Below are 57671 nucleotides of genomic sequence, written 5' to 3' on the forward strand. Positions count from 1 at the left end.
ACGTCCCAATTCGGCTAATAACATCCTCGCCTATTTCTGAAGAATAATTCCTTCAGTTCATCCTAAATTTCCCAAATACTTCTCCCATCAACCTCCCCTGATCCTGTTCTCCGCTTTACCTGCACATAGAATTTACTACTGATTTCAAGATCCATCAGCTAGCTGAATGCCTGCTGAGGTATAATGTGCGCAGTATTCACTGGGGAGTAGCCTGTTTTCTAATGTCAAGCTTGGAAAATAGACGTATCAACATACTTGACCAACCGGTCATGGTGCGTGTGATTTAGGTGCGAATTATTCGCGCACGAATTTGGCAAGACCTTTGAACACTTATTTTCTCTCACTCGGGATGGGCTAGGAAATAGGTTGTTCATTGCGTCGTTAATTTCAATGCCCATCCAATTCAAATACCATGGAAGCATTTTTAGTTTCAACATTCGCAGTCAGCATCGGCGAAATCGGTGACAAAACTCAATTACTAGCACTTTTACTTGCGGCAAGATATCGTAAGCCTGCTCCTATTATTCTGGGCATATTAATTGCAACTCTGTTGAACCATACACTTGCAGGGTTGCTAGGGCAGTGGGTCGCCAGTCATATCTCGCAAGATGTGTTACGTTGGGCGCTCGGGCTGTCATTTCTTGGGATCGCCGGCTGGACACTTAAACCTGATGAAATTGACAGTAACGGATTGGAAGAGGGACGTTTTGGGGTTTTTCTTTTGACGACGATTAGTTTTTTCTTCGCAGAAATTGGAGATAAGACTCAATTAGCGACAGTTGCTTTAGCGGCTAAATATGTCGATTTAACTTGGGTCATCGCAGGTACAACTTTAGGTATGTTGATCGCTGACGTGCCTGCGGTATTCCTAGGGAAAGTTGCTTCGCCAAACTTCCCATTTCATTATGTTAGATGGTTAGCAGCAGCAATTTTTGCTATTTTGGGCATTGTTGTTCTTTTCCGCATGGGCCCATTTTAGAATCGACTTTGACTTTACTAGCTCGTGAGATGGCTATTACGCTGTTATTAAGTTGTTTTAGGTTATTAAAATTACTCTGATTAATCGTGAGCCGAGCTTCGATGATTTGATCGGCAATAAATACAGAAAGTCTGCTATGAGCGCATATGTTTTGCCAAAAGGATCCTTGGTTAAATTGGGGAGTCTTTCGAATTATTTGTATTCCTTCTTTAACAATGGAGTCCCTGAAAATTTGCCACGTGTTGGATTGCAGGCGTTGAATACAGATCAAAAATTGTCAGAGATTAGCGGGATTTACCTTGGTGAGTTGATGGCTTATTTTTCGGCTGCAGCTGAATTTAGCAAGATGACGGCAGAACTTTATGCGGCGCATGAAGATGTTCTCAATAATTTCGTGCAACATTTACAAAGTGCCCGGGGGCAAAAGCCTTTAATGGACGATTTGGAAGACATCGCAACGCACATTGGATTACCAATCGTACTAGAGGTTGAGTTAGGCGAGGACTGCGAAGTCTTTGCTGACACTCACTTCGAAAATCCGGAAAATAGTGAAAAGAGCTGGAAGTTTTGGCGTAGTGTTGTGTTGAAACGGGCAGGCGGTATTCCGGCTGCTTGGATTAAGAAGTTTTATTTTCCTCGTTTGCTTGATTATCGCGATCTAAGCACTGCTAAAAATCCCCGTATCCTGGAGCAGACTATCGATAGTTCATTGATGGTCGGTGGATTAATGCAAGCGTGGCATAAAGATGCGCCTGCAGATTTACTAGTCGCTTTTAAAAAGCAATACGGTCAAATCAATTTTTCTCAGAGCTTGGCATTTGATGCAAATGCTTTAGAAAGATTTTTTAACTTTAATAGTATGATAGATCCAGCCACGCGTTTATTGAACCTGATGACCATATGGCAGGATCTGGATGCACTCGCGAAGAAGCAGGAAATTCCTTTAATCTGAAATGGCAGAATTAGCGCTTCGTCATCGCACTTAGCAGCTGCCCTTTCAATGTCTTGATAAGGGCAGTTTCATCTGGTGGCATACCTTCATCCGCTGGATAAATACGATCTGCGTAAAACAATCCCAAGGCTTTTTTATCGATTATTAATGGTAGCACTATAAAGCTACGGGTATCCGGCAGTAAATGTTTGTGCCAAGACGGTAAAATGGCCTGTATTTTGGGATTTAAGGCATCTGTAATCATCAGATCGACATTATTATTCATCGCTACATGGAAAATTGAATTATCAGCCTGCGCGGAAAACTGAAATTCTTTTTGGCGTTCCATATACTTTTCGCCGACCGAAATACGTGCTGAGTATTTTGCCTGTTGAAGATCGCGCAGACAAGCGGTCGCAAATCGAAATCCCATAGCGGCATACAACGTTTCCAGTACCAACAGTACTAAATCGTTGAGCTTTAGTTCTTTCGATGCCAGCATTTGAGTCGCATCTTGTACGCCTGCAAGCAGTAGGTCTCGCGCGTTCGTGGGTTTTCCGCTCGGATGACGCTCGATTGATTGCAATCGTTGCGTATCAAACGAAGGGAGCATGAATTCATTACAGAAGTCACTATCTTTCACAACACCAGCGCTGGCTGCTTGGTCTATGCGAGCGAGTGGGACCTCTAAGGTAATCGCCAATTGACGTGCTTCTTTATCGACACTTTTTAATATAATTTCTAGTTGTTCAGCATTGAAATCTAATGCGTTACCGAAGCGTTTGATCAAAGGCGCGCAGCGTTCCTTGACAGATAACTTGCTATCGCTTTGGACTAGAATGGATGCTACAGCTTCGCTGAGGTTGGCAACCTGTTTTACCCATTCTGAATCTTGAGTGGATTTTTTCGGCTCACCATAAATAGGTTGCAACGCCAAAATAATACTGTCCGGAATTTTCCAGTCTTGTAAAACACTCTCTCCAAAACGTTCAAAACTACATCCCAATAATTCGTTGCAGACTCCGATAGCATTCTGTGAATCTTCCTTGGAGAGCACTTGAATTTTATCGTAGAGCAAATGGTCGAATGAAGCCACTAGGATACGACCGATATTTTTAAATAGCGCAGCGACTGCAGCTTCTTCACTCTTCGGGTGACGATTGTGCCGCGCAATTTCGCGTGCTGTAACGCTTGCGCACAAGGCTTGAACTAATTCTTTTCGGACGGATTGGGCTTGTTTTTGATCACGAAACCCGTCGACCAAGAGGGTTGCTAATGCGCTAGCTTTAATCGTATCGAAACCTAGCAAGAAAATGGCACGGGAAATCGTCGTGACCGAAACACCGCCCAATGTTCGATATGTGATCGTGTTGGATAAATGTAATATTTTCTGTGTGAGGGCGACGTCAGATAATATGAAGTGTGCTAATTCTGAAACAGAATCCTCACCGGAGGACGTGATCTGGACGACCTTGTTGATAGCGACACCAAGAGTCGGTAAATTTTTGTCGCTGCGAATTTTTTCCAACAATCGTTCGCGAGCGCCATGGATTGATTGAGTGTTATTGATCACAAAAACCTTACACTATTTAGAACGTACAGCATCAATTCCAAATCGTTTTTGTAATTCACTATACAAACCGCGAATTGCTTTGAGGCGCGGATTCATAGGGTCCAAACGTGCTGCTGAATCAATGAGTTGTTTTGCCAGATTGCCGGTGGCGAGGTCCCAGCCGAGATTTTCTATGCATTTGAGTGCAGCTAAGGCAGCGTTTAAAACGACTTGAGGATTGTCTGGTGATTTACGCGCGGCACTCGACATCAGCTCGACTGACCCACGATAATCCCCCTCTTTCGCCTTTTGAACACCGAGGGCAACAAGATCTTTCACTTCCTTTTGGCTGCGTTGTGCCAACTCTTTACCCAAATGCCCTTTACCTGCACTCTCAAAGACGCCAAGCGCTTTGCTGACCATGTTTTGATTGGGAGCATTACGCATCACTTCCATAATGACTTCGGACGCAGCATCCTCTCGGTCATTTTCGAGACAGCTTTTCGCCAAACCCAACTTCAATTCATTTGATAAGCCAATCTCTTCACGGTTAGCTTGCACTGCCGCTTCCAGCTCCTCTCCAAGTTTCGCAATGTCACCAGTCGAGGCATGCACCATGGCTGCGGAAATTGCCCGACAAGCCTCCGTTTTCTTGATGCCCGACATACTTTTCTCTAAATCGCGGATGACCGATTTTGCCTGATTATGGTCGCCTTTTTTTACCAGCGCATTGACCAGATTGACATGATCTTCTGGATCGCGGAATTCAGAATATTTTGCTTTGCTGACAACTTTCTTGAGTACGTTTTCAGCAGTTTCAATATCACCTGTTTCCAGCGCAAGTGCACCTAATTTCCGGAGGCGCCTGACTGCATGGGGTGAGACCGTAACTGCAGTATCAAGGACTGATTTGGCTTCTGGTAGGGCACCAATAGCCTCGTGTGTTTTGGATAGCCAGTCGTAGGCATCCATGTATTTTGCGTTTTCCGAAACGAGATTACTGAGAATACTTTCCGCCTCGTTGTAGCGTCCTTGCATGAATAGCGTCTTTGCTAAACCTAAACGAGCCCAAGCAACAGCTTTCATCTCAAATAGCTTAACATATAGTTCCTCCGCTTCCGGTGCCTCTCCCAAGGTGACGTGTAACTCAGCCCGTAAGCGCATAAAGTCGACAATATATCGCGGATAGTTTTTTTCGCCCTCTAGACAAGCGTCGATTGATTCACGTACAAAGCCTTGCTCCATTAGATTGAAGACTTCAATAAACGCTTTGCGTTTTTCTATCGCCTTTAATACGCGCTCTAATAGCATGTCTGCAGTAAATGGCTTGAGTAGATAATCCGATGGTGCTAATTCGGCAGCGCTGACCACTTTCGCATAAGCGCGTTCAGCGGTGACCATAATAAAAATCGTCGATAGCGGCGTCAGTTTGTGATGGCGGATATCTTCCAGCAATTGTTGCCCATCTTGTCCTACGCCAAGCTCATATTCACATAGAACTAAATCGAACACTTTGCTTTGAATGGCGCGCACCGCACTGCCGGCAGTTAGTGCATGTTCAATCTTATTGATGCCGCACAAATTGAGCATATTATGCAAGCTGACGCGCATGCCCGCATGTGGTTCAACAAGTAAAGCGCGTATGTCTCCTAAGTTGCTCATGAAACCCTTTGACAGTGATTGTATTGGCGCGATTTGGTTTGTTTTTCGCCACGCACACGATGAATCCTACGAGTAAGCGACTAAGCTATCATTGACCTTATAAGTGACGGCCACTTTATGCTAAAACTTTAACCGATTAGTCCTTTACAATGTAGCTGTGTAGCAATTTTTTTCAAGACAATTAAAACAACGTCGTTGGAATGCGACGCTATGTTTCATTTGAGAAATTTAGCGACTAAAAGAATCACTAAGGAAAGTAAGATCGTTGAGGCAAATGGAATGGTAAAGACCTTACCAAATAGCTTGAAACGCAAGTCACCAGGCAATCTGCCAATGCCGATTTTGTGTAGCCAAGGTAATAAATTTGCAAATAAGACTAGCCCTACAAAAATAACGATGACCCAACGTATCATAAGTTTTCTTTCAATGAAAATTTCTTACTCAGCTAGTTTTTAGCTGGTTTAAAGTTTGTGGCTACGGTCAAATCGGAATAGATTCTGCGCGAGTTGTTCTGGTAATTCGACGTCGGCTCCAAGTATCAACACTTTAAATAACTCACCCATTTCGGCTGGTGAGGTGAGTTTTTGGATTGCATTACTTGCTGGAAGATACTGTTGACTATCTTCAACTGGGATCCTTTCTAGCATGTCTGTGATGCCACAACCGAGCAAAAATCCTGCTTGACTGGTATAGCTCAATAGGTCCAAGCCAGCACTGACACCAGCAATCGCGATTGCGGTGAAATCGACATGCGCGGTGATATCTTGCAATCCCGGTAAATAGAAGGGATCAGGATGCGCATGATGTCGATAGTGACACATGAGCGTACCTTTGTCGCGTTGCGAAAGGTAATATTCATGCGCGGGGAATCCATAATCCAACCAAATCGCGACACCGCCTTGCCCAGAATCTTTCTTACCTTCTAAAAGCATCGCAGCGATACTTCGCATAAAGGCGATCTCTACCGGATGTATTTCGCTAATATAGCCCGTGGGTAAATTTTCAGATTCTGGAATCTGTGCTATCAAGTCGACAATCTCATGATCTTGATCCTCCATATTTACGAGCTTTAATGTTTGCGCCGAGGTGGGGTCGAGTGCTACCCCTAAGCGGGTCCAGCCTCGCTCTGACTTCATAACAAGTTCAACCGGCATCGCATCAAGGACTTCATTTCCTATGATAACGCCAGAAAAAGCGGTGGGCATTTCTGCTAGCCAGACCACTTGCGGAAAGCCTTTTAAACAATGTTCTTGTCGTGCTCTAAGTTCGCCGGACAATTCCACGATAAAATAGCGCTTTAGCGGGATATTTGAGCGCTGGCATTCTGACAAGATATCAAAGGCCAGTTTGCCGGACCCAGCGCCAAACTCCAAAACATCGGTAGCCGTTTGTGAAAAGAGTTGATGAGCCACATGCGCGAGGGTGGCACCGAATAACGCACTCATTTCAGGTGCCGTAGTGAAATCACCAGCGGCGCCTAATTTTGCGGAACCACCGCTGTAATAGCCTAAGCGAGGTGAGTAAAGTGCCATTTCCATATAGCGTGAAAATGGGATGACGCCACCGTGACCGGTGATTTCAGCTGCAATCAGTTCCAGCAATTGCTGCGAGGCGCTTTGTGCGTCGATAGATGGTGCTGGCAGAGCAAGTCTGTGGTTAGGAGTAGGATTGAGTTTTTGCATTTCAGCATTGTATTAAAAAGCCGGACGATTCCGATCATTTAGTGAAAACATTTTCGCTAAATGCTGTATCAAATAATGTGAGAAAAACTGTTATGGTGCCTGCGCGGCTATTTCTACATGCCATAACTGATCTTCATAGCGTAGAAAGAAAATAAATATGAGTTCAGTTAACCCTATCCCCGTTGCCTTGGTGACCGGCGCTGCTAAAAGGATAGGCCGTGAAATCGCCCTTGCATTGGCACAGCGTGGCTGGGATATTGTTGTGCATTACGGCCGGTCAAGCTATGAAGCAGCCCAATTGGTGTCCGACATTGAACGCTTAGGTCGACGTGCCTTGGCAGTGCAGGCAGACTTGGGCAACGTTTCGCAGATCAAGCGAATTGTGCCGCAAGCGCTTGCTTATTTTGGCCGTTTAGATTGCGTTGTGAACAATGCATCGCTATTTGAAGCTGACAATATGGATGATTTTTCGCAAGCTTGCTTAGATAAACACATGCATGCAAATTTAATGGCTCCGTTGATGTTAGCGCAAGACTTGTATGGGAATTTACCAGAGGACGCGCCGGCTGGTATGGCGGTTGTGGTCAATATTCTCGATCAGAAATTATTTAATCTGAATCCTGATTATGTGTCCTACACTTTATCGAAAGCCGCTTTGCAGACGGCGACTACGATCCTAGCGCAAGCTTTGGCGCCCAAGGTCAGGGTCGTTGGTATTGCACCGGGTTTGTCTCTAGTATCCGGTGATCAGAGCGTCAGTGATTTTGAGGCTGCACATAAAGTGACGCCACTGGGGCGTTCCAGTACGCCTCACGATATTGCAGAAGCTGTGTGTTACGTGGCGACGGCGAAAGCGATTACGGGTACGACAATACTGGTTGATGGCGGTCAGCACTTGATTCCGACCCAGCGGGATGTGATGTTTCTGGCGACCGCAAATAGCGATCGCAAGCCCTAATTGACTTGTTTTTGATCGAATTATTTTTAATTTATACGTTTTTTGAAGCGACTATTTATGTTATCCATACTCCACCACCCGCAACTTGCCGATTGTCGTCGTTTGTTTTTACGCAACTACGAGATCTCTATCAATATCGGCGTCCACGAATTTGAAAAGAAGGGCGAGCAGCGTGTGATGATCAATGTCGATCTTTACATTCCGCTGGCATTGTCGACACCAAAAGACGATCAGCTCGATGAGGTTGTGGACTACGATTTTATGCGCGGCACGATTGCAGCCCGCGTTGCACAAGGACACGTCCATTTGCAGGAAACGCTGTGTGATGATGTCGCAAGCATCATGTTAGCGCACCCGCGCGTCCGTGCCGTGCGCGTTTCTACGATGAAGCCGGACGTCTATCCCGATTGCGAAGGCGTAGGTGTAGAAGTGTTTCAAATTAAAAACGAAATGTGAGTCAGTCTATGCAAGTCATCTCTATGCCAACTTCGGCGAAAATAGCGCAAACCGCATCGACTCGATCACCTGAAAAAATCGCTTACGAAAACAATAAATTACATAAGCGCTTATGTCGTTTGGTCGGCCAAGCGATCGGTGATTTCAATATGATAGAAGATGGCGATAAAGTGATGGTCTGTCTATCGGGCGGAAAAGACAGCTATGCTCTACTCGATATCTTAATGACTCTGCGTGAACGTGCACCGATTCATTTCGATATCGTTGCCGTCAATCTGGATCAAAAGCAGCCAGGTTTTCCTGAAGACGTCTTACCTGCTTATTTAGATAAATTAGGCATTCCGTACCACATTGAAAATCAAGATACCTACAGCATTGTAAAACGCTTGGTACCTGAAGGCAAAACGACCTGCTCATTGTGTTCCCGTTTGCGTCGCGGAATTTTGTATCGCGTCGCCGATGAATTAGGTGCAACCAAGATTGCGCTTGGCCATCATCGTGACGATATTATGGAAACTTTTTTCCTGAATATGTTCTTCGGTGGCAAACTCAAAGGTATGCCGGCTAAATTGCAATCGGACGATGGTAAACATATTGTGATTCGCCCACTAGCCTATGTAAAAGAATCCGACACAGAGCGCTATGCCGAGGTGAAACAGTTCCCGATCATTCCTTGTAATTTATGCGGCTCACAAGAAAATTTGCAGCGTAAACACGTCAAGCAATTGATGCGGGATTGGGACAAACAGCACCCGGGTCGCGTCGACAATATTTTCTCCGCCTTATCGACGGTTGTGCCATCCCATCTGATGGATAAAGATTTATTTAATTTCCGTGATTTGGCTGTGACTGGCGAAGCGATGCCGGACGGTGATATTGCATTTGACGAAGAGCCTTGTGCACCGCCGGTTAATAGGGTGATCAATGTAGATTTGGAACAGGATTAAGTAGTGAAACTCTTTAAAAAATGCGCCCGAGTGGCGCATTTTTATTGCGCGGTAAAGTAAGTGCCTGTTCTCCAATAAATTTCATCCCCATAGGCGGGCGTTCATCGCGACAAAGTCGTCGTTTATCGCATTGCTACGCTGATCTGCCGCACGGCATTTACACTCTTTGGATGGGGTAATTGTTTGTAGATTCAGTCAGAGTCGATCATATTTCCCCAAACTGTGATGAAGTAGTGATAATGCAAAACAAAATTAAATTATAGGAAATTAAGACTCGCCAGGATTATGATGTCGTTTTTAATAAGATTGATATTTCTGTGGTTATGTAAATCGTGATAAGGCAATGCAACTTAAAAGTATTGCAGAATAAAGAGTAGTCCCTCTCGATCAATAAAAAAGAAAAGGAAAAAATGATGTCGTCAAATGCAATTTCTGTCATCGGAAAACTATTTTTTGAACCAAAAGCCGCTTTCGAGTCTCTGAAAGAAAATTCCAAACCTTGGTTGCCTTTAGCACTGATCATGGTGTCGACTCTGGCGCTGTTCTATTGGTACTACGCGACCGTGGACTTCTCTTGGCTGATCGATCATACCTTGAGCGCCAAGCCGGATATGAAGGCTGAAGAGCGTGAAATGGTCACTAAAATGTTGACCAAAGATCGCATGATGATCACAACCTTGGTCGGTGCTTTGATTGGCATGCCAGTCGTGTTTGCCTTATACGGCTTGTACTTTATGTTGGCATCAAAAGTGATGGGCAGCGCGATTTCGTATGGTAAATGGTTTGGTTTTGCAGTGTGGGTCAGCGTCCCTACTCTGATAGGTGCACCATTGATGGCATTACAGATTGCAACTGGTCATGGTCAGGTTTCACTGGAAGGCCTGAATATGTTGTCTTTGAATTTCTTAATCGCGAATTTGCCAGCGGATCATGCATGGGCGGGTTTGATGAATAATCTGAGTTTGACAACGTTCTGGACGATGTTTTTAACCTTTGTAGGCTTCCGTGTATGGACTGGCCGAAGTGTCGCTAGCTGTGCGTTAGCCACAGCATTGCCTTACGTCGTGATCTATGGTGTTTGGGTCGCTAAATTGATGTTCTTTAAATAAACGGTAACGATGATGAATAAACGTAAATTGCTGGGGATAGCGGTCATTGCTGCAATTATTGTAGTGCCCGTAGTCATTAAATTTTCAAGTAGCAAGCCCAAGCTAGAAGTCGAACTAGCTGCGGTCACTAAGAAAGAAATCCAACCCTCGATTTTGGCATCGGGAAATTTTGTGTTCCGTCAACAGGTGCAATTGTCGAGTGAAGTGATCGGTAAAGTCTCAGAAGTGCTGGTAAAAGAGGGTGACAAGATACAACAGGGTCAAGTGCTGTTGCGTCTTGATCCCACCTTGATCAAAGCTGAGGTCACGCAGCAACGCGCGATCGTGCGCAGTGCACAGGTCAATATTGAACGTGCACAATTGAATGTCGATCGTCAACAAGTCAATGTGGACCGCAGTCGTCGTCTTGCAGAAGCAAAATTTATCGATACCAGTAAGTACGAAGATGCAGCGCATCAGTTTAATGTCGCCAAAGTCGATTTGCATGCGGCGCGCGAAAGTATGCAGCAAGCAAGTGCCGCATTAGATCAGGCCTTAAAGCGTTTAGATAAGACTGAAGTGAAATCACCGATCAGCGGCACGGTCACGGCGGTACAGATCAAGATTGGTGAAACGGCGGTCGCTAGTGCAACCGGTATGGCGGGTTCATCGTTGATGACGATTGCCGATGTTGGCAGCATTATGGCTGAAGTGAATGTGGATGAAGCAGACGTCGCAAAAGTGATGGTGGGACAAAAAGTGAAGGTCTATCCAGCCGCATTTGATGATCAGCCTGTTGCCGGAATTGTGGAGGAGGTCTCGATGGCGCCAAAAGTGGCGATCGCTGGTGCTTCACAAGGGAAAAGCTACGTGGTGAAACTCAGTCTGGCTGAAACAATGTTGGGGATACGTACCGGGATGACTTGCCGCGTAGAGATTATTACTGGTGGCGGCAGTCCAAAGCCCGTGTTGCCGATTCAGGCGATCTTGACCGGCGATAGCATGAAGTTGGATAAAGACGTCAAAGAAAGTAAAGAGACAATTAAAGGCGCTGGCGTGGTCTTCATTATGAAAGATGGCGTGGTGCGCAAAAAAGAAGTGAAGGTGGGCATCGCTGACGATAATAATCAGGAAATTTTATCTGGCGTCGCTGAGGGAGATACCGTTGTGGTCGGACCAGCACGTGTTTTGCGTAGTTTGCGCGATGGCGATCAGGTGAAAGAATTGAAGGCTGCTGACAAGGCTGACAAGGCTGACAAGGCAAATACAGCAAAGCCAACCAGCGTATCAGCTTCCACATCTAGTGCTGCTACATCCAGCGCTTCTGCCAGTGCGGACGGGAAAAAACCGTGATTACCCTGACCGCAATTGAGAAGACTTACCAGATGGGCGATCAGACTGTGCATGCCTTGCGCGGTGTGGATCTGCACATCGAGCGCAATGAATTAGTCGCGTTTATCGGTGCTTCCGGTTCTGGTAAGTCAACCATGATGAACATCGTCGGCTGCCTGGATCGACCAACCGCGGGAACATATCAACTCAATGGACGAGATGTGGCGACCATGGAAAGTGATGAGCTGGCATTGGTGCGCAATGCCGAGATTGGCTTTATTTTCCAAAGCTTTCACTTGCTGCCACGTGCTACCGCACTCGACAATGTGGCACAGCCTTTGATCTATCGCGGTATTGGTTATAAAGAGCGAAACCGCTTAGCGGCGGAGGCTTTGGATCATGTCGGTTTAGGTTCACGTATGCATCATCGTCCGAATGAACTGTCAGGGGGGCAAAGACAACGGGTCGCGATTGCCCGAGCCCTAGTCGGCAAACCAGCGATTCTGTTGGCGGATGAACCGACGGGTAATCTGGATTCCAGCACCAGTTTGGAAATTTTAGACCTGATTAAAGAAGTGCACAGGAATGGCCAAACGGTCGTGATGGTCACGCATGAGCCCGATATCGCGGAGCAATGCCACCGTATCGTGCGCTTGCACGACGGCCGCGTCTTGAGTGATGTGCGCAATGTACCTAAGGTATCAAAGGAGTAAGTATGTTTCTATTATTAGAAAGTGTGCGTTCCGCCCTGAATTCAATTCGTGCCCATCGTATGCGGAGTTTCTTGACGTCGCTTGGCATTATCATCGGCGTTGCTTCGGTAATCACGGTGATTTCTCTGATTCAGGGTTTGTCGAAAAGTGTGACCAAACAGTTTGAAGGTTTGGGGGGGAATTCTTTAACCATCACTGCGCATAACACCATGAAGGATGCGATGCGTGGCAAATTTAATGAATTGCGGTTTGAAGATATCGAACAATTGCGTACCCATGTCGATGAAATCGCGGATGTAAGTCCTTTGTTTCTGCTGTCGGCTCCGACCGTACGCTTTGGTAGCACTGATACCTCAGCGCGTATCATGGCAACGACGCCAACCTATCAAGAAGTGCAACAACGCTTTGCCAGTATGGGGCGTTTTCTGAGTGATTCCGACGAATCGAGTGCGCGTCGGGTGGCAGTGATAGGGCCTAAGTTAATTGAGTCTTTGCACCTACCTGAAAATCCGATTGGTCAATACATCAGCTTTAGCAATGAGTGGTTCAAGATTATTGGCGTGATGGAAAAACGCGGCGAATTATTCGGAATGTCGCAAGATGATTACGTGATTATTCCTTTTCGTACTGGACGTAGTTTGATGGGAAACAACCAGCGTTTGCGCAACATGCAGTTTACGGTGTCGTTGAAAGATATTTCTAAGCTAGAGGATGTGAAACCACGTATCAAATCTGTCATGCGTAAGTCACACAAGTTAGATCCAGATGTTCCCGATGATTTTGATATGGAATCCTCTGATCAGTTATCCAAGAGTCTGGACAATATTACCGCGACTGTGACCCTGGTGATGGGGGGGATTGTTGGGATCGCTTTGTTGGTCGGCGGTATTGGCATTATGAATATCATGTTGGTATCGGTGACTGAACGTACGCGTGAAATTGGGATCTGCAAAGCGATCGGTGCACGCAGTCGTGACATCATGATGCAGTTTTTGATCGAAGCCGTTACGCTTTCCGTATTAGGCGGTTTGATTGGCTTGATACTCGGTTATGGTTTGGGATTTGGAATCTCAAAAATGATTCCAGATTTTCCCGATGCCGTAGTGCCGTGGTGGGCAGTCGTCTTGTCGTTTGTTTTCTCGGCCGGTGTCGGTATTGTGTTCGGTGTGATGCCTGCCAGCAAAGCAGCGAAGCTTGATCCTATCGATGCCTTACGTTATGAGTAAATAACAATCTGCGTCGTTATCTGATTTGGGTATAAGATCTTAAAAAAAAGCAGTGGCATACAATAAATGCCGCTGCTTTTTTATTGACCAATTGATCTATTTATTGAGTCGTGAACTTAACCAGTCCTTACCTTCAACGATGCGTGTCACCATCATCGACGACACCAGGTCGCCATTCGCATTAAGCAAAGTTGCAATCGGATCGACCAACGTGCCAATCACCATGGCTACCGGTAATGCTTGTTCCATAGGAAAACCAAACGCGGTAATCGCGAACACTTCGCCGATATATCCGCCGTTAGGAATGCCCCCTTCGACGACGGATACAACGACTGTGATTCCCATAATCGCCAATAGCATTTCTGGCGCTGAAAAATTCTTACCGAACATCGCAAACAGCAAAGCGAGTTTAATGATGGACGACATGCTCGAACCATCCTTGTGGATAGGTGCGCCTAAGGGAATCACGATATTGCGCACATAATCGGGAATCCGCATTTTCTCTGCGGCCAGTAAATTTGCCGGGATAGTGGCAATACTACTGCAAGTGCCGACGGCTGTTAAGGCTGGAGTCAGATTGTTTTGCCAGAACACGCGCAAGCCTAAACGTCCGGCTGCAAGGTAGGCATACAAACTAAAGAAGATCACGAAATACGCGAGGCAAGTGGCATAGTACAAGGCCAACGGGTGCACATACACGCCCAGCAATTGCGGTCCAAACACGCCGACCTGATAGGCAAAATAAGCGCCCAAGCCCAACGGTGCCGTTTTCATAATCATCTCTAACAACTGCTTCATCACTTCGTTCGCAGAATCGAGAAATTGCGCAAACACTCTGCCTTTTTCTCCGGCGCGCAAAGTCGCAAAACCAACAAGCAGAGAAATCAAGATCAACGCCAACATGTTCTTACGCGCCATTAACTCGAAGAAATCATTGACTGTTAAAACTTGCGTCAGACTCGCGCCGCCACTTGGCGTAACAGCCGAATGTGCGCTGGCAGGATTATCAATCAGTGCTTGCGCCACCATTGTGCGCAAGGTATTGTCTTGATCGATAGGAAACAGCAGCATCACACTTGTCATTACTGCGGCGGAAATCAAAACCGTCAGCAAAAAGACGCCTGCCACGATACCGAATAGTTTTCCTAAATGCTCGGTTTTCTGTAGATTCGCAATCGATGAAGCGATCGTAAAAAAAACCAGTGGAATGATGGCAGTAAACAAAAGATTGAGAAAAATATCGCCAAGAAATTTGATGCCTTCGACTTTGTTGCCAAACAAAAATCCGACTAAACTCCCTAAGCAAATGCCTCCCAATAACAATAATATGCTGGCGTAATTACGCAAGGTACTGGTCGATTCAGTAACGACTTTTTGCATATTTATTTCCTAGTCTATTTTTGCTGGAATCTGTACATCGCATACGCTGAAGTCAGCACCTTTATCACGGCGTGTTTGCGCGATCATTTTTTCCATTGCTGCGGGACTAGCGACACGGATTATTGGTCTGTCTTTCGCAGGGAAATCCGCAAGCAGGCGCACTGTTTTCATGATATCCGGTTGCGCTGGTGGTTCACCATGCGTTATGCTCAGCAACACATCGTTGCCTATCACGACTCGGCCAAATACGGTGTAATCGCGATCCAGACGACGACTGGCATCCAACATAAAGTAAAGCTCACTATTCGCCGAATCACGTGGTTCATTGCGTCCCATCCCCGCAACACCGGGGCAATGTGCGCCCCATGCGCGCAAACTACCGTTGCTGTTTTTGATGGTGTCAGTCAGTGGCAAAGATTGGAATGGAACACTTCCCAGAAAGCCAGTGGCAGCATCGCTGCTGAGTGAGGCGAAATTGTTCACTGCAGAGTAGCCTAACTTAAACATCATTTCAGGTGGCAGATTGGGGTAAGCGGTGCCGCCGCCATCTTTATTATTCGGGTTGCCAGTTTGCGCTACAAATTTCGCGATCACACGATGAAATTGCAGGCCATCGTAGACTTTTTCGCGTGTCAATAATTTGATTCTTTCGACCGCTTTGGGGGCCATTTCTGGGCGCATCTCTATGATCATACGGCCTTTGTTTGAGTCGATGATTAGGGTGTTGTCGGGGTCCAATGTGCGCCATTGTTCTTGAGCCGTGGCAGGTGATACGAGACCTATGGTCAAAACACTGACGGCGAGGGTGATAAGGACGGTAGGGAGGCGAAGTGGAAATGTCGTTTGGCCAGAAAATTTCATGCGGGCTCCAGAATCAAGTGAACACGAGGTGAGTGAAATAGGGATATAGGTGAAAAATTCTTTGATGGCCTATTGTAGGGAAGGTGAGGTGCTTCTGCCAGTGCTATTTATGTTGCTATCCTTGAAAAAATGGCTTGAATCCAGATCGGAATCAAGCCATTTTGGGGGGCTATTTGTTGCTCACCTGTGCCAGTCAGGTTTAATGTAATTGCGGTGCACGATGCACCTTCGAACCATGTCCCGCGCTCGGCTGATCGCCACGCATCTTAAACATGTGGACGACCTGAGTTAATGCTCCAGCTTGTTCTTGCATCGCTGTTGCCGCCGCTGCTGCTTGTTCAACTAAAGCAGCATTTTGTTGAGTCACATCATCCATTTCACGGATTGCGACATTCACTTGCTCGATGCCTGTCGCTTGCTCATCCGATGCCTTGGTGATTTCTTCCATGATATGGGTGACGTGCTCGACGCTCTCGACGATTTCTTTCATCGTCGCACCGGCCTGATCGACCAATTGTGTACCGCGTTTGACGTTATCAACCGAGTCACTGATGAGCGTTTTGATTTCTTTCGCAGCACTGGCGGAGCGCTGTGCCAGACTGCGCACTTCGGATGCGACTACCGCAAAACCACGGCCTTGCTCACCCGCGCGCGCAGCTTCCACGGCCGCATTCAACGCCAGAATATTGGTTTGGAAAGCGATTCCATCAATCACAGAAATAATATCGACGATTTTTTGTGAGGAAGTATTAATTTCGCTCATCGTATCAATCACATTATTCACGACTGCACCGCCTTTGACCGCTACGCTGGATGCCGATGCTGCCATTTGATTGGCATTGCGGGCGTGAGAGGAGTTGAGTCTGACCGCATCTGTTAAGGTCAGCATAGACGCCGCTGTTTGTTCCAAAGCACTCGATTGGCTTTCTGTCCGTGCTGACAAATCCATATTTCCTTGCGCGATTTCGGTCGAGGATGTCGCAATCGCATCAGTGCCTTTTCGTACCTCGCGAATAATGTCACGCAGGCTATTTCGCATACTGAAGATAGAAAACAACAGACTGGTTTCATTCTTGGTATCGATTTCGATGTGAACGGTTAAGTCGCCTGCGGCGATTGCACTGGTAATGTCGACTGCGTATTGTGGTTCGCAACCGAGTTGCTTAACCAAACCGCGCGAAATAAAGAAGCCGAGCGCAAAGAGTAACAAAGACAAAATGCCGACAACGACGAGCAGTTGTATCGCGCTTTGATAGACGATGGCGTCGACGGTATCAAGATAAACACCTGTACCGATGACCCAAGACCACTGTTGATTGAGCTTCACATACGCTAATTTACCAACAGGTTTAGTGCTGTTCGGTTTAGGCCACATATAATTTACAAAGCCGCCGCCCTGACTTTTTGCAATATCCCGCATTTCTACGTACAGCAATTTTCCGCTTGGATCTTTATTGTCCGATAAATCTTGACCATCCATCGCAGGCAAAATCGGATGCATCACCATGCGGGGATGCAGGTCATTGATCCAAACATAGCCGTTTTCACCAAAACGTAGATGCTTTACCGCGATAAGCGCCGCTTGCTTGGCTTCAGACTCACTCATTTTGGATTCGGTGACGAGCTTTTGATAGTGCTCAACTAAGGTGTTCGTTAGCTCTACCGCATTTTTGATGCTGTTCTGATTTTCTTTCAGAATCGCGTTTTTTTCATTGTTTAAAAAAATCGCACTTAATACAACGATTCCCAGAATGGCACTAACGACCAGTGCGCCCAAGCGCTTACTGACACTGATTTGATGAAGCTGGCCAAACAAGCCTGACATAGTATTCTCCTGATTATTTTTCTATTGACCCTGAAATTAAAAGGCCTCGCCTAGCGCACACCAAAGACTAATTGGCAGAGCTTGAAGCGAGGCAATTGAGGTCAAGGACTTGCGATTTTCCGAATGTGCAAGGACCGTAAGGTCATGTGCATTGAGTAATGAATTAACTCAGACATTCAACTGACAAAATCCTACCACGCAGACAGGGCTTTGTAGAAAGCATTTCTCGGTATTGTATTGTGAGACAGCAACAAGTCATCTACATTTAGCGCGAAATCCATCCGCACGCGTGGGACGTGCGATCCAAAGATTTTCCTGATGCCGGAATTGATTGTTTCTTTATCTAACCTGTTTTGACAGCAACGCATTGCTTAAACGAGATGTCAACAAGCACGCACAAGCGGCGATTTTTACTCAATCTTGCCAAGGTTTTGATGCTAGCGAGTTAAACAATTATTTTGCCCTGTTGCGCGTATTCGTGCCGACACCCACAGCGGTAAAGATTGCTAGCATCTGGAACATGCCGATACAGGCAAATACCCAGTGGGGATGATGGGCATCCATGATGGCACCGAAAAGTGCTGGAGAAAAAGCAAGCCCAATGTCGAGTCCGGAATACACCACGCCGTAGACCCGTCCTGTGGCATTTTTGGGTGATGCAGCACGAATGAGTAAATCGCGTGATGGGCCGGCAATGCCAGCGCCCAGACCAACAGCCCCCATGAGCACGACTGCCATGATAGGAGAAACCCAACCGGTCGATAGCAGTAAGGCAATGATTGCTGAAAATGAAAATGCCACGGTGATGGTACGGTCATGGTCCGTCGTTTTAGCGGCAATAAATCCTCCCCAAATCATCCCTACTGCGGATGTCAGCATATACGCTGTATAGGCTGCAGTGGCCCATGCTAAAGACATGCCATACACCTCACGCAAGGCAGTCGGTGAAAAACTTTGGATCCCACCAATGCCCATAGAAATCATGAAGAAGAACAGAAAGCACATCCATACTGCCGGTAACCGCATGAAATGAAACACGCTATTGTCGTGACTTTGTTGGCCGGCGCTGCTGGTGTTAGTCACCGTATGCGGTTTAGGATCGGTATGCAGTAAATGACGATAGCTGAATAGAATGATCATGACAATCAGAGGCAAGGCCGCGGCCGCCATCAGCGCGATCCGCCAATTGTAGAGATTGGCCAGACTGACCAAAAAGACAGGTGCTGCTGCCCAGCCGAGGTTGCCGCTGATTCCATGTACAGAAAACGCATGACTCAGGCGTTGGGTTGTCACGCATTTATTGAGTATCGTGTAATCGGCTGGATGAAATACGCTATTCCCGAGCCCCGCTAGCATCGAGCCCAACATCAACACGGCATAATTCGGCGCAACCGCAAGTACCACTGCTGACAGCGCCAAGCAAGTAATGCCAAAAAAAAGTACTGCTCGCGCACCAATTCTGTCGACCACAAATCCAGCTAGCGCCTGACCTATGCCAGAGACGACAAAAAAGGCGCTCATTAAAATCCCGAGTTCTGCATACGACAGACTAAATGCCTCTTTTAGCCAGGGAAACAGAGGCGCCAGGATCATATGGAAAAAATGCGAAATACCGTGCGCGAGTCCGACCAAACTGATCACAACTGCATCTTGTTTTAAGCTGTTCGGCGTTGGTATTTGGTTTGGATGGGCAGCAATGCTAGTCATGACTTCTTCTTTCTGCGGGGGAATAAACAAGATAACGCGAATTCGTAGAATTCAGGGGCTTAGTTTACGGAAAAAACGCTCGTCTGTTTTGAGATAAACAGTCATAATTTATCGAATATTTGCCAATTCCCATCGTTTTGACTGTTTAAAAGAAAGAGGTTAACGATGCTGCAAGCACCTATCACGCACACGGGCTCACCGCCAGCGAATCTGTCACCCACCGCCGGACGTCCGGTGCGAGTAGTCGCGCGCAATTTGGAAGCAGATGAATTATTACGTGCTCACCACCATGCTTGGGGTCAGGTGACATACGCCTTGGATGGCGCGGTGCAGGTGAATGCGAATCAGCAAACCTGGTTCGTGCCGCCGCTGCGGGCGATTTGGATACCGCCACATGTGGTGCATGAAGTGCGTACTTTAGAGCGCGCCCAGCTCAGGGCAATTTATGTAGATTCATCAGTCGCCACTATCTCTGGAAATGATTGTGTGGTGTTAGAAGTCTCTGGATTGATGCGGGAATTGGTGCGTACACTGACACAGTTAGAACTGAGCGATGATAATCTGTCGCCTCCAGCAATCGCGACGCATGGCATACCGCAATCGCGGTTGCAGCGCGAATCGCATCTAGCAGCATGCCTGTTGGATGAGTTGGCACACGCCGCGCCATTACCCTTAAATGTCCCCATGCCGCGTGATTCGCGCTTATTGAGTTTATGTGAAATGTTGATTGCCGATCCAGCGTCTCCTTTGAGCTTGCAGGATTTGTCGAAGCAAGTTGGGGCATCGGAACGGACGTTAGCGCGACTATTTCAGAGCGAAATGCAAATGAGTTTTGGATTGTGGCGTCAGCAAATGCGGCTGGCGCGCGCAGCTCCCTTAATTGCCAGTGGTAAACCCTTATCGGTGGTTGCTGCAGAATTAGGCTATGCAAGTCAGTCGGCGTTTTCGGCGATGTTTAAAAAAACCTTTGGGCAAACGCCGTCCAGTTTTTTTAGAACATCAGAGCGCGACTTCGATTGATTTCCTAGTTGACCGATAGTTGAAAACTGCCACAAATCAGGTCGTGTCAGCTGCAAGATATTGGGTGAGCGCCACTTTTAAGGGATCAATAAATTCCAGCATGTCAGAAAATAAGTGTTCCACATCAGTAAAATCGTGATTCTTCCCTTTGAGTTCAATTGCCTTTGCTAGCGATACGATAGGTTTTGCATTAAAGTTGCCTACCAATCCTTTGAATGTATGTGCGCTTCTGTAAAGCAATTCAGCATCCGTGGTTTGGATCGCCTGACGAATTTCGTCCAGCTGTTTATCACATGACTCAAGGAACATGGGGGTAATGATATGCAAAATTTCTTCGTCACCTTGTGATAATGCTTCATAAAAATCAAAACGGTGAGCGTTGAGGCTGGTCGGTTGAGACATGATTTCGTCTGAAATTTCTGCGATCCGACCGGCTCCGATGTGCGCATTTTTAATGTCTTTGTGTGCCGCTATTAGATCGAGTGATTCTCTCAGATTGTCCGATTTAATGGGTTTAGACAAGTAGTGGTCCATCCCAGCTTCAAGGCATCGTTCGCGATCACCTTGCATTACATTGGCGGTCATCGCAATGATAGGGATGTGCTGACTGCCTGTTTCCATGCTGCGGATAATTTGTGTCGCTTCGATGCCTCCCATTTCCGGCATCTGCATATCCATCAATATGACGTCGTACGGCGCGCTGACAAATTTTTCAATGGCAATCTTGCCGTTTTCTGCTAGATCGGCGTGATGTCCCCATTTGCTAAGCAAACTCAGTGCGAGTTTTTGGTTAATGGGATTGTCTTCCGCGACTAAAACACGCAATGGCGTTTGCTTCTGATGAGTGGGGTCTGCGATCAGATCAATATAGTGAATGGCACCGGTCGCAATACCTTGAAAAATAGCTTCAATCGCCACCTGCAATTCATTTTGACTGATGGGCTTATGGACGTAGCCATCAATACCCGAGGTGGCTGATTTTTGCGCATCGTCTAGTAATCCAGCTGACGATAGCATCAATATTTTGGCGTGACCAGACAACTGTTTTTCCCGAATTTTTTCAGCCAGTTGAAATCCATCCATCTCGGGCATACACGCATCTAATAAGATCAGATTGAATTGGCGCTGCTGTTCGGCATTGCTCTGCAAAATTCTTAAGGCTTCTTGCCCGCTACTCGCGACCTCAACGTCCATTTGCCAACTACGTAAAGTATCGCCTATGTATTTCTGGTTGATCGCATTGTCATCCACGATCAGGGCACTAAGACCTTGTAGATGCATCGCATATAAAGGGCTATTTCCGGTATGACTTACGCCAAAATCAGCGGAGAAGTAGAAACAGCTGCCACGTCCGATATCGCTCTGTGCACGCAATTGACCGTTCATCGCCTGTACCAGACGCGAAGAAATTGATAATCCTAAGCCTGTACCGCCATATTTGCGGGTAGTTGAAGCGTCAGCCTGACTAAACGGCTGAAAAATATATTCCAATTTTTCTGCTTCGATGCCAATTCCCTGATCGCTTACAGAAAAATGCAGGCGTGCGTTATCGCTATGTAACTCGACCAGATTAATGTCTATCGTAATGGTGCCCGCATCGCTAAATTTGATCGCATTGACCAGTAAATTACTGAGCACCTGACGCAGTTTTCCCGGATCGCCTATCAATATTTCAGGTAGTTCCGGATCAATCTGGTAGACCAGTTCAATGTTCTTTTGCTCCGCACGTAAAGATGAAGCCTTCAACATCGTCGCGATTAATTCCCTGATAGGAAATTCGATTTTCTCGAGTATCACTTTACCCGATTCAATTTTGGAGAAATCAAGGATGTCATTAATCACGTCTAATAAAGAATTAGACGACACCTTGACCAGGTCGAGATATTCACGTTGTTGCGTCGTTAAGTCTGTGTCGAGTGCTAATTCGGTCATCCCGATGATACCGTTCATGGGCGTGCGGATTTCATGGCTCATCGTAGCTAAGAATTCGCTTTTCGCTTTGCTCGCATCTTCGGCGCCGATTTTTGCGCGTATCAACGCTGCTTCAAATTCTTTGCGACTGGTGATGTCACGACATGATCCATAAATGCTGCCATCAGGGAGCAGCGCTGCACTCATTTCGACCGGCACACTTTCACCATTTTTTTTAACGAGGCGGATTTCCTGCCTCATCAGTTTTTCTTCCCGGAGCCTATCAGTAAAAGAGATTCTGGCTGTATCACGATGTTTTTCCGGAAGCACTTGATAGATGCTCATACCAAGCAGTTCTTCGCGACTGTAGCTAAGCATATTGATCGCAAGATCATTAACGTAAATCCACCGTTCATTTTTATCCGCCACAAATACCGCATCAGCGGCATTGTCCAGAATCATACGCTGTTTATTTTCGCTTTCACGTAGCGCAGCTTCTGCCGCCAAGCGCGCTGTGATGTCTTGAAACGCGGCTACTGATCCGACAATTTCACCATTTTCAAAGATCGGAGAAGCGACAATTGATACGGGAAATAGCTGTCCAGAACGATGTTGGAAATACTCCAGTTCAGACCGATACACTTGCCCTTTGGTCATCGCTAAATTAATCGCACACGCAGCATAGGAAACCTGCCCACCATCAATTTGCTGCGCATGAATCACATCATGGAGACTTTTGCCTTTCAAGTCTGCGAGTGACCATCCCAGAATCTTTTCAGCCTCTGGGTTGATGAAGCTGCAGTTCCCGGCGGCATCGAGTGTGTAGACACCTTCCCCCAAGGTATTCATCACGTTTTGCAAGAGCTGTTTACTTGATTCAATTTCCTCTTTGAGTAAACGTTCCTCGGTAATGTCGGTACGAATCGAAATGTATTGGTAAGGTTTTTTGTTCTCATCCAGAAACGGCACAATGGTCGCATTGGTCCAGTACATGCTGCCATCCTTAGCGCGGTTACGAATTTCACCGTGCCAGACTTTTCCCTGGGTGATCGTGTTCCACATCGCCGCAAAAAAAGCATCACTGTGCAGGCGCGAATTAACAATACGGTGGTTTTCCCCCATGAGCTCGTCGCGTTCATACTGACTAATCTGACAGAATTTATCGTTCGCGTAGATCAGACTTCCCTTAGCATCAGTAATGCTGACGATCGCATGTTGGTCGAGCGCGAACTGTTGATTCTCAAGCGCCGAGAAAGTATTTTGTAGTTCACCGCGAGTATGGAGAATGTCGCTCACAAGACCTGATAACAGCGTACTAAGATCCTCCAGACTCTCTTCATCTGCCAGATGCTTGCCCAGCTGCGCCAATACTTCATTGGTCGTCTGGCGCATCGTTTGCATTACTTGCTGGCGCAATTCAGATTCTTGCCGCAAATGTTGATTGGCGGCCATCAATTCGTCCGAGCTTAATTCCAGGCTCCGCTTGCCTAGTGCCAGGTCTCGATCTGACTGTTCATAGGCCTCGTCAACTTGGGCGAAAAACTGGCGCATACCCCGTAATGCAGTCCTTGCCGAATTACTCAAACCACTTTCTTCGCCGAGGTTTTCAAACTCAGTCAGAATGTCGTCTAACTGCGTTTCACATTGGATACCCAGCAAACGTTTGTGTTGTCTGCTTGCGAGTTTATGTGGCATTAATCGCTCTCAGCTAAGTAAGTGATCGTCATTGTTTGATTGTGCAGGCTACAGGCTTCGATTTGATAGCCGGGGCCGATTTCACCGTTTGAGTAAAACCCACATAACACGGTGTTATTCCCTAAGATATTTTGTACCGCTTCGACTTCTTCATCAACCCGACCGCCCATGACTAATTTTCGTCCGACACAACTGACGAGCAAGCCTAAGGCTTGGCCGTTTTGATTATTGGTGCTGGCGAGCGCTGCGTTTGCTGCTGTTTCTGCACCATCCACCAGATCGTTGGTGTGTGCATGCATCAGACGCAAGTAGCCTTCCGGATTGATGGCACCCGCCAAAATAAGGCTGCCATCCAATTCGTTGACTCCCAAAATAGTGCGAATTTGCCCCAGAGATTCACGGGCATTGCTCAGCATTTCGAAGGGAAACAGTAGTCCAGATCCAGGCAAATCTTTGGCGTAGTCGCCCAGGTAGCGTTTGTAGACCGCTAACGCAGATTCACCGTCGAGCTCATACAAGACATTTCCTATGCATTTGGTTACTTTTCTCGTTGGTCCAAATGGCTTCCAACCACCGAAACTTCCTTGTGACAGGATGAGCTTTTCACCTGAAAATCCGATGCCAACCAATTGAGTAGTAGAAACGCCTGCATTCGATAGGGTATAGGTCTTCACAAATGCACCGTTATCGCCAGCGAGCCCACCGGTGATTGGTAAGGAAGTGCCAAGCTCGCTAGTGATGCCTTCTATCATTGCGCTGCCGTTAATATTTACCCCTTGACCCAAAACAAATAATGCACGTAATTCAGGACTGTGCAGTTGCTTTGCCAGTCTCTTTCCGGCATCGAAGGAACTCTCCATGTCTGTGATGTCAGCCGTAACGACTTTAAATTCACTCGAGTCGAAACGGATTGCGGTGACGATGGTTGTATGTTCACTCACTCCGGTGGTAGTGATTTCACCCGCAGTGCTGCAGCCGACACGTTGTGCATCTGGAAAATAACTGACGAGTGCAGAATTCAAAGCCGGATTGGCAAAATGCTCGGTATAACCGAATACCAATAACAGCTGTGGACAGAGTTCGGATAAATTCTTTAATTTATCCAGATCAGTCACCAGATTTTTCAGTTCTACTTGTGCAATTTTCATATTAGTTATCCTGCGCTATTGATTCACATTTCAACGAATCTCGGCCATCAGTTGGTGGGATTCTCGTGGGCATTTTCGCGTCGTCATTTCCGGTGGTGCTTCAGAACGAATTCTCGAAAGTGAAATTTTGTGGTTGCTTTGCGCCTGTGCTAGTAGGCGCCAAACGAATTTGTATCGACGCTATCTTCGCGATACTGTGCTTTGATTTCCAACACTTTTGAAAAGTCGGATAGGAAAGCTGTCACACATTGCGGATCAAAATGTTGCCCACTTCCTTCTTTTAAAAAAGCCACCGCTCGTTCGATATCCCAAGCGGGTTTGTAGGGGCGCTCAGATGTTAAGGCGTCGAAAACATCCGCCACCGCCACGATGCGTGCGGATAAAGGAATAGCCTCACCTACCAGACCTTTGGGGTAACCACTGCCGTCAAATTTTTCATGATGAGAAAGTGCGATCTCCGCGCCCATTTGCAAAGTTTTAGACGCACTTCCAGAAAGTATTTGATGACCTAAACTTGCATGGTTCTTCATGATAGAAAATTCATCGACCGTGAGTTTTCCGGGTTTCAGCAAGATATGATCGGGAATGCCGACCTTGCCAATGTCATGCATAGGTGCAGCTTCTAAAATCATTTCTTGAACGGATTCAGGCAAATTAAGTTTGCTGGCGATCAAACGGGAATAATTTGCCATCCTTACTATATGCGCACCAGTTTCTGGATCACGTGAGTCGGCCGCTTTGCATAAACGCAAAATCGTTTCCCTTTCGCGCTCTCGAATTTCTAAGGTTGCTTTCTGTACTTCTGCATCTAACCAAGACGCGCGGTTTTCCAAATAGCGCTGGTTTCGTCGTAACGCCAACATGTTTTTGGAACGGGCAAGGAATTCGATTTTATCGACAGGCTTGATTAAAAAATCATTAGCACCTGCCTCTAAAGCTTCATAGCGAAGTGCGACTTCATCATTCGCGGTGATCATGAGTACCGGAATGTCGGCGCAATGTTCTAGACTACGAAATCGCCGGATAAATTCGATGCCATTCATCTCTGGCATCATATAGTCAACGAGGATCAGATCAGGGACATGTTCTTTACACCAGGCCAGTGCAGATTCTGGTACCAGAAAACTGAGTGAAGTACAGTCATCAAGTTTGTCGAGCAAACGACAAAGTAATGTCAGGTTAATTTGCGAGTCATCGATGACCAGAACTTTCATTTCCATTGAACCGCTCCGCTGTCTATACGTGCACGTGAAATCAAGGCTGACAATTTACTTTAATACTCCAAGGAAAATGATAGCCTAATTAAGACGCTATGGACGCTGATCTAAAAGGAATTAAGAATTTTTATCAATTTGTGTCTTTTCCGCTTCACAGAAAAACCGAGAAGGGAAGTTTGACCGTATCAATGCGGCATGCTGCCAGCGAATTGATGAAAAGTTGTCTGATTTACTCGCCGTGATAGTGAGTGCTCTTAGGCATCGGGCACAACGGCGGACCTCTATTTTTGCTTGTTTATTTTGTAACGTGCATGCAAGCTGATTGCACCGCAAACGACACCCAACATCAAAATGGTCGTGTTGGAATTAGCTTGATCTTTGATGAGGAAGAAATTACTCACGCCAATCAAACATAAAACTGCTGCCCATGCCAAAAAACTGTAACGACGCAGAACATACTGAGATGGCGGGTTTGTTCTCCACATGAGTCCCAAACTAAGGAGTGGCAATAACAGTAGTGTCCCGGCACCGAGTTTGGCAGCCATCGTCTGATCAGTCACGATTGCACCGAACAAGGGTACGCAGGCCAACCCCGCCAGCATAGATAGAATTAAAAAAACAATACTTAAAAACAATTTTTCGCGCAGCATGATATTGATCGCAGATAAATCGCCTGAGACCAGGCAAGCGCAGCATCGTAGCAAAAAAATCTCCAATTCAGGGAAATTATTCTTGCGGTTTTTGGCGGGCGTGAATCAAAATGGCTCAAAAGTGATCTCGGCACGTTTAAGCTGATCAACGATCAATTTTTTCCACGGCCCTGAAGGTGACCATACTTTGCTCACCGCTTCATACGCAAACTCGGGTTTTTCGCGGGCGATGATGCTACGGTAGAGAAAAGTCATACTGGAAGCGCGCATGTTTACCTGACAATGCACTAATACTTTCTTGCCTTCCAAGCGCTTCATCGCTTCGAAAAATGCCTCAACATCGACTTGGGTAGGATTGCCAAACGGGATCGGAATATGGATAAATTCTAAGCCCTGCGCGCGGACTATTTCTGCTTCTCCAGCGACTGCATCCGAGACCGTCGTCGGTGCTAAATAGATGACTGCGGAAAAATTCTGAAGCGCTAGCCGCTCGAGAGATTTTGCGCTAGGCTGCCCAGAAGTGACTAAGAAAGGCGAAATTTTCACGACGTTCGGTGCCTGTATTGTTTCATCAATAGCATGGCTGACTTGGAAAGTCGTGCAAGTGCTAAGGGCAGCAATCACGCAGAATAGTCGACGTGAGTAAGAAAATTGGTAGCGCATAATTACCCCTAAAAATCACAAAAACTCAATTAGTTTCAAGCCGAGATGCAACTGGAGATGAGAATAGACTCTGACTTCTAAGTGGCATTTTATCAGCACACCATACGTCGTATCGGCGGTCGTTACAGCATGGGCACACTGGTATCCTAGCGCGAAAAAGTCGGATCTTCTGCTAATTCCCTACGGTTTTATTGGTTTTGGCTGTATCACTTTTTTTCGCGAACCAATAGGCGCAAGCGAACAGCACTAATTCTAAGGCGTAGAACAATTGGGCTAGCCCAAAACCAAATTGGTAGCTATCCCAGAGGAGAGAAACCAACATGACAGCCCCTGCCATCATTAACGATTGTTGAATGTTTTTACCATGGAACAGATCCCACAGAATCCACATAACCACCAGAACCCATAGCATGTTGGTGCTTAATATCCATGGATTGTCGAAACCGATATTGTCAAATTCGAGACTGTCGAGATACACCGCAATGAGTGTCGCCATGCAGGAAAAAATTAAAGCGAGTCCGGCTTTTTGAGTGTTGCTTAACAAAATGAGTTCCAGTCTTCAGTGTGGAGGCAGGCTCGATCCGGCGGAAGATCTCTCGTAGGATAAAGCAAGCTATGAGTATCGTATTTCTTAATTTTGATGGCGCCAACCTTGATTGATTCCAATTGACTCGTGTGTCAAAAAAACAGGTGTGACATGCAGCCTCACCTGAATCCGATCTTTAATTATCGTTTGCGTTTTCTACTTTATTCAATCGACGCTTACGTCGTTTCGAGCGAAGTAGCGCCGCGGTACCAGCACGATAGGGGTCCACATGAAATGGAAAACGCTGTTGCGCCATAAACCCTTCTGGCATGTAGTCGCCAATTACGCCATAGTGTTTTGGAAAGCCGGTTTGTCCTTTGATGGCGGTTCCAAATACATGGTCCAGAAACGCGAAGTGCGCCGCATAATTTTTATCCACCGCGATCTCGTCGGATGAATGATGCCAGTGATGAAAATCCGGCGTCACGATCAAATACTTTAGTGGACCCCAGTTCAGATGCACATTCGCGTGATTAAACACCGCCTGAAATCCGACGACAATGATGTACACATCCATCACCGATTTTTCAAAACCCAGTACGTACAAGCTGCCCAAAACCAACACGCGAGTCGCGATTAATTCGAGTATGTGCATGCGCGAACCTGCCAACCAATCCATCGTTTTCGTGCTGTGATGGACGGCGTGAAAACGCCACAAAAACGGTACCTCGTGATAGGCGCGGTGGGTCCAGTATTGCGCCAGATCCGCGATCAATATGCACAATAAAAGTTGCGGCATGAACGGAATCGCTTGTACCAATTCCTGTGCGGCGGGAATCGCTATCCAACCGAAGATTTTGTGAATTAAGAAATTGACAGTCAATAAGGCTAGGCCAATGATGAAATGATTGACGGCAAAGTGCACTAGATCAGTCTGCCATTCTTTGCGAAAAATTGGTTGTCCGCGATATAGCGGGAAGATTTTTTCGAACGCGACAAAGATCAAAGTCGAACCCAACAAATCCAGAATAAACCAATCAAGACCGATGTAAGGCGTGTGATCTGGAAAATCGTCGACTGGTACATGCGAACCGCCCAGCAGCACGCTAGCAAGTACTAATAAGCCAGCAACCAGATTAATGCTGATCGCACGTTTGAGAATGAGATTGACCAAGCTGATCGAGCCGGATAAGACCAGCGCAGCAAACATCACATGCCGGATCAGATCGGGCGAATATTTTTGCCGCAATTCTGGCGTCGTTAAATATTGCGGATAGTGAAAAGCCAGAACGCCAAGAAAGCACAAAATCGCGAGACTCAACGCCCACACGCCGCTGACGATGCCATAGCCTTTTTTGAGCTCACCATCTGTCGTCATGAGTCTGGCTGTATCTTTTGCCGCGCTGGCTAATACAGTGACTGGCTTCGCCAATTTTTCCTGCAGCTGTTTTTCTTGCATACTTCCCTCGCTGATGTTCAAGCATCCGATGTAGGTTTAAGCTATTCGCTTAAACGGATTGTGCGATCATGTTGCCTGTTTGATTTGTTCTAATCGCAAGGGAGGCAAATTAACATATTGTTAAAGTTGGTGCAATTATGTCGAGACATTTTGAGTGTAATTGATATCGTGCGCCGATGAACGATGCAGTTCAATTAATTCCAGTGAATGCCGTCCGGGAGTCGCCAAGTACTAAATTCAAAATGCAGAACACGTCGACTATCTGGCAGCTTACTTTTGCTAGATGCGTGCAGTAAATGAGGGCGCATAATTAAAGCAGCATCCCGCTTTGTTTCGCAAAAATGCGGCGTACTTTGCGCGACGATTTCATGTATTTGTTCGGCATTCAAGACGCCGAGTTGATGACTGCCAGTGATCACTTGCAAACAGGCATTATCTTTCGATGCCGCATCTAAGTGCACACGGATGGTCACCATATTTTCCAAGACGGTGAATGGCGGCTGCACATGAATGATCTCTTCCTTCACGCTCCACGCCCGCCATTCAGGATCTTCAAATCGCGCAGATACCGAAACAGTTTTATCTTGATGCCAGCTCACGTACCAATTTGATTCTGCCGACTTATTAAATAGAATAGCTCTGACCAAGGCTGCGTTGGGAGGCAAAAATGCCTCTGACTTTTGTTGAAATTCTACGCTATGCAGGTAGGCTTCCACAGTCTTCAATTTTTTATCGATGTTCCTAATCCCGCCACCGCGAGACATTTCTATTGATTGCGCCATTTCCTCCAAGATGGCTTGGCGCCAAGCAGTAGAAATAAAATCGTCAACAATGTGAAAACCGGTCTCAAGAAATTGCATATTGGTGGTGGATCGAATGAGATAAGTTGAGCTTCGGAAAATAGGTAGCAACGATTCTTAATTTTTCTTGCGCCACCATGTCACTAAGCCAAAAGTCGTTATCGCGATGCCACCCAATAATCCTATCCATAGCCAAGTCAAATCTGGCCAATCTTTATTTTCAGTCATTTGATCGAAAAGTGCGATGGCGCTGATTAGTATGAGGAGTGGACCGAGAATCAGAGGCGGAAGTTTTTCCCAAGGGAGTAACCACATAAATTTCCTTGATAGTTTTGAATTGCTTGATTAAGTTACGTTATGATTTTGCTCAATGCGTGGAATAGTGCGATCGCCTCATTGAGCTGTCCTTGATACCCAGCGTAAATAAAAAATTTATCTAAGCGCAGTCCCATTCGGGTTTCTCGCCTCTTCATCTCTACGCGTTGAGTAATATTGTTTCTTATGCTCAAGTTCGTAAAACAGAATCCCGTGTATCCCCATCGCTTCTCTTTTTGGAATACGACGTTTCCACATCCGATTGAAAATATCATTCAACTCATTGCCTTGCTGACGGGCCATGACTTCATCTATAAATGCGACATCTTCATTTCCTGGAAAAATCGCTGAAAATTCTTCCTCAGTCGCTGCATAAATATCATATACAGCGTTGTCGGCACCATCGATTATTTGAATGTTTTTCATGAGCCTTGCGCCTACAATGAAGTATGAAATAAGTTTGAAATTGAAACTAATTAATCCGAATTCAATAAACATCACGTCGATAAAGTCCATGATCGCGCAAGCGTTCTAACTCTGCCTCGCCCAAAATTTCACGGAGAGCGAGGTCGACGCCGCCTGCCATTCCTGCCAAACTGCCGCAGACGTAAATTGCTGCGCCTTGTGCGATCCAGTTGCGTAGTTCGTCCGCTTGTTCACGTAGTTTGTCTTGCACATAAAATTTTTGTTCTTGATCACGCGAGAAGGCGAGATCGAGTTTGTTGAGGATACCGCTGGCTTGCCATTGTGCTATGTCATGCTGACAGAAAAAATCATGAGCCCGTTCACGTTCGCCAAAGATTAACCAGTTGCGTTTGACACCTTTTTCTGCACGCTGTTTTAAGTGCGCACGTAAGCCAGCGATGCCAGTGCCATTGCCGATTAGTATCATCGGTACATCTTCTGCCGGTGGATGAAAACTGCGATTCACACGCAGGCGTAAATCGATCGTGTCGCCAATATTCGCGAAGTGGGTGAGCCAGCCAGATCCAAGACCTAAACTTCCATCAGCTTGTGCCATCTGACGCACGAGGAGCTCAACTGCGCCGTCGGAAGGAATCGAGGCGATCGAATATTCGCGATGCGGCAGTGGCTTATTGATATCGGGACGACGTGGCAGAATTTCGGCGATGTCACCGGCTTGCCATTGCTCGCCCAAGTTCTTATTTGTTCTTAAATTTGCTACTAAAGGCGTCAGGCGCAATTGATAAACCGCCCCGCCGTGGCTACTTGGATTTAGCAAATGACGTTCGCTGAGTATCCAACTTTCATATTCGGCTTGGTGCCAATCTGCCAGGTCAGTATGCCCACTGAGCATGCCCAGATGGTGTTGCCAGTGGCGTAAAGCGCCATCGTCGCCATTGTCTACCTCGACCAAATCAAACAAGCTGTGCGCGCCTTGTTGGCGTAGCCAATGATCAAGTTGATGTCCGAAGGCGCAGAAGGCTTGGTAGTGGCGATCACCGAGTGCAAGAACGGCGTAATGCAGATGCGATAGTGGGAGTGTTTGATGTAGCAGGTTGCGGGTGAACTTGGCCGCACTATCTGGGGCATCGCCTTCACCTGTGGTGCTTGCTATAAACAAGATTTTCTTCGCCTGCTGCAAGACTTCAGGTGTGATCGTTTGAATGTTGATCAGACGTGCGGACATACTGCCTTCTTGCAAACTGGTGAGGGTTTGCATGGCCAATTGTTCGGCGTAGCCGGTTTGACTTGCATAGACAATCAGTACCTCGTCCGCAGCGACCGAGCCAAACGGTATTGTTGGCAAATAACTTGCGTGATGTGCTTGCATGTGGCGCTGCTGTATCCAGTTATAAAATAGGATATAGCTAAGCAGTACACTAACGGCACTACCTATCCGCACTTGCTGCAAACTGAGTGCTCCTTGGATATAGTCGACGAATGGCGTCAGCATCATTAGCAATGTGATTCCCACTGAACTCGCTAAACCGAGCGCGAGGAGGCGGGGCGCTTTTGCAGAATTTCCTGCAGAATTATTCTCTACATTCTTTGCAGCGCCCTCTTCAGAAATTGCAATAGGCGGTGTTGGAGAGTGTTTGTCTGTATTAATCAAGATGTTCATCCGTCATCGCTATGAAAGCGGGACTCAGATGCTCCACAAAGCCATCGGGTTTGCGTTCGATAAAGCGCGCCGCAGCATGCAGTCGCTTGGCGTAAGCCATGCCTTTTTTGACACCAAGCACGCTCATCGCCGTGGCGAGCGCATCGGCAATCATGCACTCGGAATGCATCACCGTGACCGAGGCCAGATCGTGATCCACTGGGTAGCCAGTGCGCGGATCGATCGTATGTGAATAGCGTTTGCCTTCGTGCATGAAATACCGATTGTAATCACCGGATGTCGCAACCGCTAAACCATGTAAGGCGACAATATACGAGGTAGAAAAATCTTGGATAGGTAATTGTTCTAAAGTCGAATCTGGTACGACTTCTAGTTCTACCCACCACGGTTGTCCATCGGGTTTGCAACCCAGGCCACGCAGTTCGCCACCGACTTCGACCAGATAACTCGTGATACCAATTTGTTGCAAGTAGCGTGCGACTTGATCCACGCCAAAACCTTTGGCGGTAGAACACAGATCTAGCTCTACGTCGCCGATTTGCAGAGCACTACTATCCGCAGGATTTAAACGGATTTGCTGCCAATTGGTACGCAGGCGTGCTTGCAGAATCTCGACTGCATCGGGCGCTTGTGTCAATTTTCCAGCCGGGCCAAACCCCCATAAATTCGCCAAATGACCGATGCTGGGATCGAAAGCGCCACGGGTTTGCTCGGCGACAAAGACGCTGTGCTGTAAGACTTTAAAAAATTCTGGAGGCAAAACTTGCCAACTATTTGCTGGGGCACGATTGAACTGAGTGAGGTCAGAATCCGCTTCCCACGGGCTCATCTGCGCTACGACCTGATCGAGTTGCGCTTGGATACCGACTCGTAATTCTTCGACTTGACTCACTGGGTCATGTTCAGCCGCTGGAAGATAGCACTGTACTTGCCAGCTGGTGCCCATGCTGAAACCCTGCAAATTTACATAGTGGGTGTCGCTATCGGGCACACGCGGCTGACTCATATTGAGCGGGATCAACACTTGACGTGCAGAGGTGGATAAATTTTCAGGAGTAGATGAAGAAGGCACGGTCACAATAATTAGATGAAACGCTTACAGGCGTGAGCAATACGAGGTCTGGCGTGGATCTGATTGCTGGCAATTCGGCATGATGGAGGGAACCGCCAGCGTTTAGTTTTGTTGAGAGTCTTGCTTTGTTTATTGCGGCAATACTTCTAAAGTCGCAATGTAACTGGCACGTCGCTCTTTGGCTGCGGGTACGGCAGTTTTATTGTCGCTCGTACGCGCTTGCAACCAATACATGCCCGCACCTTGCCAGGTGATCTTAATTTTTCCATCAGCATCGCTGGTATAGAATTGCTCGCCCAGTTTTTGGCGATAACGTGCGCCGCCTGCAATCACAGTGACTTTGACGCCAGCTGCGGGTTGTCCATCTAGTAGCAAACGGAAACTAGCGGCCTCACCATCCACGATGTCGTTCGGATGCGTGATTGCTTGTAGCTCTAAACCTTTACCGCTCGGTTTTAAGGCGGTGTTGTTGGGGCTACCGTTGGTAACGAAAGTTTCGATGCGGCTTTGATTTTGGAAGACCTGTAATTCTTCCGCGTTCGTTGGTACTTCTTTGGCGAAGGCTTCAGCATTTCCACGCCAGCGTTTTGGTGCACCGTTTTCTTTGTAGTTAGCAATCAGCATGTCATTGACGATGCTGACCTTATACGTGCCTTGAAGACTAGCGCGCAAGTCGAAACTATTGCGTAATTTACCCAGTGCGATACTTTCTGGCTTCACGATGCTGCCGTCGGCGGCCGTGATCGTCAGGTTATCGATACTCAGGGTATTGTGATCGAAGTAAAACAGGTTTTCACCCACGGCGGCGTCAAAGGTAATTAAAGGCGCGGTGCCAGAATTGAGTGTCATCGCGGGCAAAATAAACGGCCGGTCTGCCTGGGCAGAAATTGGGGCTAACAAAGCGGCGCTGATTGCGCAGGTGAGGGCTAGGCGTTTCATCGTAGATTCCTTGAAAGTGTGATTGGCTGAGACTATTTTTTGACTTGAACGCTGACTTTGCCCAGCTCATGGCTACCTTGCACGCTCATCACTGCTTGCTCTTTACCATTCCAGATAAATGGCAGCTTCACAACTTCACGACCACCGCCTTCACGTGCAGCTTCGACGATCAGGTTGTATTCGCCCGATGGCAATTTTGCCAGAGCATTGCTGTCGCCCGCAAAACTTAGACTGTGTTCGCCGACGATACGGGTTGCAGCACTGACGCCGTCAACCGGCAAACTTAAATCACGACCACTACGACGCCACCATTGACGTAAATCTTTCAACCACTTGGTACCTTCGTTATTGCGTTTTTTGACGTCGTACCAAACTTGCAGATTGGCTGCTAAGGTCTGATCTGGGCGCTCGATCCACAAGGCCACATAGGGCTTGTGATACTCGGCAACATCAAGCTTAGGAACTTCAAGCTTCACGACTAATTCAGCAGCCATTGCTGATGAGCCTAGCAAAGTGGAGATGGCGAAGGGGATGATTTTCTGCATGTTATACCTCGTCGGTGGGAACACTATGGATAGAAATTAATGTATGAATAAGATGGCTAATAAAACTGGTGCGACCAAGCCCAGCGTGACTAGGGGCCAAGTCAACACGCGATTATTCGCATGCATCTTTAATAAAAATAAACCAGTGATACAAAATATTAGACAAGCTAACGCAAAAATGTCGATGAACCAAGACCAAGCCTTGCCCGTATTTCTGCCTTTATGTAAATCGTTCAAATACGCGATCATGCCGCGTTCGGTCTTTTCGTATTCGAGCGCGCCAGTATCCATCTCAATTCTCAACCAGGCATCGCCACCGGGGCGGGGCAGGGCAACATAGATTTCTTCTGGTGACCACTCGGCCGCTTTTGCTTGGACATCAATCTTCAGATTTTGTTCTAACCATGTTTGCATTTCTTGCGGCAAGCTCTGGTCGGCGGTTTTTTTGCTGCGGTGAGGAATTTCCTGCACCAGTTTCGCCAATAGATTCGCCGGTATTGTTCCCGTTTTTTTGCTCACTACCGGATGCGCTTCGATATCGCCCGCATGATTTAACGTAAAGCCTGTGATCGCAAATAAGATCATCCCGATTAAGCAGAGAGCAGAACTGATCCAATGCCAGTTATGCAGATGACGTAGCCAAAAAGCGCGTTGTTGTTGGGCGGGTTTGCTCACAATGAAAATTTCTAAAAAATGTTAGTGCGGTTTAAATTGAATTCCGCTTAATCCGTCATTTCAGCTGGTTCAGCTTAGTTCGTCGTTTGCCAAAAAATGGCGTAGTTTCCTATCAGACTGCATTATAAGGCTTTCGCGTTTGTGAAAAATGGACGCACTGTCGGTAACTTGTATCAATTTGTTTAAAGAGGATAGCAATTGATTGTAAAGGCCAAGCGATTGGTAGCCTATTTAAGTCTCGCTCCACATCCGCAACAGATTGTGATAATGCCCTGTTAAGCCTAATACCTCTGGACTATCGCCGACTTGTCCACGTAAGCTCTGTATGTGCTGATCTAGTTCAAACAGCATGCTGCGTTGTTGATCATTTCGTATCATGCTTTGCGTCCAAAAAAAGGAACAAACCCGTGTGCCACGCGTGACGGGCCTCACTTGATGTAAGCTGCTGGCAGGATAAAGTATCAAATCACCAGCCGGCAGCTTCACCGTATGCGTGCCATAGGTATCCACGACTTCCAGCTCGCCACCGTCGTATTCTTCCGGATCAGTTAAAAACAAAGTGGAAGACAAATCAGTGCGTAGCCTGTAGTCAGCGTTCAGCACTTCACGCACTGCGCCATCGACATGTAAGCCATAATGTTCGCCACCAGCATAGGCATTGAACAGCGGCGGTACAATGCGCAGGGGTAAGGCCGCAGCGAAAAACAAGGAATGTTTTTTCACCGCATTGAGTACCAATTGCCCCAGTTTAATCGACAGCGGCGAATGCTCTGGCAACTGCCGATTTTGCTTTACCTGAGCGCCTTGTGCTCCCACGGTTTCTTTACCGTCGATCCAATTGCTGGCGTCGAGTTTTTGGCGCAGCGCGAGCACTTCAGTGTGACTGAGGACTTGTGGGATATGCAGCATCATAGGGATTTCCTTAGTACTTTAGCTTAGTACTTAAGGTTGAGACCTAAACTAAGCGAACGCGGCGTACCCGGCGTGTAGCGGTAACCACTCTTATTGAATGCCGCCACATAAGTTCTGTCCGCCAGATTGTATAAGTTGAGTTGCAGATCAAGTTGGCGATTAATCGCATAACTTGCCATCGCATCAAACACCCAATAGGCTTGTGTCCTGGCCGGTGTTCCTAATGCGCTATCGGTGCTACGTAATAGCGCATCAACGAAGCGTGCACCGCCTCCAAGTTTAAGACCAAATGGCAATTGGTAGGAAGTCCACGCCGTAAAACTTTGTTTCGGTGCATACGCCAAATTATTGATGCCACTGGCGGCGACTAAGGGACCGCTAGCAACCTTGGTATGCATGTAGGCGTAGCCAGCGCTGATTAACCAATCTCTTTGCAAGGCACCGGTGACACCCACTTCTAATCCACTGACCTCCTTTTTTCCAGTTTGGTAGTACAACAAATCGGCGGGATTTTGTACGACTTCGTTGGAAATCTCGGTCCTGTAGAGCGCCGCCGTCAAGCTAACTTTTTGTGCGAGTAACTCCCACTTGGTACCGATCTCAATATTGCGGGTATCTTGCGGATCAAACTTGGGATTGGCAGCGCTATTGGCCGCGCTGCTCAGTGCAAAATTACTACCTCCCGGAGGCTGTTTTGAGGTCGATATTGCAGCATACACGCTGCTCTCTTTGGTGGGCTTATATACCGTACCTAACTTCCAATTCAGTAGATTACCGCTACTGTTCAGATTACTTGGTATTAGTGTGCCGACGGGCAGTGTGGGATTGCTGCTGGCAGTTGAAAAACTGGCGGCGCTGTAATCAGTCGCGTAATGATCTAGTCGCACGCCTGCATTTAACAAAATATCTGGCGTCAATGAAATGGTGTCAAATGCGTAAGCGCTCAGTGTGCTGGTGGCGCCGCGAGTGAATGCACCATTTCTGATCAATTGCAGGTTGCTGACTTGGTCGTCGGGGTTAGGTTGGTAAAGTTTTGCTGGTGCCAGAGTTCCGGTGCCGTTATAGCCCCAGGTATTTTGTTTTTCATTGATCAATTCCAATCCGCCCAGCAAGTCATGCTTGATGCCAGCCACGGTGAGTTGTGCGAGGATGTTGGTCTGATTCGTCAGAATTTCATTTGCTTGATCTTTCAAGGTGCGGGTGCTGCGTGCCAGCGTCCAGCTATTTGTCGCGTTTGCGTCTGGCGTTAGCAGATTTGTCGCATTACCCATGAAGGCGGTCAGCAAATAGTTTTGTGCCGTTTTGCCATAACGCGTCGTGTTAATCAAACGGACTTGTGGTGATAGTCGATGTTCTATTTTTGCGGTTAACATGTCAGCCGTGACTCGATCGAAGTCGTGTGCCGAACCATAAAAATTGGTTGAATTGACTGGCGTCGCGTTGCTTAGAAATGGGCGCTTCAGATCGGGACTGCTGTATCCAGGCAAGCCGATAGTTGGCACGCCACCATCGGGAATATTATCTTGTTGTACGTGTAGATAATTGAGATAGAAGTGCGTGTTTTGATTCAGCCCGAGTGCGAAAGAGGGCGCAATTGCCCAGCGTTTGTTGTGGACGATATCACGGCCGGCGACACCGCTGTCTTGCGCCATGATGTTGAGGCGGAAGGTCGCGCCATTGTTTTTGTCCAGCACGACATTTTTATCAGCATTCAGACGTTGTTGTTTGGCACTGCCGAGTGTCAGGTTCATGAAAGTCGCATCATCGAGATGCGCTTGCTTACTGCTCAAATTAATCGATCCAGTGGCAGAACTACGGCCGCTATCTGTACCCGCAGAGCCCTTCAATACATCGATTTGTTCGATATTAAAAAGATCGCGTGAAATTGATCCGAGATCGCGTATGCCATCGACATAGATACTGCTGGAACTATCGACGCCGCGCATGTAGATCGCATCACCTGTATTGGTGCTACCGTTTTCACCTAAGAAGAAGGTGCCCACACCTGGCGTATTGCGTAAAGCCTCACTCAGATTGACTGCCGCTTGTTGTTCAATCAATTCACGCTTAATCACGGTAATAGTTTGTGGCATGTCGATTAATGGCTGCGAGTATTTTGCCGATGCCGCTTTGTTGGATTTGAATTCATTGTCGGTGCTGCTGACGACCTGAATTTCTTGTAACTGCTGGGCTGCTTGAGTTTGCAGAGTTTGCTGTTGTTGCGTGGCAGGCGTTTTTTTATCGGTCGTTGGTTGTGACGTTTGAGGGCTTGCCTGTGTTGCAAACGGCAATATCAAACTAGCGAGTGCGGCACTCAACGGCAAAGTAGGTTTGAGGGTTGGTGCCGTTTTATGGGCCGCAAAGTCGTGCTTGGTGCTTTTGATAAAGTTGTCGCGCATACAAATTCCTGAAAAGTCGCTGTAGATGAACGGGGTTGAATGACTGTTGTCCACAATTATAGACAGCTTCCCTCTAAATGTAAACGAGAATTATTCTCATTTGCATTTGTCGGTGAGCTATCTGATTTAAGTGATTCGGTTCTGATTTGGAATCTCTCGTATGTGCATATGTGCGTCAATAAGCGCGGCAGGGACTTCTGGCGTCGCCGAGAAACAAGCAAAATAGCGGGCGGGATCGGGTTAGCAAGGACTTTCTAAACGCTGCGATTTCGCATAAGCTGACTTCTTTGTGAATCCTTCAATGACGAGGTGCGGATGAATTCAAAATTATTCTTGTGGGAGGCAGATGCGCCTGATGAGCGTGACCATGCTTTCCAGGCCCCGGCGCTGGATTTACCCGCGCAAGTCGATTTGCGGCCACATTGTCCGCCTGTGTTTGATCAGGGAGCACGGATCGGTAGTTGTACTGCGAACGCCGTATGTAATGCATTTCGATTTAATTTGATGCGGCAAGCTAGAGAGCGTGCGATGGCGATGCCTACTTATCATCCATCGCGTCTATTTTTGCACTACAACGCGCGGGCAATCGCTGGGACGCAGGACCAAAATAAAGGCGCGCAAATTCGCGATGCGATGAAGAGCGTTGCGAAGCACGGAATTTGCCGTGAAAGTCGTTGGCCCTATCGTACCTATCGCTATGCCAGTCAACCACCGCAGCCAGCGTATGAGCAAGCTTTGTCCTATCAGAGCATTGCCTATCAACGCTTACGACATGAACTCGAAGAACTTAAAATTTGTCTGGCGCAGGGCTATCCTATCGTGTGTGGCTTGACTGTCTTTAGTGCGTTTGATAGTGCGCAAATGACTAGCCGTGGCGTACTAAATTTGCCGAAAAAGGAAGAGGAAAAAGTCGGTGGACATGCAGTATTGCTCGTTGGTTACAAAGAAATGAGTCAGCGCTTTATTGTGATGAATTCTTGGGGTAAAACGTGGGGTCAGAAAGGCTATTTTACGATGCCTTACGATTATGTTTTAAATCCCAAACTGGCGCGTGATTTTTGGACTTTGCGCGCGGTTGAGTGGGGATAAATTTGGGGCAAAACATAGGGAATAAATTGAGTAAAAAATGAATAGAAATGAATAAAAATGAATAAAAATGAGTAAAAAATAGAGTAAAAAATAGAGAGGGAAATATGTCAGATCGTTTATCGGAAATAGGGCAAATTGCTATCACCGTGAGTGATATCGATACCGCCTTGCCGTTCTATCGCGATGTCTTGGGTTTGCAATTTCTATTCAGTCCCGCACCAACATTAGCGTTTTTGGCTGCCGGTAGGATACGCATTATGCTTAGCACGCCACAAGGTGCTGGAGTTGTTGGCGTAAATTCGGTGTTGTATTTTAAAGTCAGCGATATCGAAGACACATTTGCGGGCGTTCTCACCCGCGGCGCTTCGCCAGAACGCGCTCCGCAGCTCGCTGCAAAAATGCCAGACCACGATCTGTGGATAGGATTCGTGCGTGATCCCGATGGAAATTTAGTGGGAATGATGGAAGAAAAAAAGTGCAGTAAATAATGAAATTTACTGCACTTAGTGTCACTTAAATTGTGTGTGATTGTTAGCGCTGTCGTTGCAATACTCGTTGCGACTTCTACTGAGACTATTTTTGCGCCTGAAGCTCTTTCGCTACTTTTTCGACATCCGCCATCACGCGCAATAAATTGCCGCTCCACATTTTGCCGATCTGCGCTTCAGTATAGCCACGGCGGACTAATTCCAAAGTCACGTTGAAAGTTTCTCCCGCGTGATTCCATCCATCGATGCCGCCACCACCATCGAAATCGGAAGAAATGCCGACATGGTCAATCCCGATTTTTTTGACTGCGTAATCAATGTGATCGACCAAATCTTTGACTGTTGCGCGGGTCGGTGGTGGAAACTTGGCATCCACTTCGCTCAGGCGTTTTAACAAAGTGGCGCGTTGTTCTTCGCTAACCCCACCAACGGGGCCGCGGCGTACACCTTGTACTGAGACGTTGTCTGGCAATTTGAATTCATCACGCAAGGCTTTCAAGGCAACACGGCGTTCTGCGGAATCCGTTTTTAAGTAAGCATTAAAGCCAACAATCTGAATCACACCGTTGTTGGCCTTCAGTGCCAGCAATTGCTCATCATCCATGTTGCGGCTGACATCGCACAAAGCGCGCACTGAAGAATGGGAGGCGATGATCGGTGCTTTTGTAATCGCCAGCGTTTGCATCATCGATTCTTTGGAAGGATGCGACACATCGACCATGATGCCCCATTTATTCATCTCGGCAATGACCTGCTTGCCTAGTGGTGATAAACCATTCCATTTCCAGCCGATTGCTTCGCCCGTATTTGAATCGGATAATTGGCTATGCCCTTGATGTGCCAAAGACATATAACGCGCACCGCGTTCGTAGAATTGCTTCACGCGTTTTAAAGCGAATTTTTCGTCGCCTAATGGGTAGGCATTTTCGACGCCGATCAAGGCGACTTTTTTACCTTTTGCATAGATGCGGCGCACATCATCAGCACTGCGTGCAAATTCGATTTGTGTCGGTGCTAACACCGTCGTCATCCGGTGTATGCCTTCAAACAAATTGATGGCACTATCGTAAGCGCGTTTGTAGCCTGCTGGTTCGAAGGCATCCGCCTCGGTCGATTGACCGGTGTACACGATGAAAAAAGATGCGTCCAAGCCGCCAGCGATCATTTTCGGCAAGGTGACTTGGTTCTCTAAGTCTTGAGCATAATTGCGCGAAAATCCAAAATTATTGATGTCGATATCATTATGCGTATCTAAAGTGAGTACACGTTTGTGTATGCCTTTGGCTTTGCTTACTAAAGCTTCTTCTGCTGAGGAAGTCTTGGCAGGTGGCTGAGCGTAGCTGTCAGAACTTATGGCAGCACTTATGGCAGAAGTTACGAACAGGGCACTGATCACGAGTGCGATGGGTAATTTGCGGTGTGTCACTTGTCTCATGTTGTTCCTAGTGGGTGGTCTACTGATCGGGGAATGGATAGTGGAAAATAGATGTTGGTCTTATGAATAATTTAAAAAATTTGTGCCAGGGTAGTGTGTTCCCTTGTACCCTAGACTCGCTCAGTCGCAGAAGGTTCCCGTCGAATTCAGTCTATTAGACTCCATTCACAGTGCATTTATAGCTCATCAATAACTCATCTATCGTTAGGCAGTGGTTTCAGTGCTCACCAGATCCCAATTGTTTTCATCATCATAATTACACATCCAGTTAACCGCCTGATGCCACTCTCGCACCATGGCTGTATCGATATTTCCAGGACTGGGTTTGTCATTGAGCGTGGCGTGTCTCACTGCCCAATGTAGGCGATACAGCAAGTCTGACCAATCCATGATGTCGACTTTGCGCCGGAGCTTGATCTCTGCAGTCAATGGCAGCGCGCGATCGGATGGTGTGAAGTACTGCAATATCTTGTCCGTTGCCACTGGCTTGGGGCTCAAATCTATCTTGTCGAGCAAGCCTGCGCACCAGGCGAGAAAGTGAAATGCATGCTGACGATCGTGAAAGCTTTGCTGCAAAACGTCACTGACAGTTTCTTGCGTCAGGAAAGTGCGCTCGTTTGCGGATAACAGGGATGTGAGATTGTGCGCTTGCAGATAAGTGTACATCGCGCCGCGTTCGCCACTCATTGCTGACTGACTAACCGCCCACAGGGCGATTAAGCGCCCCTCGACTTCTGAGGATGTTCGTAGCCTCACTTCGTCATTCGCTTCGATCACGTGCAGTTGCACATTTATGCGTATGCCGCGTTTATGTAGTTGGAGTTCTGAAGCTTCTTTGCGGAGTTCTGGTGTCATGGGAGTGCTGTGTAATGATGAAAGCTTGGTGCGGCAGGCTCGATTATGACACCCTCAACCCGATGCTCCAAGATAGATCGGCGTGATAGACTATCAGCTTCACTTTATTCTAAGTTAATCACAACAATGAACGTCGTTATTCTTGCTGCCGGCATGGGCAAACGCATGCAATCTGATCTCCCTAAAGTACTGCATCCCATCGCAGGTAAAGCGATGTTGCAGCATGTGATTGCCACTGCGCGTCAATTGAATGCTGTGGAAGCTGCAAAAATTTGTGTGATTTACGGTCATGGTGGTGAGCAAGTGCCAAGCGCTGTTGCTGCCGAAGATATTTGTTTTGCTAAGCAGGAGCCACAATTGGGCACCGGTCATGCGGTGGCGCAGGCGATTCCGTATTTGGATGATGCAGTGCCAACTTTGATTCTTTATGGCGATGTTCCGCTGACACGCACGAGCAGTTTGCAGCGCTTGGTCGAGGCTGCTGGTAGCGAAAAATTGGCGATTTTGACGGCGCAGATGACAGACCCAACCGGCTTGGGGCGCATCATTCGTGAGCAAGGAAAAATCCGCCGCATCGTTGAACAGAAAGATGCGAATGACGATGAACGCGCGATTCAAGAAATTAACACCGGCATCATGGTGGCACCAACCGCAGCCTTGAAACGCTGGTTGAGCAAATTATCGAATCAAAATGCACAAGGCGAATACTATCTGACCGATATCGTCGCCGGTGCGGTCGCTGATGGCGTGGAAGTCACCTCGGCGCAACCGGATGCAATCTGGGAAACCATGGGCGTCAATAGCAAAGTGCAACTGGCAGAATTAGAACGTTTGCATCAGCAACATATCGCTCTACGCTTGTTGGAGCAGGGCGTGACTCTGCTGGATCCAGCGAGAATTGATGTGCGCGGTAATTTGCTTTGCGGACGCGATGTGACGATTGATATTGGTTGTGTGTTCGAGGGGCGGGTGGAACTCGCTGATGGCGTCAAAATTGGCGCTAACTGTGTGATCAAAAATGCCCGTATTGGTGCCGGTTCAGATATCAAACCCTTTTGCCATATCGAAGACGCGGTGGTTGGTGCCAAAGGCCAGATTGGACCTTATGCACGCTTGCGTCCGGGCGCTGAGTTAGCGGAAGACGTGCATATTGGGAATTTTGTTGAGATCAAAAATAGTCAGATCGCTGCACACAGCAAAGCCAATCATCTGGCTTACATCGGCGATGCCACGATAGGCAGTCGAGTAAATATTGGCGCCGGTACCATTACGTGTAACTACGACGGCGTGAACAAATTCCGCACCGTGATTGAAGATGATGCCTTTATTGGCAGCGACAGCCAATTGATTGCGCCAGTACGAGTCGGCAGAGGGGCAACATTAGGTGCGGGAACGACCTTGTCGAAAGATGCTCCAGAAGGAAAATTAACCGTATCGCGTGCAAAACAATTGACGATAGAAGGCTGGCAGCGTCCGCAAAAGATTAAAAAGTGAATTGGGGAAAATGGACGATGTGTCGATGAGCAGACGAATGTAATACCTGCTCCAGATACAAAACAGGGGGAAGAATTTCCCCCTAGACAGACGCCTTTTATGTGTTCTTGATTGCTGGGTAGGATTTTCATCCAAATGCAACAAGTAATACAAATAAGGCGTCCATTTCTTTACTGCTCACTAGCGATCCAACGCTGGTTTCTACTCAGCCAGTGATTTACTGCGTTTTTGCAACCAACTTCTCGTGCAACTTTAAACGACTTCTAACAAACATACTGCTTTCACTACTCAAACATAAATCTGACTACTTCTGTGGTATCGCTTACTAAATTGCTCGCGCCACTTTTTTACTAATATTGCTAATTCATACGACTAAATACAAGTGCTCAAAAGTGCTACAAATTAGTTTGTAGAACTATCGATCAAGTAAGTAGAGAATGCAGCGACTACAGCGATCATTGTTACTACCAGTTGGATTTCTACGAATGCGTTCAACATGATTGTTCCTTTATAAGTGATTAAATTTATCGTTTCTTTGCATTTGATTTAAATGCATCGTTGCGACAGGAAGAATCATAGCAAGGCGATAAATATAAATATAATTTTGATTAGTAATGTCACCCATTCATAAAACGTATATCTTGTCATCGTCAAGAAATAATTATTGATTTTGGACATGAATTTCAGATAAATGTCGCCTAAATGCGACGATAAATTACATAAAAAACCATTTATGATGGTCTAAATGCAATTTAATTCAGCCCTTTATAAGCCAGCCTTATCGCTGAAACTGATTTGATTGTGTTCTGCACAGATTTTTTTATGTTCTCTTTGATTCATCCTAAGCAATATGCTGCCGTGGTAATTGCGTGCACCTATGATTGTTCTGAAGACTAGATTGTCGCTTGAGTGACATGCTCGAGATTCGTTTGTTCGTTCAAGCCTAATAAGACCAATAAGACCAATTTTTCTTGAGTGATGAAAAATTGGTAAATGATTTATACGATTAATAAAATAGTGATTGAGCTCGTCCGTGTGTAACGCATGGTCATGCGGCGACCTCCTCAGCCTCATTTAGTTCAGATCAGAAGTAGAAATAAATTGTTCATTTTTTTAAGAACCGGGTGAACTTCCCGCCTCAATTTTTCTCCAAATCTACATATGTACGTTGCTTGATGCAAGAAACTATCGAAGACTGTTAAGCCATAGTCAAGGCATAATCGTTCTCACTTTCGCACATAAAAACAAAACAATTTCGCCAGTGCAATTCTGTTTTTGCTGGCGTAGGGACAATATGAATGCATCGAATATCAATTCAACGGCAGTACATTCCTTACTGCAACGCGTCGTCTTGTTACGTGTGGGAGAAGGGCGCGCTCTGATTTGGGCTGCGGCTTATTTTTTCTTTCTCCTATTGAGTTTCTATTTCCTGCGGCCGGTGCGGGAAGCAATGGGAATTGCCAAAGGTGTCGATAAATTGCCATGGCTGATGACCGCAACGATGTTGGCGATGTTGGTCGCTAATCCTGTCTATGCGATGTTGGTGTCGAAGTTGGCACGGCGACGTTTTATTCCCATCGTCAGTCATTTTTTTGCCGCTAATTTGTTGATCTTCGTGTTCTTGTTCAAGTTCTTGCCGGAACATGGTGGCACTGTTTTAGGCTATGTTTTTTATGTCTGGTTAAGCGTATTTAATCTGTTTGTGGTCTCGATTTTTTGGAGCCTGATGACAGACGTCTTCAATGAAGATCAGGGTAAACGCTTATTTGGCATGATCTCTATGGGCGGCACCTTGGGAGCGATAGTCGGTGCCGCAACGACGGAAGCTTTGAGTCGGGGTAGCTGGGGAATTAAGCTAGAGCCCGCCGGACTGATGCTGCTAGCCTGCGTGGGGTTAGAGTTGGCCGTGATGTGTATGTTAAGAGTAGCGGCAAATTTCAATTTGTCTGCCAGCGAACAGACAGTGAAAGAACCTGGCCCCGATTTTCGGCAAGGTTTTCGTTTGATTCTGGGATCTTCTTATTTGCAGATGATCTGCTTGTTTATTCTCTTGTTTGCGGTGACTTCGACCTTTCTCTATTTGATGCAAGCAGATATTGTTGCGCGCAGCTTTACGGATAATGCTGCCCGCACCGCTGCATTTGCGCGCATGGATTTATGGGGTAATGTGTTGACGCTAAGTTTGCAATTATTTGTGACGAGCCGTTTATTGCGTGGCTTGGGTGTGTCGGGTGTTTTATTGATTTTGCCTTTGGTGACGATCACGGGTTTTGGTGCATTGTTGATCTGGCCGGGTTTTGCCGCGCTGGCGATTGTGCAAGTACTCAGGCGCGGTTTGCATTACGCAGTGGATCGCCCAGCCCGCGAAATTTTATATATCAATCTGGGACCAGATGAACGTTATAAATCTAAAGCCTTCATCGATACCTTTGTATACCGCGGTGGCGATATGCTGGGCGTATGGATTCCCAGCCTGTTGGCATGGCTGGCAATTCCTTTGGGAATAGTTGCGTTATCAACAGCAACTGTGTGGTTGTGGGTCAGTGCCGCTTTAGGGCGGAGTTTACAAAGAAGATCATCAGAATGATCGTAGAGTATTTCCGGTGGAGATTTAAATTTTCAGGAGCTAATGATGTCTAATTCACGTCGTCAATTTATTCAAATGAGTGCTGCTGCAGGTGCAGTCGCGAGCGTCACAGGCTTAGCTGGTGCAGCAAGCCTGGGGAATGCGTCGGCCCCTTTATCTGCGGCACAGCCAGCGAGCGCGCCTAAGCGCATTCTGGTACTCGGGGGAACAGGATTTTTGGGCCCTGCGATTGTTGCTGCGGCAAGTGCACGGGGTCATACATTGACTTTATTTAATCGCGGTAAGACCCGTCCCGGCTTATTCCCGAATATCGAAAAACGCCAAGGTGATCGTGATCCCAACAAAGGGGAAGGCATCAAATCGTTAGAGAATGGTGAGTGGGATGCTGTGATTGATGACTCGGGTTATTACCCTCGCATGGTTGCCGCCTCTGCACAATTGCTGGCGCCACGCGTCAAGCAATACATCTATATCTCGAGTATCAGCTGCTACAAAGAGCCCGTGCCTATGCATGGGGATGAAGACACGCCATTGGCGGTCTTGTCAAATCCTGCCATCGAAGAGATGGGTAAGAATTTCGAAAACTACGGTGGACTCAAAGCCGCTTGCGAAAAAGCTGCTGAGCAAGCGATGCCGGGCAAGACGACGATAGTACGTCCTGGCTATATTGTTGGGCCGGATGATCCAAGTGGTCGCTTCACGTACTGGCCAGTGCGTTTCGATCAGGGCGGTGAAATTGCCGTACCTGGTGTGCCTACCGATCCTTTCCAAATTATCGATGTGCGTGATTTGGCAGAATGGTTAGTCTTGATGGTGGAAAATCAAACCGTAGGTAAATTTAATGCACTAGGTCCAGAGAAAACCATGCCGTGGGGACGTGTCATTGAGGCCTGTAAAAAAGCGACGAAAACAGCCAGCACCTTGACCTGGATACCGAGTGAATTCATGGCGAAGCAGACAGACATGGAATTCCCAATTTGGTCACCTTATTATGGCGATAGCAAGGGCTTTCACACGTTTAGCAATGCACGCGCAGTTAAGACTGGGATGCGTTTCCGCCCGGTTGAGCAAACTGTTAACGACACGCTCGCTTGGTATAAGACGCAGCTGACGGAAGAAAAAGGACGAACAAAACTTGCTTTCAGTGCCGAGCAAGAAGCGACAATTTTGAAGCGTTGGAAAGACACCAAAGCTTAAGTCAGTATTATCCAGTTTGTAGAATGAAAAAAACAGCGTAGATCAAGCAAGATCTGCGCTGTTTTTTATTGAGCCTTATGCGAGCACCACTTGGGTTTCAAATTTACTGCGTGAAATCGAAAAGAAACTGCGCACATTACGCACATTGGATTGCGTCGCAAATAAGCGATGCGCCAGTGCATGGTAGGCCGCCATATCCGCCACTTGGATGATCACCACAAAGTCCGGTCCCGGTGATACCCGGTAGCATTGTTGAACGGCGATTTCTTTCAACATCAATTGCTCAAATGCGATTTGATGTTCAGTGGCCTGATGATCAAGCGTGATTTCAACAATTGCTGTCAAACCAGCACCGACTTTTTCTGGCGATAAAATTGCAACCTGTTTCGCGATCACGCCTTCCTTTCTTAGACGATGCACACGACGCAGGCAAGTAGGCGGCGAGGCGTGGACGCGCTGTGCCAGTTCTTGATTGCTGAGGGAGGCATCCAGTTGCAGGGTTTGCAGTATGCGTTTATCGAGTTCGTCTAAGGCCGTCATGAGATCTTGAATTAGATTGAATAAAAATTCCAAAAATTTAAAGGAAGTGAAATTTTTCATCACTGCTAGATGATGGTGATCCATTTAAACATTTTTATCAATATTTTGAAAGAAAATTTCACGCGAGCTGGATTAGGATGCATGTTGAATAGTCAGTGGTGACTTAATTTTCTCAGCAGAGGTTTCTATGTGTGGCATCGTCGGCGCAGTAGCACAACGTAATATCACTCCTATCTTGTTAGAAGGCCTCAAGCGTCTCGAATACCGTGGCTATGATTCATGCGGCGTGGCATTGCATGTCGATGGTAAATTACAACGCTCACGTAGCACTTCACGTGTAGCAGAATTGCAGGCGCAGGTCGAGCAAACAGGTTTGGCAGGATTTACCGGCATCGCTCACACCCGTTGGGCAACCCATGGCGCACCATCCTCAGCGAATGCGCATCCGCATTTTTCTCGCAATGGCGACAATGCCCGCATAGCGCTGGTGCACAACGGCATTATTGAAAACCACGAAGAGCTACGCGCCGAATTGACGCAAGCAGGCTATGTATTCGAAAGCCAAACCGACACCGAAGTCATCGCGCACTTAGTCGATCATTTGTATAGTGGCGATTTATTTGAAACCGTACAACAAGCCGTCAAGCGCTTAACAGGTGCGTATGCGATTGCCGTGTTCTGTCGTGATGAACCACATCGCGTGGTCGGAGCGCGTCAAGGTTCACCCCTCATCGTAGGCGTAGGCAAGGGTGAAAATTTCTTGGCCTCCGATGCGATGGCATTAGCAGGCACCACTGATCAAATTATTTATCTCGAAGAAGGCGATGTCGTTGATTTGCAATTGCAACGTGTATGGATTGTTGACGTCAACGGAAAACAGGTCGAGCGTGAAGTGCGCACGGTACATGCACACACGGGCGCGGCAGAGTTAGGCCCTTATCGTCATTACATGCAAAAAGAAATTTTCGAACAAGCACGCGCCTTGGGTGACACTTTAGAAGGCATCACCAACATTATGCCTGAGCTGTTTGGTGATAAAGCCTATCGCGTGTTTCAAAACATCGACAATGTACTTATCCTCGCTTGCGGTACCAGTTACTACGCTGGGATGACAGCGAAATATTGGATAGAATCCATCGCTAAAATTCCAGTCAACGTAGAAATCGCGAGTGAATATCGCTACCGCGACAGCGTGCCAAATCCTAAGAGTTTGGTCGTCACCATTTCACAAAGTGGCGAAACCGCCGACACGCTGGCTGCACTCAAACACGCCCGCGGACTTGGCATGCCGCATAGCCTGACGATTTGCAATGTATCGACCAGCGCCATGGTGCGCGAATGCGAGCTCGCTTACATCACACGTGCTGGCGTTGAAGTTGGCGTCGCATCGACCAAAGCATTCACCACACAGCTAGCCGCCTTATTCTTGTTAGCGCTCACACTCGCGCAAAGCAAAGGTCGTTTAAGCGAAACGCAAGAACAAGATCACATCAAAGCCTTGCGCCATTTACCGGTAGCGATTACCGCAGTGCTCGCACTAGAGCCCCAAATCATCGCCTGGGCGGACGAATTCGCGCGCAAAGAAAATGCCTTATTCCTAGGTCGGGGTTTGCATTACCCAATCGCACTTGAGGGTGCTTTAAAACTCAAAGAGATTTCCTACATTCACGCCGAAGCCTACCCAGCAGGCGAACTCAAGCACGGCCCACTTGCCTTAGTGACGAAAGACATGCCAGTAGTCACCGTCGCCCCGAACGACACGCTGATCGAAAAACTCAAATCGAATATGCAAGAAGTTAGAGCACGCGGCGGCGAACTCTACGTCTTCGCCGACGCCGATTCTCGCATCACCCCAAGTGAAGGTGTACACGTGATTCGTCTGCCAGAACACTACGGCATGTTGTCACCGATATTGCATACGGTGCCTTTGCAGTTGCTCGCGTATCACACAGCATTGGCGCGGGGGACGGATGTCGATAAGCCACGTAATCTCGCCAAGAGCGTCACAGTGGAGTGAGGTAATAAAATATTTACTCTTGATCGTTGAAACAGGATTTCAACGATCACGCTACCAACTCGATAACATATGTTGGATTGCTGCGGGAGCATCGTTCAGCCAAGGCGTAGAAAGTTTACAAATGCTGTTACGTCACCAGGGCCAATTTGGCGTTTCGTTGGATCGCGTTTTGTCAATGAGTACTACGCTTTTGCAAAGGCATCGATCTCATTGAATAAACCACTTAAGGTCTCTTCGTTGGTGTAAGGATTAAGAATAACTGCCCTTAGCCAGCGTGCACCAAGATAAGTTGGCAGCGACAAGAATATCTTTCTCTTGTGAAGTAAATGTGATTGTAAGCGTGAATTCCAATCATCCCATTCACTTTGTTGAAGCCACGCAGGAACGCCTCGAAAGCAGATGATGTTTGTGTCTGATTTGCCTGCCATTTCTAAAAAAGGGCGTCTCTTTACTTCCTCCATAAAGAAATCTGAGAGCAAATAACTATTTTCTATCAACTGAGCATAGCCACTTCGTCCAATATGCTGTAGTGATAACCATAGCTTTAATATTTCAGCATGACGTGTCCCTTGAACGCTTATTTCACCAAGATTGATGAACTCGCCAGAGTCGCGCATGTATGGGGCATGAATTCGAAAAGCATTGACCAAGGTTTCCATATCTCTGAAAAGAACCATGGCACAAGTCTTTGCGACATAGAGCCATTTCTGCGGGTTAAACGTAATTGAATCGGCATGTTCAATGCCGACCAATCTCTGACGCTGACTTTCCGATAAAACTAATGCACCCCCATACGCCGCATCGACGTGAAACCAGAGCCCATATTGGCGAGCCACTTCGCTGATTTCTACTAGTGGATCAATATTCCCGGTCGTTGTTGTGCCCGCCGTGGCCACAACACAGAAGGGCGTTTTACCGTTCTGCTTCGCGCTCTCAATCGCAACTCTCAATTCGCTTACATCCATTCGCGAGTCAGAATTTGTCTTGATTGGGATCACCGCTGATGCACCCAAACCAAGAAGCATGGCTGCTTTCTGAATGGAGGTATGCGCCACTTCGGAAGCGAATAAAACGGGTGAAGATGTTTGCCCGGTTATACCGTGATTAAACGCGTCAAATTTCACATTGCGCGCAACGGCTAAGGCTTGCAAATTGGCTAAACTTCCACCGCTGAGCATCACGCCGCCAGCATCGTTGCTAAAGCCAAACAAAGTCGCAAACTCTCGAAGTAAAAGGGACTCTAATCGTGACAATAACGGTGACATTTCCAGACTCAGCATATTGTTATTGATCGCCGAAGTCACCATTTCGCCCAAAATAGAAAAGGTGGTCGGCATGGAGTCCATATGTCCGATGAAAGACGGATTTGCCGCGTTCATTGAACTGGCTAGGATCGTTTGTAGTTGATTGAGTATTTCGCGTTCCGAGATAGGTTGGTTTGGAATCTCTATCGGAAATGGAAGCGGTGTTGTTTGTGGCAATGGCGAACTAATGCTTGCAGCTTGTAAGTGATTCAAAAGAATCCTAAAAACTTGCTGGGCGAGTTGATCTATTTCAGCTTTGTTCTCGCCTCGAGGGTCGATGAAGGCAGATGAAGGAAATTGAGATTGATTCATATCATTCTATTGAGAAAATTCAGAGTAATACCAAGCGTTCGATCAGTTTAAAGTCATGGTCGTGAACCTACACGAATTCAATCTTACCTGACGCACCAGCACGAATTACGGGCTCTTCAATAATAGGCCAATTGCATTCGTCCAGACGCTTTATGACTTCGTCCAATAGCTGCTGAATAATGAAGCACGTATCCAGCGCAGCAAGTGCGGGTAAATGTGCTTTTGGTTCAAATGAAAACCCATGAACATGGATGTTGATTTTTATTGCCATCCCTAAAGGCCTTTCGCTCTACGGGAGGAGTTTTAATTTCAAAAGTTTCGATTTACCATTTCATGAATACCGATGATGGGCATCTGCGTTGTCACTGGTCTTGTGGCTTCTTAAATGCAGGGATGCCGATCTTGTCGAGCCATGCGCGCATCAGGGTGACGGTACTTGCAGGCTGCTCCAGCGGGGCGAGGTGACCCGCCTGTGAAATTGCATGCAGTGAGACTTGCGGTATTAACGTGGCCATGCGCTGTTGTTCTTGCGGCAGGCATATCTTGTCCTTGGTTCCGTACAAAACCAGCACCGGGACCGTGATGGTGGGTAGGGTGGGCCAGGAGTCGGCGCGCGTGGTGAGTGCCGCCGATTGCGCCTCGAACCTGGCGAGGCCGGCATCGCACGCCATGCCCGCCACGATCGGCGTCAATTGCGCTAGTCGCTCTCCGCAGGCGGTGAAGTAGGCCGGCGCCAGACGCTGTTCGGCGAGCGCTTGCAAGCCGTCAGCTTGGGCGACCGCTAGCTGCAGGGCGCGCGCGCTTTTTCGCGCGGCAGTATCTGCGCTCGGGTTAGTTCCACACAGCCCGATCGCGGTGATGCGATCGGGCGCTTGGCGCCACATCTCGAGCGCGACGATGCCCCCCATCGACAGCCCGACAGGCACCAGGGGCGCCGAAAAGCTTGCCAATATGGTGCTGGCCATCGTGCCAATGCTGTCTTGGTCCCCGTATTCTGCCGCCGCGCAGGGGTATTCCGTGCTTAGCGCGTCGACGACTGGACGCCAGACGCGGGCGTCGCAAAGGGTGCATGGCAAAAAGATGAGGTTAGGCGCCATCATCTAGCCAAGGATACGTGGTGCGGCGGCCCCGTTGGTGACTACGAACAGCTCCGCTTCGCTTGACGCCAGCAAACTACGCGCCATTCCGGCCGGTACCGTGAATGTATCCCCCGGATGCAGCTCGATGCTTTCGCCCATATTGTTGCGCCACTCCACCTGCCCGCTGTGAACCAGCAACACCTCGGCGCCGTCGCGCACATACAGCGGCGTGCTCCCGCCGGCGTTAAACGAGAGGAGGCGTACTGAAAAGTCATGCGCCGTCGCGATTGCCGGGTTGCTTAACTCGTTATCTGACTGGCCGATGATTGCAAATTCGCGTACATTGAGGCCTGAAAGCTGCGATGTTTCGAGCGGGTGCAGCGCGTTACGGGTGGCGACGTTTCTAAGCATTTCCACAGCTTCGGGAACGCGGATGTGGGCGATTTTCTGACGTGTCGACGGTTGCACTACGATCGCGCCCTCCGGAACCGTTTCGCCAAGCGTGGTGTCGATCAGGCTTCCATTTTCCAATAACACTAGCCCGTAAGAGCGTGCCTTCTCAATGACGTGAGGCGCCCAATGGACGCGACCCGGATCGTCGCCGCCGAGAACGGCAAACATGAATCCGAGATCGTCGCCTATATTTTCAAAACCACGGAACACATTGGTAGGAATGGAGATTGTATCGCCTGGTTCCAATAGAACTTCGCCGGCGTCGCCTAGTTCGCCCCAGTAGAAACGCCAGCGGCCTTGGTGAACGATGAAGACTTCGGCCGTCTGATGGCTGTGCAGGGAATTAGTGCAGCCTGGCGGCTGACGCGCGGCACCGATATTGAAGCCGTGCGGCTCGCGAATATGAACATGCTGGTGGGGATTTTCCGCCACGCCGGGACCAATAATGGTGAAGTTTTCTTTCTTGTCGCTGCCTGGGCTGCGGGCATCGATGAACGCATTGACGCAAGGTTTCAGTTCTATATAGCGGACCAACCGCTTGCGCATGAAATTGGATAAAGACATATGATTTTCTATGTGAGGTTTAGGCTAGAAGGCGTCCGCCGTCGACAGTAAGTATGGCGCCGGTGGAAAAAGTTAAATGGGTGGCGGCGGCCGTCACGGCGCGCGCCACCTCGGTTGGGTCGGCGAGTCGCGCCAGCGGAGTGCGCGCGCTCTGTTCGGCACGCCAATTGGCGTCCAAGCCTTGCACAAAATCGGTGTCGACCAGGCCGGGCGCCACAGACAGCACACGAATCCGAGGCGCGAGCGCACGCGCCAGCGATCGGGTCATGTTGTCGACCGCGGCCTTGGATGCACAGTACATGATGTTACTACCCATTGCGGAGGTCGCCGCGACTGAGGAAATATTCACCACCAGCGCGTGCGCGCTACGCGCCAGTAGAGGCCGCAACGCACGAACAGCCGCAAACGGGCCGCGCACGTTAGTGGCGAGAATTTCGTCTATGAGTGTGTCGTCTAGTGCGTCTAGGTCGGCGTGAGCGACGAAACGCGTGGTACCGGCGCAATTGACCAAAATGTCCAAAGCACCAAAGCGCGCATCGATGGCTGTGGCTAGCTGCGCCAGCATCGCGCTGTCCGTAACCGGCGCAGCCATTGCAGCGTGTCCCATTGGCGTGGCAGGAAGGGCAGCAGCAACCTGCGCGGCGGCAGCGCCTGAGCGGTGGTAGCCGACTATGACGCTCGACCCCTCAGCTGCAAGTGCTTGGCAGATGGCTTGCCCCAGACCGCCGGCGCCACCGGTGACCAACGCTACCCTCCCAGCTAGTTGTTGGCTAGGGTAACTCATTTGGACATCCTCCGCACACGGATATCGGCTTGCTCCTTGTGGCCAGCGAAGTGCTCCAGTTCGCACAAACGAGAGCAGTATTCGCCAATCATCACCGAGGCCTCGTCGGTAAGTATGCGCTGGTAGGTGTGCGTCTTGATAAACTTGCCGACCCACAGACCGCCCGTGTAGCGGCCGGCGCGGTTGGTAGGCAATGTATGATTGGTGCCGATCACCTTATCGCCGTAGGAGACATTGGTTCGATGGCCGAGAAAGACTGCGCCGAAATTAGTCATGCGCGCCAGAAACCAGTCCGGGTCACGCGTCATCACCTGTACGTGTTCGGAGCAGATGCGCTCGGATTCAGCCAGCATTTCTTCATCAGTGTCGCACAGGATGATCTGGCCGTATTCTTTCCATGCCACACTTGCTACGTCGCGCGTTGACAGGCGTTCGAGCACTTTGTCGATCTGACCCGGCAGCTCCTGTGCGATCTTCTTGCTGGTGGTGACACACACCGCCGGCGAATTTGGTCCATGCTCGGCCTGACCGAGCAGGTCGACCGCAACTAATTCGGCATCGACGCTGTCATCACAGATCACCATGGTTTCGGTCGGTCCTGCGAACAGGTCGATACCAACTCGCCCAAACAACTGGCGCTTGGCTTCGGCTACATAGGCGTTGCCCGGGCCGACCAACATGTCAACTGGTTCAACGCTGCCGGTGCCGAGCGCCATCATGGCCACTGCCTGGACACCACCAACCACGTAGATCTCATCGGCACCAGCCATTGCCATTGCAGCCACGATTGCCGCGGCGGGCTTGCCTTGGTAAGGAGGAGCACACGCGATCACACGTTTCACTCCTGCTACCTTGGCGGTGAGCACACCCATGTGGGCCGAAGCCAGCAGCGGATACTTCCCGCCCGGTACATAGCAGCCCACCGAATTCATTGGAATATTTTTGTGACCGAGAACCACGCCAGGCAGGGTCTCAACTTCAACATCGCGCATCGACAGTAGCTGCACCTGGGCAAAACGTTTGATCTGGGCCTGGGCAAAGCGGATGTCCTCGATCGCCTGCGCCGGTAATGAGGCGATGCACTCATCGATCTGGGCCTGGGACAAGCGCAGAGAATCTGGCGCCCAGTTGTCAAATTTTTGTGAGTATTCACGCACAGCAAGGTCGCCGCGCTGCCCGATGTCGGCCAAGATGCCTTCAACGGTCGTGCGCACCTGGCTGTCGATCTGACCTTTTTGTTCTACTGGTTTGCCTTGCTTGAGATGCTGGATCATTGGATGTTGCTCCCATGTGAATGAAATGCAGGTTGAGTGATGAAGTATATTATTCGCGCAATTGACTTCGAATGCAATGCTTATTTTTATATTTTGCGTTGAGAAGAATAAATAAACTCACAAAAATTCGTCAATTTGTTACAATAATTTGCATTCGAAGTCTATTGAGGTCGAAGTTGCTGTTGCGCGATTGTGTGGCAGTGGGATAATCCAGAAAATAAAGGGGTGTGTAATGAGCGAGCAGAATAAGGGTGGCATGGCCGGTTTTGATTCTGAATTTACCGACTTGGATCAGTACATCCGGGTCATTACTGACAGAATCTGGGAGGGCGGGCGGCTGGGCGACATCGAGCGCTATTATTCCGATCCGTGCGTAGTCGAAACGCCGTCATCGGTGAGTACAGCGCTCTCTAGCGTCATTGATGGGACTCGCGCTACGCTGGTTCAGTTTCCTGATAGGCGTCTATTGGCCGAGGACATTATCGTCTCCGGCGACGATGAGGGTGGTTACCTTAGTTCACACCGCATCATTTCGACGATGACGCATCTGGGCGCAGGCAACTTTGGTAGCCCGACAGGGAACAGAATTCATGTGCGCACAATCGCCGATTGCGTTTGCAAGGACAATCGCATCATCCATGAATGGCTGGTGCGTGACCAGGGGGCGATCGCACGTCAGATCGGCCTTGCCCCAAGTGAGTTGGCGCAACGATGGCTGGATGCGGCCGGCGGCTGGGTAAAGCCCGTGGCGGGACCGGCGCCGGCTGGCTATCACTCTCATCTGAGTAAAGAGTCTCAGGCTCAACGTTACGCCCAAGCGCTGCAGGAGTTAGCTTTTGGGCGCGCCAGCGTGGCCTTGACTTACGAT

General features: G+C 47.9%; 51 protein-coding genes and 1 riboswitch (1 of these 52 running past the window's edge). Of the genes, 17 read left to right on the plus strand and 34 right to left on the minus strand.

All coding sequences use genetic code 11. The annotated features are described in order from the left end of the window. The first annotated feature begins 189 nt into the window (after positions 1–189). Positions 190–389, plus strand: a riboswitch (yybP-ykoY riboswitch). A 23-nt stretch (positions 390–412) separates the two neighbouring features. Together ACO0KW_RS12700 and ACO0KW_RS12705 are read left to right on the plus strand one after the other, a co-directional pair. After that, positions 413–979: a TMEM165/GDT1 family protein gene (locus ACO0KW_RS12700; RefSeq protein WP_423053475.1), complete on the plus strand. Its 567-nt coding sequence runs from the start codon at positions 413–415 to the stop codon at positions 977–979. A gap of 136 nt (positions 980–1115) precedes the next feature. Next, entirely contained in the window at positions 1116–1931 is an 816-nt protein-coding gene (locus tag ACO0KW_RS12705; RefSeq protein ID WP_423053476.1) for a hypothetical protein, read from the plus strand. Between the two features lie 10 nt (positions 1932–1941). Here ACO0KW_RS12705 and ACO0KW_RS12710 read toward each other — a convergent pair whose 3' ends face one another. The 4 genes from ACO0KW_RS12710 to ACO0KW_RS12725 form a co-directional block, all read right to left on the minus strand. Continuing rightward, positions 1942–3483 carry an HDOD domain-containing protein gene (locus tag ACO0KW_RS12710; RefSeq protein ID WP_423053478.1) on the minus strand — a complete coding sequence of 514 codons (1542 nt, stop codon included), beginning with the start codon at positions 3481–3483 and terminating at the stop codon, positions 1942–1944. Positions 3484–3495: 12 nt separating this feature from the next. After that, positions 3496–5124: a tetratricopeptide repeat protein gene (locus ACO0KW_RS12715; protein ID WP_423053479.1), complete on the minus strand. Its 1629-nt coding sequence runs from the start codon at positions 5122–5124 to the stop codon at positions 3496–3498. A gap of 215 nt (positions 5125–5339) precedes the next feature. Further along, positions 5340–5537 (minus strand): DUF2905 domain-containing protein, encoded by a 198-nt coding sequence (locus tag ACO0KW_RS12720; protein ID WP_423053480.1) that lies wholly within the window; start codon positions 5535–5537, stop codon positions 5340–5342. A gap of 48 nt (positions 5538–5585) precedes the next feature. Next, complete coding sequence (locus tag ACO0KW_RS12725; RefSeq protein ID WP_423053481.1) at positions 5586–6806, minus strand: class I SAM-dependent methyltransferase; 1221 nt, start codon at positions 6804–6806, stop codon at positions 5586–5588. Between the two features lie 157 nt (positions 6807–6963). On the opposite strand from ACO0KW_RS12725, the gene ACO0KW_RS12730 reads away from it, so the two are divergent. From ACO0KW_RS12730 to ACO0KW_RS12760, 7 genes are all read left to right on the plus strand, one after another. Beyond that, a complete protein-coding gene (locus tag ACO0KW_RS12730) occupies positions 6964–7764 on the plus strand; it encodes an SDR family oxidoreductase (protein WP_423053482.1) in 801 nt (266 codons plus the stop codon). A 57-nt stretch (positions 7765–7821) separates the two neighbouring features. Then, positions 7822–8220, plus strand: a complete 399-nt coding sequence (locus tag ACO0KW_RS12735) for a dihydroneopterin aldolase (RefSeq protein WP_423053483.1) — start codon at positions 7822–7824, stop codon at positions 8218–8220. Positions 8221–8228: 8 nt separating this feature from the next. After that, on the plus strand, positions 8229–9167 hold the full coding sequence (gene ttcA, locus ACO0KW_RS12740) for a tRNA 2-thiocytidine(32) synthetase TtcA (RefSeq protein WP_423053485.1): 939 nt from the start codon (positions 8229–8231) through the stop codon (positions 9165–9167). A gap of 410 nt (positions 9168–9577) precedes the next feature. Beyond that, positions 9578–10276 carry a Yip1 family protein gene (locus tag ACO0KW_RS12745; protein WP_423053486.1) on the plus strand — a complete coding sequence of 233 codons (699 nt, stop codon included), beginning with the start codon at positions 9578–9580 and terminating at the stop codon, positions 10274–10276. A 9-nt stretch (positions 10277–10285) separates the two neighbouring features. Continuing rightward, positions 10286–11608: an efflux RND transporter periplasmic adaptor subunit gene (locus tag ACO0KW_RS12750; protein ID WP_423053487.1), complete on the plus strand. Its 1323-nt coding sequence runs from the start codon at positions 10286–10288 to the stop codon at positions 11606–11608. Continuing rightward, positions 11605–12300 carry an ABC transporter ATP-binding protein gene (locus tag ACO0KW_RS12755; RefSeq protein ID WP_423053488.1) on the plus strand — a complete coding sequence of 232 codons (696 nt, stop codon included), beginning with the start codon at positions 11605–11607 and terminating at the stop codon, positions 12298–12300. The genes ACO0KW_RS12750 and ACO0KW_RS12755 overlap by 4 nt, the downstream gene beginning before the upstream one ends. Before the next feature lie 2 nt (positions 12301–12302). Continuing rightward, positions 12303–13526 (plus strand): ABC transporter permease, encoded by a 1224-nt coding sequence (locus ACO0KW_RS12760; RefSeq protein ID WP_423053490.1) that lies wholly within the window; start codon positions 12303–12305, stop codon positions 13524–13526. A 96-nt stretch (positions 13527–13622) separates the two neighbouring features. Here ACO0KW_RS12760 and ACO0KW_RS12765 read toward each other — a convergent pair whose 3' ends face one another. From ACO0KW_RS12765 to ACO0KW_RS12780, 4 genes are all read right to left on the minus strand, one after another. Then, the gene (locus ACO0KW_RS12765) at positions 13623–14906 is read right to left on the minus strand and encodes a dicarboxylate/amino acid:cation symporter (protein ID WP_423053491.1); all 1284 of its coding nucleotides are present in this window, start codon (positions 14904–14906) and stop codon (positions 13623–13625) included. Between the two features lie 9 nt (positions 14907–14915). Continuing rightward, positions 14916–15767: a peptidylprolyl isomerase gene (locus ACO0KW_RS12770; RefSeq protein WP_423053492.1), complete on the minus strand. Its 852-nt coding sequence runs from the start codon at positions 15765–15767 to the stop codon at positions 14916–14918. Between the two features lie 199 nt (positions 15768–15966). After that, the gene (locus ACO0KW_RS12775) at positions 15967–17592 is read right to left on the minus strand and encodes a methyl-accepting chemotaxis protein (RefSeq protein WP_423053493.1); all 1626 of its coding nucleotides are present in this window, start codon (positions 17590–17592) and stop codon (positions 15967–15969) included. Between the two features lie 453 nt (positions 17593–18045). After that, positions 18046–19299 carry an MFS transporter gene (locus ACO0KW_RS12780; protein WP_423053494.1) on the minus strand — a complete coding sequence of 418 codons (1254 nt, stop codon included), beginning with the start codon at positions 19297–19299 and terminating at the stop codon, positions 18046–18048. 165 nt (positions 19300–19464) lie between these two features. Here ACO0KW_RS12780 and ACO0KW_RS12785 point away from each other — a divergent pair, with 165 nt between their 5' ends. Continuing rightward, positions 19465–20319, plus strand: coding sequence for an AraC family transcriptional regulator (locus tag ACO0KW_RS12785; protein ID WP_423053495.1), 855 nt, complete (start codon positions 19465–19467; stop codon positions 20317–20319). 36 nt (positions 20320–20355) lie between these two features. Here ACO0KW_RS12785 and ACO0KW_RS12790 read toward each other — a convergent pair whose 3' ends face one another. The 17 genes from ACO0KW_RS12790 to ACO0KW_RS12870 all read right to left on the minus strand — a co-directional run bounded on the left by ACO0KW_RS12790 (position 20356) and on the right by ACO0KW_RS12870 (position 39331). After that, on the minus strand, positions 20356–23925 hold the full coding sequence (locus ACO0KW_RS12790) for a PAS domain S-box protein (RefSeq protein WP_423053497.1): 3570 nt from the start codon (positions 23923–23925) through the stop codon (positions 20356–20358). After that, complete coding sequence (locus ACO0KW_RS12795) at positions 23925–25073, minus strand: FIST signal transduction protein (protein ID WP_423053498.1); 1149 nt, start codon at positions 25071–25073, stop codon at positions 23925–23927. The genes ACO0KW_RS12790 and ACO0KW_RS12795 overlap by 1 nt, the downstream gene beginning before the upstream one ends. Positions 25074–25222: 149 nt before the next feature. Further along, on the minus strand, positions 25223–26293 hold the full coding sequence (locus ACO0KW_RS12800; protein WP_423053499.1) for an HD domain-containing phosphohydrolase: 1071 nt from the start codon (positions 26291–26293) through the stop codon (positions 25223–25225). A 278-nt stretch (positions 26294–26571) separates the two neighbouring features. Continuing rightward, entirely contained in the window at positions 26572–26994 is a 423-nt protein-coding gene (locus ACO0KW_RS12805; RefSeq protein WP_423053501.1) for a hypothetical protein, read from the minus strand. A gap of 51 nt (positions 26995–27045) precedes the next feature. Continuing rightward, on the minus strand, positions 27046–27603 hold the full coding sequence (locus tag ACO0KW_RS12810) for a protein tyrosine phosphatase family protein (protein ID WP_423053502.1): 558 nt from the start codon (positions 27601–27603) through the stop codon (positions 27046–27048). A gap of 172 nt (positions 27604–27775) precedes the next feature. Beyond that, a complete protein-coding gene (locus ACO0KW_RS12815) occupies positions 27776–28147 on the minus strand; it encodes a hypothetical protein (RefSeq protein WP_423053503.1) in 372 nt (123 codons plus the stop codon). 178 nt (positions 28148–28325) lie between these two features. Then, complete coding sequence (locus ACO0KW_RS12820) at positions 28326–29588, minus strand: sterol desaturase family protein (RefSeq protein ID WP_423053504.1); 1263 nt, start codon at positions 29586–29588, stop codon at positions 28326–28328. Between the two features lie 194 nt (positions 29589–29782). Beyond that, a complete protein-coding gene (locus ACO0KW_RS12825) occupies positions 29783–30448 on the minus strand; it encodes a phytanoyl-CoA dioxygenase family protein (RefSeq protein WP_423053506.1) in 666 nt (221 codons plus the stop codon). Between the two features lie 57 nt (positions 30449–30505). Next, positions 30506–30703 carry a hypothetical protein gene (locus ACO0KW_RS12830; RefSeq protein ID WP_423053508.1) on the minus strand — a complete coding sequence of 66 codons (198 nt, stop codon included), beginning with the start codon at positions 30701–30703 and terminating at the stop codon, positions 30506–30508. Positions 30704–30820: 117 nt separating this feature from the next. Beyond that, positions 30821–31129, minus strand: a complete 309-nt coding sequence (locus ACO0KW_RS12835; protein ID WP_423053510.1) for a hypothetical protein — start codon at positions 31127–31129, stop codon at positions 30821–30823. 61 nt (positions 31130–31190) lie between these two features. Next, positions 31191–32621, minus strand: coding sequence for a sulfite reductase subunit alpha (locus tag ACO0KW_RS12840; RefSeq protein ID WP_423054662.1), 1431 nt, complete (start codon positions 32619–32621; stop codon positions 31191–31193). Positions 32622–32772: 151 nt separating this feature from the next. Beyond that, a complete protein-coding gene (locus tag ACO0KW_RS12845; protein ID WP_423053511.1) occupies positions 32773–33861 on the minus strand; it encodes an FAD:protein FMN transferase in 1089 nt (362 codons plus the stop codon). A 129-nt stretch (positions 33862–33990) separates the two neighbouring features. Then, positions 33991–34800, minus strand: a complete 810-nt coding sequence (locus tag ACO0KW_RS12850) for a DUF4198 domain-containing protein (RefSeq protein ID WP_423053513.1) — start codon at positions 34798–34800, stop codon at positions 33991–33993. Between the two features lie 32 nt (positions 34801–34832). Next, the gene (locus ACO0KW_RS12855) at positions 34833–35345 is read right to left on the minus strand and encodes a DUF2271 domain-containing protein (protein ID WP_423053515.1); all 513 of its coding nucleotides are present in this window, start codon (positions 35343–35345) and stop codon (positions 34833–34835) included. A gap of 36 nt (positions 35346–35381) precedes the next feature. Next, entirely contained in the window at positions 35382–36029 is a 648-nt protein-coding gene (locus ACO0KW_RS12860) for a PepSY-associated TM helix domain-containing protein (RefSeq protein ID WP_423054663.1), read from the minus strand. 222 nt (positions 36030–36251) lie between these two features. After that, complete coding sequence (locus tag ACO0KW_RS12865; RefSeq protein ID WP_423053517.1) at positions 36252–36932, minus strand: Fe2+-dependent dioxygenase; 681 nt, start codon at positions 36930–36932, stop codon at positions 36252–36254. A gap of 23 nt (positions 36933–36955) precedes the next feature. Then, positions 36956–39331, minus strand: coding sequence for a catecholate siderophore receptor Fiu (locus ACO0KW_RS12870; protein ID WP_423053518.1), 2376 nt, complete (start codon positions 39329–39331; stop codon positions 36956–36958). 315 nt (positions 39332–39646) lie between these two features. Here ACO0KW_RS12870 and ACO0KW_RS12875 point away from each other — a divergent pair, with 315 nt between their 5' ends. Further along, positions 39647–40420 carry a C1 family peptidase gene (locus tag ACO0KW_RS12875; protein ID WP_423053520.1) on the plus strand — a complete coding sequence of 258 codons (774 nt, stop codon included), beginning with the start codon at positions 39647–39649 and terminating at the stop codon, positions 40418–40420. 104 nt (positions 40421–40524) lie between these two features. Beyond that, on the plus strand, positions 40525–40908 hold the full coding sequence (locus tag ACO0KW_RS12880) for a VOC family protein (RefSeq protein WP_423053522.1): 384 nt from the start codon (positions 40525–40527) through the stop codon (positions 40906–40908). An 85-nt stretch (positions 40909–40993) separates the two neighbouring features. On the opposite strand, the gene ACO0KW_RS12885 is transcribed toward ACO0KW_RS12880, so the two are convergent. After that, a complete protein-coding gene (locus ACO0KW_RS12885) occupies positions 40994–42343 on the minus strand; it encodes a dipeptidase (RefSeq protein ID WP_423053523.1) in 1350 nt (449 codons plus the stop codon). A gap of 204 nt (positions 42344–42547) precedes the next feature. Next, positions 42548–43198 (minus strand): DUF4272 domain-containing protein, encoded by a 651-nt coding sequence (locus ACO0KW_RS12890; RefSeq protein WP_423053525.1) that lies wholly within the window; start codon positions 43196–43198, stop codon positions 42548–42550. A 126-nt stretch (positions 43199–43324) separates the two neighbouring features. Between ACO0KW_RS12890 and glmU the strand changes: the two genes are divergently transcribed. The 3 genes from glmU (at position 43325) to ACO0KW_RS12905 (ending at position 48476) form a co-directional block, all read left to right on the plus strand. After that, positions 43325–44692, plus strand: coding sequence for a bifunctional UDP-N-acetylglucosamine diphosphorylase/glucosamine-1-phosphate N-acetyltransferase GlmU (gene glmU / locus ACO0KW_RS12895; protein ID WP_423053527.1), 1368 nt, complete (start codon positions 43325–43327; stop codon positions 44690–44692). 1294 nt (positions 44693–45986) lie between these two features. Then, entirely contained in the window at positions 45987–47279 is a 1293-nt protein-coding gene (locus tag ACO0KW_RS12900) for an NTP/NDP exchange transporter (protein WP_423053529.1), read from the plus strand. 45 nt (positions 47280–47324) lie between these two features. Next, complete coding sequence (locus tag ACO0KW_RS12905) at positions 47325–48476, plus strand: NAD-dependent epimerase/dehydratase family protein (RefSeq protein ID WP_423053531.1); 1152 nt, start codon at positions 47325–47327, stop codon at positions 48474–48476. Positions 48477–48551: 75 nt separating this feature from the next. Here the strand turns inward: ACO0KW_RS12905 and ACO0KW_RS12910 are convergent, their stop codons facing one another. Then, on the minus strand, positions 48552–49016 hold the full coding sequence (locus ACO0KW_RS12910; RefSeq protein ID WP_423053533.1) for an Lrp/AsnC family transcriptional regulator: 465 nt from the start codon (positions 49014–49016) through the stop codon (positions 48552–48554). Between the two features lie 187 nt (positions 49017–49203). On the opposite strand from ACO0KW_RS12910, the gene glmS reads away from it, so the two are divergent. Beyond that, on the plus strand, positions 49204–51033 hold the full coding sequence (glmS, locus tag ACO0KW_RS12915; RefSeq protein ID WP_423053535.1) for a glutamine--fructose-6-phosphate transaminase (isomerizing): 1830 nt from the start codon (positions 49204–49206) through the stop codon (positions 51031–51033). 182 nt (positions 51034–51215) lie between these two features. Here the strand turns inward: glmS and ACO0KW_RS12920 are convergent, their stop codons facing one another. The 6 genes from ACO0KW_RS12920 to hisD form a co-directional block, all read right to left on the minus strand. Next, the gene (locus ACO0KW_RS12920) at positions 51216–52649 is read right to left on the minus strand and encodes a pyridoxal phosphate-dependent decarboxylase family protein (protein WP_423053537.1); all 1434 of its coding nucleotides are present in this window, start codon (positions 52647–52649) and stop codon (positions 51216–51218) included. A gap of 67 nt (positions 52650–52716) precedes the next feature. After that, positions 52717–52920: a hypothetical protein gene (locus ACO0KW_RS12925; RefSeq protein WP_423053539.1), complete on the minus strand. Its 204-nt coding sequence runs from the start codon at positions 52918–52920 to the stop codon at positions 52717–52719. Positions 52921–53011: 91 nt separating this feature from the next. Next, positions 53012–53749, minus strand: a complete 738-nt coding sequence (locus ACO0KW_RS12930) for an alpha/beta fold hydrolase (protein ID WP_423053541.1) — start codon at positions 53747–53749, stop codon at positions 53012–53014. Next, entirely contained in the window at positions 53750–54745 is a 996-nt protein-coding gene (locus ACO0KW_RS12935; protein WP_423053543.1) for a cupin domain-containing protein, read from the minus strand. Between the two features lie 19 nt (positions 54746–54764). Continuing rightward, on the minus strand, positions 54765–55529 hold the full coding sequence (locus ACO0KW_RS12940; RefSeq protein ID WP_423053545.1) for an SDR family NAD(P)-dependent oxidoreductase: 765 nt from the start codon (positions 55527–55529) through the stop codon (positions 54765–54767). Then, entirely contained in the window at positions 55526–56803 is a 1278-nt protein-coding gene (gene hisD, locus ACO0KW_RS12945) for a histidinol dehydrogenase (RefSeq protein WP_423053547.1), read from the minus strand. Before hisD ends, ACO0KW_RS12940 begins: the two co-directional genes overlap by 4 nt. 232 nt (positions 56804–57035) lie before the next feature. Between hisD and ACO0KW_RS12950 the strand changes: the two genes are divergently transcribed. Beyond that, positions 57036–57671: the 5' portion of an ester cyclase gene (locus ACO0KW_RS12950; protein WP_423053549.1), read on the plus strand. 333 nt of this gene lie beyond the right edge of the window; 636 of the gene's 969 nt are visible here — the first part of the coding sequence; its start codon is at positions 57036–57038; the stop codon falls past the right edge of the window.

Source organism: Undibacterium sp. Ji22W (genome assembly GCF_049340305.1).
In the GTDB taxonomy this organism is placed as follows: domain Bacteria; phylum Pseudomonadota; class Gammaproteobacteria; order Burkholderiales; family Burkholderiaceae_D; genus Undibacterium.

Excerpts from the sequence above, each read along its gene's own strand:
- ACO0KW_RS12700 (WP_423053475.1), top strand. The coding sequence starts at position 413 with ATGGAAGCATTTTTAGTTTCAACATTCGCAGTCAGCATCGGCGAAATC.
- ACO0KW_RS12705 (WP_423053476.1), top strand. The coding sequence starts at position 1,116 with ATGAGCGCATATGTTTTGCCAAAAGGATCCTTGGTTAAATTGGGGAGT.
- ACO0KW_RS12715 (WP_423053479.1), bottom strand. The coding sequence starts at position 5,124 with ATGAGCAACTTAGGAGACATACGCGCTTTACTTGTTGAACCACATGCG.
- ACO0KW_RS12720 (WP_423053480.1), bottom strand. The coding sequence starts at position 5,537 with ATGATACGTTGGGTCATCGTTATTTTTGTAGGGCTAGTCTTATTTGCA.
- ACO0KW_RS12725 (WP_423053481.1), bottom strand. The coding sequence starts at position 6,806 with ATGCAAAAACTCAATCCTACTCCTAACCACAGACTTGCTCTGCCAGCA.
- ACO0KW_RS12730 (WP_423053482.1), top strand. The coding sequence starts at position 6,964 with ATGAGTTCAGTTAACCCTATCCCCGTTGCCTTGGTGACCGGCGCTGCT.
- ACO0KW_RS12735 (WP_423053483.1), top strand. The coding sequence starts at position 7,822 with ATGTTATCCATACTCCACCACCCGCAACTTGCCGATTGTCGTCGTTTG.
- ttcA (WP_423053485.1), top strand. The coding sequence starts at position 8,229 with ATGCAAGTCATCTCTATGCCAACTTCGGCGAAAATAGCGCAAACCGCA.
- ACO0KW_RS12745 (WP_423053486.1), top strand. The coding sequence starts at position 9,578 with ATGATGTCGTCAAATGCAATTTCTGTCATCGGAAAACTATTTTTTGAA.
- ACO0KW_RS12750 (WP_423053487.1), top strand. The coding sequence starts at position 10,286 with ATGATGAATAAACGTAAATTGCTGGGGATAGCGGTCATTGCTGCAATT.
- ACO0KW_RS12760 (WP_423053490.1), top strand. The coding sequence starts at position 12,303 with ATGTTTCTATTATTAGAAAGTGTGCGTTCCGCCCTGAATTCAATTCGT.
- ACO0KW_RS12765 (WP_423053491.1), bottom strand. The coding sequence starts at position 14,906 with ATGCAAAAAGTCGTTACTGAATCGACCAGTACCTTGCGTAATTACGCC.
- ACO0KW_RS12770 (WP_423053492.1), bottom strand. The coding sequence starts at position 15,767 with ATGAAATTTTCTGGCCAAACGACATTTCCACTTCGCCTCCCTACCGTC.
- ACO0KW_RS12775 (WP_423053493.1), bottom strand. The coding sequence starts at position 17,592 with ATGTCAGGCTTGTTTGGCCAGCTTCATCAAATCAGTGTCAGTAAGCGC.
- ACO0KW_RS12780 (WP_423053494.1), bottom strand. The coding sequence starts at position 19,299 with ATGACTAGCATTGCTGCCCATCCAAACCAAATACCAACGCCGAACAGC.
- ACO0KW_RS12785 (WP_423053495.1), top strand. The coding sequence starts at position 19,465 with ATGCTGCAAGCACCTATCACGCACACGGGCTCACCGCCAGCGAATCTG.
- ACO0KW_RS12790 (WP_423053497.1), bottom strand. The coding sequence starts at position 23,925 with ATGCCACATAAACTCGCAAGCAGACAACACAAACGTTTGCTGGGTATC.
- ACO0KW_RS12795 (WP_423053498.1), bottom strand. The coding sequence starts at position 25,073 with ATGAAAATTGCACAAGTAGAACTGAAAAATCTGGTGACTGATCTGGAT.
- ACO0KW_RS12800 (WP_423053499.1), bottom strand. The coding sequence starts at position 26,293 with ATGGAAATGAAAGTTCTGGTCATCGATGACTCGCAAATTAACCTGACA.
- ACO0KW_RS12810 (WP_423053502.1), bottom strand. The coding sequence starts at position 27,603 with ATGCGCTACCAATTTTCTTACTCACGTCGACTATTCTGCGTGATTGCT.
- ACO0KW_RS12820 (WP_423053504.1), bottom strand. The coding sequence starts at position 29,588 with ATGCAAGAAAAACAGCTGCAGGAAAAATTGGCGAAGCCAGTCACTGTA.
- ACO0KW_RS12825 (WP_423053506.1), bottom strand. The coding sequence starts at position 30,448 with ATGCAATTTCTTGAGACCGGTTTTCACATTGTTGACGATTTTATTTCT.
- ACO0KW_RS12830 (WP_423053508.1), bottom strand. The coding sequence starts at position 30,703 with ATGTGGTTACTCCCTTGGGAAAAACTTCCGCCTCTGATTCTCGGTCCA.
- ACO0KW_RS12835 (WP_423053510.1), bottom strand. The coding sequence starts at position 31,129 with ATGAAAAACATTCAAATAATCGATGGTGCCGACAACGCTGTATATGAT.
- ACO0KW_RS12840 (WP_423054662.1), bottom strand. The coding sequence starts at position 32,621 with ATGCTGACGCCATTCGTCGACTATATCCAAGGAGCACTCAGTTTGCAG.
- ACO0KW_RS12850 (WP_423053513.1), bottom strand. The coding sequence starts at position 34,800 with ATGAAACGCCTAGCCCTCACCTGCGCAATCAGCGCCGCTTTGTTAGCC.
- ACO0KW_RS12855 (WP_423053515.1), bottom strand. The coding sequence starts at position 35,345 with ATGCAGAAAATCATCCCCTTCGCCATCTCCACTTTGCTAGGCTCATCA.
- ACO0KW_RS12865 (WP_423053517.1), bottom strand. The coding sequence starts at position 36,932 with ATGATGCTGCATATCCCACAAGTCCTCAGTCACACTGAAGTGCTCGCG.
- ACO0KW_RS12870 (WP_423053518.1), bottom strand. The coding sequence starts at position 39,331 with ATGCGCGACAACTTTATCAAAAGCACCAAGCACGACTTTGCGGCCCAT.
- ACO0KW_RS12875 (WP_423053520.1), top strand. The coding sequence starts at position 39,647 with ATGAATTCAAAATTATTCTTGTGGGAGGCAGATGCGCCTGATGAGCGT.
- ACO0KW_RS12880 (WP_423053522.1), top strand. The coding sequence starts at position 40,525 with ATGTCAGATCGTTTATCGGAAATAGGGCAAATTGCTATCACCGTGAGT.
- ACO0KW_RS12885 (WP_423053523.1), bottom strand. The coding sequence starts at position 42,343 with ATGAGACAAGTGACACACCGCAAATTACCCATCGCACTCGTGATCAGT.
- ACO0KW_RS12890 (WP_423053525.1), bottom strand. The coding sequence starts at position 43,198 with ATGACACCAGAACTCCGCAAAGAAGCTTCAGAACTCCAACTACATAAA.
- glmU (WP_423053527.1), top strand. The coding sequence starts at position 43,325 with ATGAACGTCGTTATTCTTGCTGCCGGCATGGGCAAACGCATGCAATCT.
- ACO0KW_RS12900 (WP_423053529.1), top strand. The coding sequence starts at position 45,987 with ATGAATGCATCGAATATCAATTCAACGGCAGTACATTCCTTACTGCAA.
- ACO0KW_RS12905 (WP_423053531.1), top strand. The coding sequence starts at position 47,325 with ATGTCTAATTCACGTCGTCAATTTATTCAAATGAGTGCTGCTGCAGGT.
- ACO0KW_RS12910 (WP_423053533.1), bottom strand. The coding sequence starts at position 49,016 with ATGACGGCCTTAGACGAACTCGATAAACGCATACTGCAAACCCTGCAA.
- glmS (WP_423053535.1), top strand. The coding sequence starts at position 49,204 with ATGTGTGGCATCGTCGGCGCAGTAGCACAACGTAATATCACTCCTATC.
- ACO0KW_RS12920 (WP_423053537.1), bottom strand. The coding sequence starts at position 52,649 with ATGAATCAATCTCAATTTCCTTCATCTGCCTTCATCGACCCTCGAGGC.
- ACO0KW_RS12925 (WP_423053539.1), bottom strand. The coding sequence starts at position 52,920 with ATGGCAATAAAAATCAACATCCATGTTCATGGGTTTTCATTTGAACCA.
- ACO0KW_RS12930 (WP_423053541.1), bottom strand. The coding sequence starts at position 53,749 with ATGATGGCGCCTAACCTCATCTTTTTGCCATGCACCCTTTGCGACGCC.
- ACO0KW_RS12935 (WP_423053543.1), bottom strand. The coding sequence starts at position 54,745 with ATGTCTTTATCCAATTTCATGCGCAAGCGGTTGGTCCGCTATATAGAA.
- ACO0KW_RS12940 (WP_423053545.1), bottom strand. The coding sequence starts at position 55,529 with ATGAGTTACCCTAGCCAACAACTAGCTGGGAGGGTAGCGTTGGTCACC.
- hisD (WP_423053547.1), bottom strand. The coding sequence starts at position 56,803 with ATGATCCAGCATCTCAAGCAAGGCAAACCAGTAGAACAAAAAGGTCAG.